General features: G+C 49.3%; 56 protein-coding genes, 1 pseudogene and 1 riboswitch (1 of these 58 running past the window's edge). Of the genes and pseudogenes, 31 read left to right on the forward strand and 26 right to left on the reverse strand.

Features of this window, described 5'->3' with window-relative positions; genetic code table 11:
• Both Q4491_RS16930 and Q4491_RS16935 read right to left on the reverse strand, forming a co-directional pair.
• A partial coding sequence (locus Q4491_RS16930) for a transposase zinc-binding domain-containing protein (protein ID WP_303459196.1) occupies positions 1-756 on the reverse strand: 756 nt, incomplete at its 3' end.
• Positions 753-1634 carry a site-specific integrase gene (locus tag Q4491_RS16935; protein WP_303459198.1) on the reverse strand — a complete coding sequence of 294 codons (882 nt, stop codon included), beginning with the start codon at positions 1632-1634 and terminating at the stop codon, positions 753-755. The genes Q4491_RS16930 and Q4491_RS16935, both read right to left, overlap by 4 nt.
• A 302-nt stretch (positions 1635-1936) precedes the next feature.
• Here Q4491_RS16935 and Q4491_RS16940 point away from each other — a divergent pair, with 302 nt between their 5' ends.
• The 11 genes and pseudogenes from Q4491_RS16940 to Q4491_RS16990 all read left to right on the forward strand — a co-directional run bounded on the left by Q4491_RS16940 (position 1937) and on the right by Q4491_RS16990 (position 10490).
• Positions 1937-2191, forward strand: a complete 255-nt coding sequence (locus Q4491_RS16940) for a type II toxin-antitoxin system Phd/YefM family antitoxin (protein WP_005526636.1) — start codon at positions 1937-1939, stop codon at positions 2189-2191.
• Positions 2184-2453 (forward strand): Txe/YoeB family addiction module toxin, encoded by a 270-nt coding sequence (locus tag Q4491_RS16945; RefSeq protein WP_192014137.1) that lies wholly within the window; start codon positions 2184-2186, stop codon positions 2451-2453. Before Q4491_RS16940 ends, Q4491_RS16945 begins: the two co-directional genes overlap by 8 nt.
• Before the next feature lie 106 nt (positions 2454-2559).
• Positions 2560-3143: pseudogene (locus Q4491_RS16950) on the forward strand (transposase); the annotation flags it as partial.
• Between the two features lie 279 nt (positions 3144-3422).
• Positions 3423-4271: an NAD(P)-dependent oxidoreductase gene (locus Q4491_RS16955; RefSeq protein ID WP_303459204.1), complete on the forward strand. Its 849-nt coding sequence runs from the start codon at positions 3423-3425 to the stop codon at positions 4269-4271.
• Between the two features lie 184 nt (positions 4272-4455).
• Complete coding sequence (locus Q4491_RS16960; RefSeq protein ID WP_303459207.1) at positions 4456-5493, forward strand: S66 peptidase family protein; 1038 nt, start codon at positions 4456-4458, stop codon at positions 5491-5493.
• 95 nt (positions 5494-5588) lie between these two features.
• Positions 5589-6107, forward strand: a complete 519-nt coding sequence (locus tag Q4491_RS16965; protein WP_237795294.1) for a hypothetical protein — start codon at positions 5589-5591, stop codon at positions 6105-6107.
• Between the two features lie 125 nt (positions 6108-6232).
• Positions 6233-6757 carry a GNAT family N-acetyltransferase gene (locus Q4491_RS16970; RefSeq protein WP_225445000.1) on the forward strand — a complete coding sequence of 175 codons (525 nt, stop codon included), beginning with the start codon at positions 6233-6235 and terminating at the stop codon, positions 6755-6757.
• A gap of 21 nt (positions 6758-6778) precedes the next feature.
• Positions 6779-7498 carry a cyclopropane-fatty-acyl-phospholipid synthase family protein gene (locus Q4491_RS16975; RefSeq protein WP_303459213.1) on the forward strand — a complete coding sequence of 240 codons (720 nt, stop codon included), beginning with the start codon at positions 6779-6781 and terminating at the stop codon, positions 7496-7498.
• 74 nt (positions 7499-7572) lie between these two features.
• Positions 7573-8403 carry a patatin family protein gene (locus Q4491_RS16980; RefSeq protein WP_237795297.1) on the forward strand — a complete coding sequence of 277 codons (831 nt, stop codon included), beginning with the start codon at positions 7573-7575 and terminating at the stop codon, positions 8401-8403.
• Between the two features lie 39 nt (positions 8404-8442).
• Positions 8443-8976 (forward strand): ASCH domain-containing protein, encoded by a 534-nt coding sequence (locus Q4491_RS16985; RefSeq protein WP_303459216.1) that lies wholly within the window; start codon positions 8443-8445, stop codon positions 8974-8976.
• A gap of 197 nt (positions 8977-9173) precedes the next feature.
• Complete coding sequence (locus Q4491_RS16990; protein ID WP_303459219.1) at positions 9174-10490, forward strand: DUF2254 domain-containing protein; 1317 nt, start codon at positions 9174-9176, stop codon at positions 10488-10490.
• Between the two features lie 6 nt (positions 10491-10496).
• Here Q4491_RS16990 and Q4491_RS16995 read toward each other — a convergent pair whose 3' ends face one another.
• Positions 10497-10988, reverse strand: coding sequence for a MarR family winged helix-turn-helix transcriptional regulator (locus Q4491_RS16995; RefSeq protein ID WP_218385642.1), 492 nt, complete (start codon positions 10986-10988; stop codon positions 10497-10499).
• Positions 10989-11129: 141 nt separating this feature from the next.
• Here Q4491_RS16995 and Q4491_RS17000 point away from each other — a divergent pair, with 141 nt between their 5' ends.
• On the forward strand, positions 11130-12059 hold the full coding sequence (locus tag Q4491_RS17000; protein WP_303459221.1) for a DMT family transporter: 930 nt from the start codon (positions 11130-11132) through the stop codon (positions 12057-12059).
• Between the two features lie 67 nt (positions 12060-12126).
• On the opposite strand, the gene def is transcribed toward Q4491_RS17000, so the two are convergent.
• Complete coding sequence (def, locus tag Q4491_RS17005; protein WP_192014118.1) at positions 12127-12642, reverse strand: peptide deformylase; 516 nt, start codon at positions 12640-12642, stop codon at positions 12127-12129.
• A gap of 188 nt (positions 12643-12830) precedes the next feature.
• Between def and Q4491_RS17010 the strand changes: the two genes are divergently transcribed.
• Positions 12831-13115: a coiled coil domain-containing protein gene (locus Q4491_RS17010; RefSeq protein WP_192014116.1), complete on the forward strand. Its 285-nt coding sequence runs from the start codon at positions 12831-12833 to the stop codon at positions 13113-13115.
• A gap of 29 nt (positions 13116-13144) precedes the next feature.
• Here the strand turns inward: Q4491_RS17010 and msrB are convergent, their stop codons facing one another.
• Positions 13145-13591 (reverse strand): peptide-methionine (R)-S-oxide reductase MsrB, encoded by a 447-nt coding sequence (gene msrB / locus Q4491_RS17015; protein WP_192014114.1) that lies wholly within the window; start codon positions 13589-13591, stop codon positions 13145-13147.
• 358 nt (positions 13592-13949) lie between these two features.
• On the opposite strand from msrB, the gene Q4491_RS17020 reads away from it, so the two are divergent.
• The 4 genes from Q4491_RS17020 to Q4491_RS17035 all read left to right on the forward strand — a co-directional run bounded on the left by Q4491_RS17020 (position 13950) and on the right by Q4491_RS17035 (position 17551).
• Positions 13950-14930 (forward strand): rhodanese-related sulfurtransferase, encoded by a 981-nt coding sequence (locus Q4491_RS17020; protein ID WP_192014112.1) that lies wholly within the window; start codon positions 13950-13952, stop codon positions 14928-14930.
• A gap of 351 nt (positions 14931-15281) precedes the next feature.
• Positions 15282-15803, forward strand: coding sequence for a peptide-methionine (S)-S-oxide reductase (locus Q4491_RS17025; RefSeq protein ID WP_192014110.1), 522 nt, complete (start codon positions 15282-15284; stop codon positions 15801-15803).
• A gap of 142 nt (positions 15804-15945) precedes the next feature.
• Positions 15946-16767: an arylamine N-acetyltransferase gene (locus Q4491_RS17030; RefSeq protein WP_303459231.1), complete on the forward strand. Its 822-nt coding sequence runs from the start codon at positions 15946-15948 to the stop codon at positions 16765-16767.
• 124 nt (positions 16768-16891) lie between these two features.
• On the forward strand, positions 16892-17551 hold the full coding sequence (locus Q4491_RS17035) for a DsbA family protein (RefSeq protein WP_303459235.1): 660 nt from the start codon (positions 16892-16894) through the stop codon (positions 17549-17551).
• A 52-nt stretch (positions 17552-17603) separates the two neighbouring features.
• Here the strand turns inward: Q4491_RS17035 and Q4491_RS17040 are convergent, their stop codons facing one another.
• Positions 17604-18581 (reverse strand): DUF2860 family protein, encoded by a 978-nt coding sequence (locus Q4491_RS17040; RefSeq protein WP_303459238.1) that lies wholly within the window; start codon positions 18579-18581, stop codon positions 17604-17606.
• A 25-nt stretch (positions 18582-18606) separates the two neighbouring features.
• Positions 18607-20151 carry a bifunctional GNAT family N-acetyltransferase/carbon-nitrogen hydrolase family protein gene (locus Q4491_RS17045; RefSeq protein ID WP_192014104.1) on the reverse strand — a complete coding sequence of 515 codons (1545 nt, stop codon included), beginning with the start codon at positions 20149-20151 and terminating at the stop codon, positions 18607-18609.
• 163 nt (positions 20152-20314) lie between these two features.
• Between Q4491_RS17045 and Q4491_RS17050 the strand changes: the two genes are divergently transcribed.
• A complete protein-coding gene (locus Q4491_RS17050; protein ID WP_192014103.1) occupies positions 20315-20809 on the forward strand; it encodes a hypothetical protein in 495 nt (164 codons plus the stop codon).
• Between the two features lie 198 nt (positions 20810-21007).
• Positions 21008-21107: riboswitch (purine riboswitch) on the forward strand.
• Positions 21108-21210: 103 nt separating this feature from the next.
• Positions 21211-22239 carry an adenosine deaminase gene (locus Q4491_RS17055; RefSeq protein ID WP_303459241.1) on the forward strand — a complete coding sequence of 343 codons (1029 nt, stop codon included), beginning with the start codon at positions 21211-21213 and terminating at the stop codon, positions 22237-22239.
• Positions 22240-22299: 60 nt separating this feature from the next.
• Here the strand turns inward: Q4491_RS17055 and Q4491_RS17060 are convergent, their stop codons facing one another.
• The 5 genes from Q4491_RS17060 to Q4491_RS17080 form a co-directional block, all read right to left on the reverse strand.
• Positions 22300-23379 carry a low specificity L-threonine aldolase gene (locus Q4491_RS17060; protein WP_303459244.1) on the reverse strand — a complete coding sequence of 360 codons (1080 nt, stop codon included), beginning with the start codon at positions 23377-23379 and terminating at the stop codon, positions 22300-22302.
• Between the two features lie 128 nt (positions 23380-23507).
• Positions 23508-24227 carry a murein L,D-transpeptidase family protein gene (locus Q4491_RS17065; protein ID WP_303459247.1) on the reverse strand — a complete coding sequence of 240 codons (720 nt, stop codon included), beginning with the start codon at positions 24225-24227 and terminating at the stop codon, positions 23508-23510.
• 79 nt (positions 24228-24306) lie between these two features.
• On the reverse strand, positions 24307-24735 hold the full coding sequence (locus tag Q4491_RS17070; protein WP_192014098.1) for a hypothetical protein: 429 nt from the start codon (positions 24733-24735) through the stop codon (positions 24307-24309).
• Between the two features lie 277 nt (positions 24736-25012).
• A complete protein-coding gene (locus Q4491_RS17075) occupies positions 25013-25366 on the reverse strand; it encodes a hypothetical protein (protein ID WP_192014096.1) in 354 nt (117 codons plus the stop codon).
• Between the two features lie 193 nt (positions 25367-25559).
• On the reverse strand, positions 25560-25862 hold the full coding sequence (locus Q4491_RS17080) for a putative quinol monooxygenase (protein WP_192014095.1): 303 nt from the start codon (positions 25860-25862) through the stop codon (positions 25560-25562).
• 110 nt (positions 25863-25972) lie between these two features.
• Here Q4491_RS17080 and Q4491_RS17085 point away from each other — a divergent pair, with 110 nt between their 5' ends.
• Positions 25973-26380 carry a VOC family protein gene (locus Q4491_RS17085; protein ID WP_192014094.1) on the forward strand — a complete coding sequence of 136 codons (408 nt, stop codon included), beginning with the start codon at positions 25973-25975 and terminating at the stop codon, positions 26378-26380.
• 49 nt (positions 26381-26429) lie between these two features.
• On the opposite strand, the gene Q4491_RS17090 is transcribed toward Q4491_RS17085, so the two are convergent.
• From Q4491_RS17090 to Q4491_RS17115, 6 genes are all read right to left on the reverse strand, one after another.
• Positions 26430-26873 carry a YtoQ family protein gene (locus tag Q4491_RS17090; RefSeq protein ID WP_237795312.1) on the reverse strand — a complete coding sequence of 148 codons (444 nt, stop codon included), beginning with the start codon at positions 26871-26873 and terminating at the stop codon, positions 26430-26432.
• Between the two features lie 143 nt (positions 26874-27016).
• The gene (locus Q4491_RS17095) at positions 27017-27478 is read right to left on the reverse strand and encodes a GNAT family N-acetyltransferase (RefSeq protein ID WP_303459253.1); all 462 of its coding nucleotides are present in this window, start codon (positions 27476-27478) and stop codon (positions 27017-27019) included.
• Between the two features lie 40 nt (positions 27479-27518).
• Complete coding sequence (gene yegD, locus Q4491_RS17100; RefSeq protein WP_303459256.1) at positions 27519-28871, reverse strand: molecular chaperone; 1353 nt, start codon at positions 28869-28871, stop codon at positions 27519-27521.
• A gap of 108 nt (positions 28872-28979) precedes the next feature.
• The gene (locus tag Q4491_RS17105; protein ID WP_218385628.1) at positions 28980-29456 is read right to left on the reverse strand and encodes a hypothetical protein; all 477 of its coding nucleotides are present in this window, start codon (positions 29454-29456) and stop codon (positions 28980-28982) included.
• Positions 29457-29857: 401 nt separating this feature from the next.
• Complete coding sequence (locus Q4491_RS17110; protein ID WP_192014086.1) at positions 29858-30838, reverse strand: HD domain-containing phosphohydrolase; 981 nt, start codon at positions 30836-30838, stop codon at positions 29858-29860.
• Position 30839: 1 nt separating this feature from the next.
• On the reverse strand, positions 30840-33764 hold the full coding sequence (locus Q4491_RS17115) for an MHYT domain-containing protein (protein ID WP_303459260.1): 2925 nt from the start codon (positions 33762-33764) through the stop codon (positions 30840-30842).
• Positions 33765-34064: 300 nt separating this feature from the next.
• Between Q4491_RS17115 and Q4491_RS17120 the strand changes: the two genes are divergently transcribed.
• From Q4491_RS17120 to Q4491_RS17130, 3 genes are all read left to right on the forward strand, one after another.
• On the forward strand, positions 34065-34820 hold the full coding sequence (locus Q4491_RS17120; protein ID WP_303459263.1) for an AzlC family ABC transporter permease: 756 nt from the start codon (positions 34065-34067) through the stop codon (positions 34818-34820).
• Positions 34820-35137 carry an AzlD domain-containing protein gene (locus Q4491_RS17125; protein ID WP_192014536.1) on the forward strand — a complete coding sequence of 106 codons (318 nt, stop codon included), beginning with the start codon at positions 34820-34822 and terminating at the stop codon, positions 35135-35137. Before Q4491_RS17120 ends, Q4491_RS17125 begins: the two co-directional genes overlap by 1 nt.
• 161 nt (positions 35138-35298) lie before the next feature.
• Positions 35299-36861 (forward strand): cytochrome-c peroxidase, encoded by a 1563-nt coding sequence (locus Q4491_RS17130; protein ID WP_303459266.1) that lies wholly within the window; start codon positions 35299-35301, stop codon positions 36859-36861.
• A gap of 59 nt (positions 36862-36920) precedes the next feature.
• Here Q4491_RS17130 and Q4491_RS17135 read toward each other — a convergent pair whose 3' ends face one another.
• From Q4491_RS17135 to Q4491_RS17145, 3 genes are all read right to left on the reverse strand, one after another.
• The gene (locus Q4491_RS17135; protein ID WP_237796406.1) at positions 36921-37457 is read right to left on the reverse strand and encodes a hypothetical protein; all 537 of its coding nucleotides are present in this window, start codon (positions 37455-37457) and stop codon (positions 36921-36923) included.
• Positions 37458-37617: 160 nt separating this feature from the next.
• The gene (locus Q4491_RS17140) at positions 37618-39789 is read right to left on the reverse strand and encodes a cytochrome-c peroxidase (RefSeq protein ID WP_303459270.1); all 2172 of its coding nucleotides are present in this window, start codon (positions 39787-39789) and stop codon (positions 37618-37620) included.
• Positions 39790-39865: 76 nt separating this feature from the next.
• Positions 39866-40564: a PEP-CTERM sorting domain-containing protein gene (locus Q4491_RS17145; protein WP_192014074.1), complete on the reverse strand. Its 699-nt coding sequence runs from the start codon at positions 40562-40564 to the stop codon at positions 39866-39868.
• An 834-nt stretch (positions 40565-41398) separates the two neighbouring features.
• Here Q4491_RS17145 and Q4491_RS17150 point away from each other — a divergent pair.
• On the forward strand, positions 41399-42817 hold the full coding sequence (locus Q4491_RS17150) for an MATE family efflux transporter (protein WP_303459274.1): 1419 nt from the start codon (positions 41399-41401) through the stop codon (positions 42815-42817).
• 15 nt (positions 42818-42832) lie between these two features.
• On the opposite strand, the gene Q4491_RS17155 is transcribed toward Q4491_RS17150, so the two are convergent.
• Positions 42833-43648 carry a helix-turn-helix domain-containing protein gene (locus Q4491_RS17155; RefSeq protein WP_303459277.1) on the reverse strand — a complete coding sequence of 272 codons (816 nt, stop codon included), beginning with the start codon at positions 43646-43648 and terminating at the stop codon, positions 42833-42835.
• 83 nt (positions 43649-43731) lie between these two features.
• On the opposite strand from Q4491_RS17155, the gene Q4491_RS17160 reads away from it, so the two are divergent.
• Complete coding sequence (locus tag Q4491_RS17160) at positions 43732-44451, forward strand: gamma-glutamyl-gamma-aminobutyrate hydrolase family protein (RefSeq protein ID WP_303459280.1); 720 nt, start codon at positions 43732-43734, stop codon at positions 44449-44451.
• Between the two features lie 12 nt (positions 44452-44463).
• On the opposite strand, the gene Q4491_RS17165 is transcribed toward Q4491_RS17160, so the two are convergent.
• Positions 44464-45342, reverse strand: a complete 879-nt coding sequence (locus Q4491_RS17165) for a LysR substrate-binding domain-containing protein (RefSeq protein ID WP_192014066.1) — start codon at positions 45340-45342, stop codon at positions 44464-44466.
• A gap of 101 nt (positions 45343-45443) precedes the next feature.
• Here Q4491_RS17165 and Q4491_RS17170 point away from each other — a divergent pair, with 101 nt between their 5' ends.
• Positions 45444-46142 (forward strand): FMN-dependent NADH-azoreductase, encoded by a 699-nt coding sequence (locus tag Q4491_RS17170; protein ID WP_303459284.1) that lies wholly within the window; start codon positions 45444-45446, stop codon positions 46140-46142.
• Between the two features lie 101 nt (positions 46143-46243).
• On the opposite strand, the gene Q4491_RS17175 is transcribed toward Q4491_RS17170, so the two are convergent.
• Positions 46244-47161 carry an EamA family transporter gene (locus Q4491_RS17175; RefSeq protein ID WP_192014064.1) on the reverse strand — a complete coding sequence of 306 codons (918 nt, stop codon included), beginning with the start codon at positions 47159-47161 and terminating at the stop codon, positions 46244-46246.
• A 119-nt stretch (positions 47162-47280) separates the two neighbouring features.
• Between Q4491_RS17175 and Q4491_RS17180 the strand changes: the two genes are divergently transcribed.
• The 5 genes from Q4491_RS17180 to Q4491_RS17200 all read left to right on the forward strand — a co-directional run bounded on the left by Q4491_RS17180 (position 47281) and on the right by Q4491_RS17200 (position 54397).
• Positions 47281-48699 (forward strand): PLP-dependent aminotransferase family protein, encoded by a 1419-nt coding sequence (locus Q4491_RS17180; protein WP_237796393.1) that lies wholly within the window; start codon positions 47281-47283, stop codon positions 48697-48699.
• 104 nt (positions 48700-48803) lie between these two features.
• Entirely contained in the window at positions 48804-50240 is a 1437-nt protein-coding gene (locus Q4491_RS17185) for a DUF3404 domain-containing protein (RefSeq protein WP_303459290.1), read from the forward strand.
• The gene (locus tag Q4491_RS17190) at positions 50237-50881 is read left to right on the forward strand and encodes a response regulator transcription factor (RefSeq protein ID WP_192014060.1); all 645 of its coding nucleotides are present in this window, start codon (positions 50237-50239) and stop codon (positions 50879-50881) included. The genes Q4491_RS17185 and Q4491_RS17190 overlap by 4 nt, the downstream gene beginning before the upstream one ends.
• Positions 50882-50884: 3 nt before the next feature.
• A complete protein-coding gene (locus Q4491_RS17195; protein ID WP_303459293.1) occupies positions 50885-51811 on the forward strand; it encodes a DUF2861 family protein in 927 nt (308 codons plus the stop codon).
• A 108-nt stretch (positions 51812-51919) separates the two neighbouring features.
• Positions 51920-54397, forward strand: a complete 2478-nt coding sequence (locus tag Q4491_RS17200) for a glycoside hydrolase (RefSeq protein ID WP_303459296.1) — start codon at positions 51920-51922, stop codon at positions 54395-54397.
• 66 nt (positions 54398-54463) lie between these two features.
• Here the strand turns inward: Q4491_RS17200 and Q4491_RS17205 are convergent, their stop codons facing one another.
• Positions 54464-55384 (reverse strand): M14 family metallocarboxypeptidase, encoded by a 921-nt coding sequence (locus tag Q4491_RS17205; RefSeq protein WP_303459299.1) that lies wholly within the window; start codon positions 55382-55384, stop codon positions 54464-54466.
• 332 nt (positions 55385-55716) lie between these two features.
• On the reverse strand, positions 55717-56423 hold the 3' portion of the coding sequence (locus Q4491_RS17210; protein WP_303459302.1) for a LysR substrate-binding domain-containing protein. Its footprint extends 211 nt past the window's final position; 707 of the gene's 918 nt are visible here — the last part of the coding sequence; its start codon lies beyond the right edge, outside the window; it ends in the stop codon at positions 55717-55719.

The following is a 56423-nucleotide window of genomic DNA, read 5'->3' on the forward strand; positions in this document are numbered from 1 at the left end:
ACGGTCATTGATCCGGAGAATATCCTGGTCGGGCAGAACGCCCCGGTAGAGGTAGCGCGATAGGTATTGCAATGCCGGTAACCCCCGTCCGACCGCACGGCAGTCAACCACCCACTCGGTTGGCAGCGGTGCCGCAGGCAGCCCAAGCGCCGGGTGGCGTGCAATGGCATCGAGCAGCCGTGCCCGCCAGACTTTTGCCAGGGCGGTGTGATGAAAGAGGAAGCCCTTCCTGCCCTTGTGCCACTGCCTTCGCTGCGGGTGGTAGAACCCCGCCGGCATCACAACGTGGAGATGGGGGTGAATATCCCGCCGCCGGTTATGGGTGTGCAGCACCAGGGTAAACCCGCTGATCCCGCTATGTTGTCGGCGGGCAAAGTCCTTCAGTACCGAGGCCGCCACCTGGAACATCACGGCGTAGAACGCCTTCGGCTGAGCGCGGGCGAGTCCGCGTAACGGCGCGGGGACCGTGAAGGTCAGCATGAAATACTCGGCCTGCAGCAGCTTGGCTTCCTGGCGGGCGAGCCAGTCTGAGGTGGTGCGTTGCTGGCACTGCGGGCAAGCGCGGTGGCCGCAGCCCAACGGCAGCCGGTCGTCATGGTGGCAGTGCGGGCAATACCACTGTGCGCAGCCGGCCTGCTCGGTCCGGCAGCGCCGCATCGCTGACATTGCCCGGCGTATATCCGGGGTGAGTCTGTCGCCATAGTGGCGGATGAATTTATCATAGTGGGTGGTGAGCAGGGAGATAAAGGTGTTCATGATACCTCCCAGATCACTGCCAGCTGATTGGCCAGTGCATTGACCGCCCGGGTCGCAGCGGCCGACTTGACTGCGGTGAACTGGGTATAGCGGGCGGTAGTGTTGAGGCTGGCATGGCCGAGCAGTACCTGCAGGGAGCGTAGATCCAGTCCCGCTTCCAGCAAGTGGGTGGCATAACAGTGGCGTAATGAATGGGGGCTGATCCGCTTGCTGATCCCGCATTCCCGGCAGACTTGTTTCATGGCTTTCTGAACGCCCCCGCGAACCATCGGCTCGGTGGTGCCGATCCCCGGGAAGAGCCACTGCGGGTGGCGGTGTGAGCACCAGTGCCGGCGCATGGCTGCCAGGGTCCGCTCGGGTAGCGGCACCCGCCTGTCCTTGCCGCCTTTTCCTTCCCGGACATGGACCTGCATGGTATGGGCATCAATATCGGTCGTGGTCAGGCTCAGCCCCTCGCCGAGCCGAAGCCCGAGGCTGTAGAGGGTAAAGAAGAATACCTGGTAGCGGGGCTGGCGGGTCATGGTGATGAGCAACCCCACTTCGTGGGGCGTCAGGAGATCGGGCAGCCGCCTGACCTGCGGCGGTTTGACGATATTGAGCCATGCCCACTGTTTGTTGAGGGTATAGCGGTAGAAGAACTGCAGGCCGTTGCGGTCGAGTTTGACGGTGCTCCATGAGTGGGTGTGGATGAGTTGGCGGAAGTAGGCACGTAGCTGCTCGGTTGTCAGGGTGTCAGGCGGGCAGTCGAAAAAGGCAGAAACACGACGTACCGCACGGCTGTAGGCATCAACGGTCGCCGGTCGCTTGCCTTGTAGGATAAGATTATCAAGGTGTTGCTGGTATAGCGCGTCGAAATGGCGCTGCTGTTGAGTATTCATGATACGGTCTCCAGTCCGCTGCCCGGATGGCAGGGTTCAGAGATCAGTATGTGGGCTGCTGTAGCTCTGCCGCGCAGCGGCTTGGTTCAACAAAGCATTTAAGAGTGATTCCCAACGCTTGACATTTTTGATGCTAATCGTTGGGTTTTGTGTTTAAGGTGGTATGGTTTAGTTTCGTGGTAGCGTTGCTCACACCTTAATGCGGCGTTATGTGCCTTATCAATATCGCATGTTCAATTTACTGTACAAGTAGATTGATGAAGACTATACTTGTCCCATTAAATGTACATGTGGAGGTTCTTATGAGAATCGTATCTTTTACTGAAGCTAGAAATGGTCTCAAAGCTGTTTTGGACGGTGTAGTTAATGACGCTGATACAACAGTTATTACACGCCGTGATTCTGAAGATGCTGTAGTTATGTCTTTAGACTACTACAATAGCCTTATGGAGACAGTTCACTTACTACGCTCTCCTCAAAACGCTGAACACCTAAACCGTTCGATAGCACAGTACCGTGCAGGTAAAACAACTGCACGAGAGTTAATTGATGAGTAGTAGTCAACATTTACTATCGTGGACTGATGACGCTTGGGATGACTACCTGTATTGGCAAACTCAAGACAAGAAAACACTCAAGCGCATCAATAAACTCATCAATGAAGTTAAGCGCTCCCCATTTGAGGGCATCGGTAAACCAGAGCCGTTAAAAGAGAACTTATCTGGTTTTTGGTCTCGTCGTATTGATGACACTAACAGGCTTGTTTATGCAGTCGATGATCAAGCGATAACGATAATTTCGTGTCGTTACCACTACTAAATAAGGTTCAGCGACCTGGCATCTAACAAATAAGGATATGTAGTGGTTTAATGAACCCGGACACCATTTTAGGTGGTAAAGTAGCCACCAAAGAAAGAGGTGTTTAATGACAAGAAAGCGTCGCTCATTTACTGCTGAGTTCAAACTGGAAGCTGCATGTCTGGTATTGGATCAAGGCTATTCGGTCGCTAAAGCCAGCCGCTCTTTAGATGTTGGGGAAACAGTGCTCTGCCGGTGGGTCAGTTAACTCCAGGCTGAGCGTGGTGGTAAGACTCCCAGCAACAAGGCTTTCACTCCTGAGCAGCAGAAGATCCAAGAGCTTGAAGCTCGCATCAACCGGCTAGAACGCGAAAAAGCGATTTTAAAAAAGGCCACAGCTCTCTTGATGGCGGACGAGTTCGAACGTATGCCCTGATAGACCAGTTAAGAGAGCAAGAATCCACTGAACTGGTCTGCTCCGCTTTCAATATTTCCACGTCCTGTTTTTATGAGTATAAGGCTCGAATTCGTAATGTCGATTGCGAGCGACTGAAGCTTCGAAGTGAACTTCGTCGCTTGTTCAAGGCGAGCCGTGGTTCCGCTGGTAGCCGATCGCTAAAGTCAATGATGCATGAGTTGGGATATCAGGTTGGTCGTTTCAAGGTGCGTAACCTGATGAAAGAGGCAGGGTTAATGTCGAAGCAACCCGGCCCACAGCAAAGAATAATAAAAGGTGTTTTCTGGTTACTCTTTGCACCCACAAAGAGTAACTGGCGCGCGTCAGATAATGGTGAGATAAGCACCGGACTCAAGCGCGACATACCTTCAAACTCAGACAGATCATCAGATCCAGAGAAATCCTCCTATTCCCCCAAAGCCAAAGCCTTTACCTCAACCGACTATGCTTATAACTTAAGGACAGGAAAACTGAACGTTTTTTAGCGTGTGCAAACAGGCATGTTTGGCATACCGAACAGACAAGGAGGAGAAATGAAGGTCTTAGTCGCAGGGGGCAATTCGGTGCTCGGATGTTATGTGGTCCGGCACCTGATAGATCACGGTTATCAGGTCTTTGCGCTCAGTCAGCATCCTGAGCAGGATAACCCGCTGGCTATCCCGCTTGCTTTGCAGGATGAACACATGGCAGGGAAATTTGATGCCGTGATCTGTTGTGCCAGACCTGTTATGGCACCTTATGCGCAGGAAAAGCAGGCACCGGATTTTTCGGTATTGATGGACAGCATAGAGCGCTTTGCGAAACCGGATGCCAGAAAGCTGTATACATCAGGTATCGAAGTGTTTGGGTGCGCCGATGAATGTTCACCCGATGAACTCCAGTTTGAGTCCCTGACTGCGGCAGAAAAAGAGGTTCCGGTGCTGAAGAAAGCCATAGAACTGAGCTGGACACCCGTTTTTGTGCCTACTCTGGTGTACGGTGGTCACGAATGCCCGATTCATACTTCACTGAATCGTCGCGAAAGCCTTCGCATTCCTGTCCTGATCCCGTCTTACGGCCTGTATTATGCCGCTCATCTTGATGATCTGGCGGCTTTTCACGTGACCTTAATTGAGAAGGACACGCTGGCGCCGTTTTATTTTCTGGCTGAGGAAAAGCGCTACAGCCCTGAAAACCTGGCTGACATGCTGGTGAAATACGGTTGGGCGGAGGGGGTGAAATGCTTGTCATTGCCAAGCTTTCTCAAACAATACGGCGAAGAGGTACTGGAAGTTGAAACCATGAATGTGAGCGTGCCGATCAGCCCGGATTTCGAGCCAGTCAACAGCCTGTCAGCCTACCTGTCTCAAACGTGGATAACGCCGGCCCATGACCTCCCATAATACTTGTTTGACCGGCACACTCAGTGATGCCGGGATAAGTGAACACTTGCTTTTTATTGATCTGCGATCAGTACAACGTTGAGCAAATGTTATTATGTCATCTGTTACTTATTGAATTGACTTGATTTAATTTCCTTCCGGCGTAGTGTGTGGGCTTTTGTTATATGCGGTTAAGAGAGGTCCCATGCGTTATCCTTCCCCACTGGTTCCCGGTTGTACAATAGCAGTAACAGCATTATCGGCAGGTGTGCCTGAAGATTGTCATGCACGTCTCGATCTGGTTATCCAGGGGTTGCGGGACAGAGGCTTTAAGGTGCTGGAAGGGCACTGCTTACGGGAAAATGCCGGCCATGTCAGTGCTCCGGCGCCAATGCGGGCCAGAGAATTGATGGCGTTTTTGCTGGATGATCGCGTTGATGCCATCCTGCCGCCCTGGGGAGGTGAACTGGCGATGGAACTGTTGCCATTGCTGGATCTGGACTTACTGCGTCACGCCAAACCTAAATGGCTGATTGGCTTTTCAGATATCAGCACTATCTCGTCTGTCTTAACGGCTCGCTGCGGTTGGGCCAGCCTGCATTGTGCGAATCTGATGCAGCTTCATCCTGCTGTGACGGATCCGCTCAATAGCGCAATATTTTCTTTGCTGAGCCTGACTGTCGGTGAATCTGTCAGGTTACAGCAATCGTCCTGCTATGAGCTGGCCTCGGCCAATTATGGCAAGGATCCCGAGGCACAATTCGCTTTCACTCAGCCAACGCAGTGGACGGTGTTATCGTCAAACGATGCAGCGAAATCGGTCGCGTTTTCAGGCCGTCTGATCGGTGGCTGCCTCGATACCATGGGCCTGATATCAGGTACCGAGTACCTGAATCTGCCGCAGATGAAAATGCAGTATGCTCAGGACGGCCTGATTTTGTTTCTGGAAAACGCCGAGTTATCGCCAACCGCGATGGCCCGCGTGCTGATGGCAATGAAATTCAATGGTGTGTTTGATGCCGTCAACGGGGTCATTTTCGGTCGGGATGGTTCGCCGCTGAGTCACGGAAAATCACTGTCACATTCTCAGGTTATTCAGCAAGTGCTGAGCGATCTTTCAGTACCTGTCATCCTGAACGCTGACATCGGCCATCTGGCTCCCAATATGCCATTAATGAACGGTGCTGTTGCAGAGGTTCATGTAGCTGAAGGACAGGCTTGGGTCCATCAGACATTAAGCTGATCCGGAAGAATGGCAAGTGACTGATACTTCGTGGCTTGCCGTAGCGTCTATACTCTCAGGAACGGATTTACAGCCAACAGGTAAGCCTTGATGCTATGAGAGAAGACAACATGGCCGTGCTGTATCACCATGTTCGCACGGCTTTATCAGACGAACAGTGCCGCGCCCGGTATCTTGAAGAAAAAGCGGCCCGTCTGCTTGGGTTGCATTCCGCTGTCATCGCAGGGTTTACCGTTCTGGTATTTATTGCTTCTTCATTGTTTGTCCCGCCACAGCATGCCATCGCCTGGCTGGCAGTTATCGCCGTGACCGTGACCTATCTGGGTTTGATATCTGCCTGGAGTTTTCTGTTTCGCCTGCTCAGGCCGGCCGATGTGTATGGTGTGCATTTACCCAACAACTGGCTGGAAGGAATGAAGCAACAAGGTGCGAATGACAATCTTCATCTGGCCGTGGTTCGCTGTTACGAAACCTGGCAGTTGTTACATCAGAGCAATCAGCATAAAAACGCGCTGCTGATTAAGGCTTACCATGAGATTGTATTCTCAGCCTGGTTAATTGCGATCTCATTACTGCTTTTATTGGCGGCCAATTATCTGGTTGCTGCAGTTTAATCCATGGCTTTTGCCTGCAACTTGGCTGTTTTGCTGAAATTTTCGCTTAACGCTGGAAAAGTTAGTGGTAAAGTATTTGCCTGACTGAAGGCAATGATTGCCGAGTATTGTGAGCATCAGGAGGGATGATGCAGTTTGTTCATTGTACCTATGAAAAACATGGCGAAGCCATTCTGGCAATTTTCAATGATGCCATTCTTAACACCACCGCACTTTACGAATATCAGCCCCGTACGATGGACATCATGCAAACCTGGTTTGCCACCAAAACGGCCAATCAGTTTCCTGTGATTGGTATTGAAAATGATGCCGGTGAGCTGATGGGGTTTGCCAGTTACGGCACCTTCCGCGCATGGGCTGCGTTTAAATATTCTGTTGAACACTCTGTGTACATTCATCCGCAGCACCAGGGTAAAGGCTTGGGGCGAAAGCTGATGGATGCCCTGATTCAGGCAGCCCGAGAGCAGAATTACCATGTGCTGGTTGGCGGTATAGATTCGACAAACACTGGCAGCATTGCCTTGCACAAAAAGCTGGGGTTCGAATATTCCGGCACGATAAAGCAAGCAGCCTATAAATTTGAGCGCTGGTTGGATCTGGATTTCTACCAGCTGATACTGGATACCCCGAAACAGCCTGTTGCAGGGTAAATCGTGAGATAAGGACATTGGATGTTATTTAACAGCCCACTCAGCCTCGAAAAAGCACATCGACTGATCGACCTACTGAATCTCCACACTGACAGCCATGTTATTGATATTGGTTGCGGGGAAGGGGAGTTTTTACTGCGTCTTGCCAGTGCGACAGGGGCACACTGTCTCGGACTGGATATTTCTGAGACCTGTATTGCCGCCGCGAATGCGAAAGCAGAAGCCTTGGGCTTGGCCGATCGCGTGAAATTCGAAGTGGCTGATGCCAACGACTATCCGTTCGCGACACAGTATGATGTGGCTATCTGTATGGGATCGACCCATGCGTTTGGTGAAGGGGATGCGGGTTATCCGGCAGCACTGACTCAAATGCAGCAATGGCTGAAACCCCATGGTCAACTGCTGATTGGCGAAGGCTATTGGAAGCAGCCACCGGCCCAGGCGTATCTGGATTTCATTGGTGAGCCGATTGGTATTTATTACGATCACCAGGGCAACATGTCGGTCGCTGACTCTCACGGCCTGGCCACTGTGTATGCGGCCACCAGTAATCAGGACGAGTGGGATCATTTTGAAGGTTGCTTTCGCCTGAAAGCAGAACGTGCTGTGATGGCCAATCCAGAGGATGGCAAAGCGTGTCAAAAGCGTGATGCGGTTCGCGAGTGGAACGCGTATTACCACCAGTTTGGCCGCGACACGATGGGATTTGGTTTCTATTTGTTCATCAAGGACAAGGGTTAATATGAACCTGTAGCATAAGCACTGGCTGCATAATGGCCAGTACTTAGTCAGATCTGGCTTGAAAGGAGAGAGGGATGGCAGTGGCAGAATCACAAGCTCTGGTTGTTGAAGGCGGCGCGATGCGCGGCATTTTTGCCGCCGGTGTGCTGGATGGCTTTCTAGAGCAACATTACCGGCCATTTGATTTTTGCATCGGTGTCTCGGCTGGTTCCACCAATCTTGCAGCCTGGCTGGCGAATCAGCATGGCCGTAATTACAAAGTGATCACTGATTACTCCTGCCGCCCTGAGTTTATCAGTTTGCGTAAGTTCATCCGTGGCGGACACTGGCTGGATCTCGACTGGTTGTGGCAGATCACCATCAATGAAATACGCTTGGATCTGGATGCTTTCGACGCACAACCCATTCCTTTGTACGTGGTCACCACCCAAGTCTCTAGCGGAGAGGCCGTTTATACCCAAGCCACGGCAGATAATCTTGAACAATTGCTAAAAGCTTCTTGCTCTGTGCCGGTCGCGTACCGGGATTATCCGCTGCTGAATGGCGACGCCATGACCGACGGTGGGGTCGCCGATTCCATTCCCGTCATCAAAGCCTATCAAATGGGTGCCAGAGAAATCACGGTGATTTTGTCACGCCCGCTGGGCTACCGGAAGAAAACCAGCAAAACGAGCTGGTTTCTTCGTCGTATGCTGGCAGATACCCCTGAGCTGGCGCGGGTGATGATGAAGCGTGCCGACAATTACAATAGCGCCATTGAGTTTATTGAGAACCCGCCTCAAGACTGCCGCATTCATGTTATAGCACCGCCGGCAGAGTTTGATGTCGGCCGTATTACCACAGACAAAAAACGCTTAGACACCGGCTATCAGATGGGATTAGCGGCGGCACTCGCCGGACGATAAGCCTGTACCGAGCACACAGTTAACAACGACAGGGACATCATGATTTTTAACAACTTTGCACCGGCAACATTAGCGGAACAGTTTCAGCTTTCTCCCCAGGCGGCAGACTGCCTGTCGGCTTATCTGGTGACCTTACCGGAAGCTGAAATACCGGCTATTTCAAGTGTCAGCGCAGATTATTTCTGTGCAGACAAAGACAATGCAGACATTTGTGCCGAACTGGTACGAAAAGGAGAAAAGCAAGCCAGCTGCAGTATGAAATACTGGTATCAGATAGGCGGTGAGGAAGGGCCGGAGCCAATGCCGCAGGTCGGCCATTTGCAGGTGGTCACTGACTGGGAGGGCGTTCCGGTCGCGATCACGCAAATTACCCGGGTGGCAGAAGCCCGGTTTAAAGATGTGACCGCTGAGTTCGCGGCGGCTGAAGGAGAAGGTGATAAGTCGCTGAGCTGGTGGCGGGATGCCCACTGGCAGTTTTTCAGCACCGAGTGCGAAGAGCTGGCTATTGAGATGAGCGAAGACACTGTGCTGGTGCTGGAACATTTTCGAACCGTTTGGGCGAAACCTGCCTGATCTCTGCAATGAACTGCCGTAAGCCGCGCTGACATCAAGCCTGATATCAGTGGTTTGCTTTTCTGCTCTGCTATCTTTATCACAGCGGGCAGACGTATGTGCCCGCCATTTTTGCCAGCTGATCTCTAGGGTTGTTGCTGATACGCGCACGAGACTGTCTGGCAAGTCAGGTGATTTCACTTCACGGCAGGGCAGGCATGAAAACACACTGGTTAAATCGTTGGGAAGCGGTAAGGAGCAGTTTCTGGTTCGTCCCTGCCATGATGGTGATTATTGCCGTCGGGCTGGCCCGGATTGTAGTTACTCTGGATCATCAACTGGTGCACTTCTCTCTGGTTTTGCCTGATATCGGCTTCACGGGAGGTGCAGAGGGAGCACGCAGTGTCCTTTCTACGATTGCAGGTTCCATGGTAACGGTGGCCGGGGTGGCTTTCTCTATCACCATAGTGGCATTAACGCTGGCTTCCTCTCAGTTTGGTCCCCGTTTACTGCGAAATTTCATGCGCGATCCGGGTAATCAGTACGTGCTTGGCACCTTTATCGCGACGTTCATCTATTGTCTGCTGGTATTAAGCAGTGTGACCCATTCCAACGGTGATGTGTTCGTGCCTCGCATTGCGGTCAATCTGGCTTTGTTACTGGCCCTGTTCAATGTTGCGGTTCTGATTTATTTCATTCACCATGTGGCGACTTCGATTCAGGCGGATAACGTCGTCAATGGTGTGTATGAGGAGCTGAATCAGTACATTGAGCATTTTTTCCCTGATGAACTCGGTGAGTCTGATCCTGAACCTTTTCAGAGTGATCGCAATCCAACCGGCATGTTTCATCATGTGGTCGCGGCGGACAGTGAAGGTTACCTGCAAGCCGTAGACAGACAGTGCTTATGTCAGCTTGCCCAGCAGTTTGATTGCCGGATTGAATTGGGTTACAGAGCCGGGGCATTTGTCGTAAAAGGCAGCTCAATCGCTGTCGTGCGGTCTGACACTGAGCCGGAAGACGGTCTGGATTCACAGCTTCTTGATTGCATGATTGTCGGGAAATTGCGTACCCCGGAACAAGATCCTGAATTCGCTGTTCATCAGTTGGTGGAAGTGGCCGTCAGAGCATTGTCACCGGGTATCAATGATCCTTTTACTGCCATGACCTGCGTTGACAGACTCAGTGCAGTACTTTGCACCTTGACTGGCCGGTCATTTCATCCCGCGCGCTGGTATGGCGATGACGGCCAGCTGCGGCTGGAAGAACCGCCTCTGACTTTTACCGGGATACTCAACGCCGCTTTTGATCAGATCCGCCAGCACGGCAAATCCGATACGGCGGTTACCATCCGTTTGCTTGAAAGCCTTGGCCGGATTGCCAGTTACTGCAGAACGCGTGAGCAGCAAAGTGCCGTTTGTCGTCAGGCCGAAATGATCCTGCGCTCCAGTCAGGATTGCCTGAATGAACCACAGGATCTGGCAGACATTGAACAGCGGTTTCAGGCGATACAGGATGAAATGCGTCAATGCTGATTGAGGTTATTTCAATGCTGACTCGTTAGCCAACAGCCATTTTCGCAATAATCCCGCTAGCTGGGCCTGCTCATCTTTGTCTAAGGCCGTCAGCATCTGATGCTCATTGGCAACATGGGCTGTGACGGCTTTGTCGACCAGAGCCTGTCCTGCTTCTGTTAACCACACCTTACAGCTGCGTCTGTCATCGTCACTCGGCTGCCGGTAGATCAGCCCTCTGTCGGTCAGTTTATCCAGCCGGGCTGTCATCGCCCCGGAAGACAGCATCACGGTGTGATAAAGCTGGGTTGGCGTAAGGGGTTCGCCAGCTCTGCGCAGCGAGGCCAGAATATCAAACTCAACCTGGCTCAGCCCGTAGCCTTTGAACACGTCATTGATGCTGTCCGTCATTATTCTGTGGGCCCGATACATGCGGCCAATGATCCCCATAGGAGAGCAATCCAAGTCTGGCCGGTGTTCCTGCCATTGAATCAATAGTTTATCGACATGATCTTGCATAGGGTTGTGTTTGTCCGTTCTTCATTGAGTCAAAAATATGTCATTAACTTTTCGAAAAAGATACTTGATTAAAAGGCAAATAGCCACTAATTTATCTTCATACAAAGATATTTGATGTAAAGATTCTTAAAGGGAAGTGAAATGAACTATCTGCTCGCGTTAGTAGTGCCAATGCTGTGGGGTAGCACCTATGCTGCCGTCAGCCTGTTTCTGCAAGATATGTCTCCATACTGGGTGGCTGTGTGGCGGGCTTTACCTGCCGGACTGGTGTTGCTTTTGCTACGACCAAAGCTGCCGCCGCTGAGCTGGAGTCGCATGACCTTGCTGAGCTTTTGCAATATTGCCGCATTCTTTGTGTTACTTTTTATCGCTGCTTACCGCTTGCCTGGCTCTGTCGCCGGCACGTTGGGGGCAACGATGCCGTTGCAGATGATGCTACTGCAGTGGATAGGGGAAGGTAAAAAACCGGACCCTCGCTCAGTGGTGTTAGCGGTACTGGGTTTAATTGGAGTGGGCTTATTGCTGAACCCGTCTGCAGATTTGGATCCGATTGGCACCCTGGCCGCTCTGGCTGGCACAGCTCTGGTCTCGCAGTCCGCTATCTGGATGAAACGATGGCCGGTTAACGATGCGCTGAGCTTTGCCGCCTGGCAGCTCGTTCTTGGTGGCATGATGCTGATTCCCTTCGCTTGGTTCGTGGCCGGCGCGCCGGTTGCGCTGCCTGTGGATGCGATACCCGGTCTGTTGTGGCTGGTATTACTGAACACTGCATTTGGTTACTGGGCCTGGGTACGTTCAGTGAAAAAACTCGGTCCGAACGTGATGTCGATGTTCTCATTGATGAACCCGGTTACTGCTGTCTTGCTGGGTATTGGACTGGTCGGAGAAAGCCTTGGGCTCTTGCAATGGGCGGGAATTAGTTTGATCCTGATGGCATTGCTATTCATGAAGAAACCCGCCAAACCAACCCGGATTACTGCTTCGGCACTGGATGGTCAACAAGAAAAGCCAGGCCAGAAGAAAGCGAGTCACCAGCAGAATAATCCTTCGGCTTCTGTCAGGCAGCAATAGACAAATACGGAAAAACCAGGCGAGAAGATAGCAGATCATGAATAAGAAGCGGCTCAGGCCGCTTCTTTCAGTTCAGTCCCAGTTGCCGACGGTACTCGTCTTCAGTGGCGTAATCGTGCGAGTCTGCACGATCAAGAAAAACGATACCGTTTAAGTGGTCTAACTCATGCTGGAATATCCGCGCGATGAAGCCAGATAACTCACAGCGGACTTTTTGCCCATCAAGCTGTTCGTAACCAACACTTATTCTGGTGGAACGCGGTACCAGCGCGCGAATACCGGGGATACTCAGGCAACCTTCCCAGTCTTTTTCTATCTCCTCGCTCATCCAGTAAATCTCAGGGTTGAGCATCAGCGTTGGCGTCATAGTCGGCGCATTCGGGTAACGGGCATTCGGAGAAGAGGCAACGATAAAAGCACGCAGCGATTCACTGACCTGCGGGGCTGCAATACCTACTCCCTGGTGGCTGAGCATCAGAGATGCTAAGTCAGTAAAAAAGGGGGCGTATTCTTTCCATTGTTCAGTCGACAGGGCTTTCGCCTGCTGGCGTAGTATCGGATTGCCTAACTGTGCGATGATCATCCTTGTTCTCCCTGAGTCGTCTATGGAGGGGTTATAGCGCTATCAGACATGTACTGCAAGTGTTCCCCTTTTATATTCCGGAATGACACTAACAGAACGCTGTTAAGCAACTATGCTTATATCTGCAATTCATTTATCTACGATTCACTGGCCGCAACTGTGAGCCACCCACTTTGAGAGAGTATGAGATGGACAGAAAAGCATTTGTAGAAAAGCTCAGCGCACAAATGAAAGAGATCAATGCAGAAATCGACAAATTGGAAGCAAAAGCTCAGCACTCAGGCGCAGAGCTGAAAGAAAAATATCGTGATGAAATTCAACAACTGAAAACCAGAAAAGCAGAAGCGGAAAAGAAACTGGACGAAGTGAAACATGCCAGCGAAGAGGCATGGGGAGAATTACGGCAGGGTGCTGAAGAAGCGTTTGATTCAATGAAAAAAGCGTTCAGGGCGGCCTGGGATAAATATAAATAACTTGCCCGACTGGTATCGGGCAAGTGTAGTTACAGACTGACTTTCTTCAGGGCAACGGCATTCATGCAGTACCGCAGTCCGCTGGGTGCCGGGCCGTCAGGAAAGACATGACCGAGATGAGCATCGCAGACAGCACAGACGGTTTCAATTCGCTGCATGCCGTGCGAGGTGTCCATCAGATAATTGATAGCATTGACGCTTACCGGTTGTGTGAAAGATGGCCAGCCTGAACCGGAGTCAAATTTTTCCCCGGCGTCAAACAGCATATTGCCGCAACAGACACAGGCGTATTCCCCCGGCTCGAACAATTCACACATTTCTGACTTAAACGGTCTTTCCGTACCTTTCTGGCGCGTAATGTAGTATTCATCGTCAGTCAGTTGCTGGCGCCATTCCTCTTCGGCCTTTTCAACGCGGCGGGGAGGCACGATATCGCCTTTGGTTGCGTGTTCAATAACTTTTTCCCAAGTGAGCATGTCGTTCTCCAACTAACTAGATGTGGTTTTATAGATAGGGCCATAGTTCAAGAATTTCAAGAAAAGCGCCCTCAAAGGTATAGACCCGAGATAACCGTATAAATTAACCATATTCTAAATGTGTGTTTTATGCGGACAGACTTGGCTATAATGCCGCGCTTATTCACTTTTGTATGCTGTCTGTAGGTGCAGTCATAGTAAAACTGTGAATGACGAGTCTTTTGGCCAACCGGTATCAGCCTGAAACTGGTTGGCTGGGTATTGCTGCGAGAACAAGTAGCAGGGTCAGCAAACGCTACCCGTTGATGTATAGAACAATGCTCTGGATTTACGATCCAGTCCGCACTGAGGAAAAACGATGTCCCAATATGTAGTTTGTGCACTGTATAAGTTTGTTGCACTGGAAGATTTTGAAGCCCTTCGTGAGCCATTACAGAACCTGATGGAAGAGAATCAGGTTCGCGGTACGTTACTGCTTGCTAAAGAGGGTATTAACGGCACAGTTGCCGGCAAGCGCGAAAACATTGACGCTCTGCAGGCCTGGTTTAAGACGGACTCTCGCTTAACAGACATAGTGTACAAAGAGTCATTCGACGATCATCAACCGTTCAACCGCTCAAAGGTTAAGTTGAAGAAAGAGATAGTGACCATGGGTGTAGAGGGTATTGACCCTCGCCATGTTGTCGGCACCTATGTGAAGCCAAAAGACTGGAACGAGCTGATTGCTGACCCGGACGTTTTCGTCGTCGATACCCGTAATGACTATGAAATCGAAGTAGGCACTTTCAAACGCGCTGTCAACCCGAAGACAGAGACTTTCCGCGAGTTCCCGGAGTACGTGAAAGAGAACCTGGACCCGGCTAAACACAAGAAAGTGGCGATGTTCTGTACCGGGGGTATCCGCTGCGAAAAATCCACCGCTTACCTGAAAGAGCAGGGTTTTGATGAGGTTTATCACCTGGAAGGCGGTATCCTGAAATACCTGGAAGAGGTGCCTGCCGAAGAGAGTTTGTGGGAAGGCGAGTGCTATGTCTTTGATGGTCGTGTCACGGTAAATCACCAGCTGGAAAAAGGCTCTTATGACATGTGTAACGCCTGCCGTTTACCGATCACAGAGCAGGATATGCAGAGTGTGCAATTTGAAAAAGGCGTAAGCTGCCCGAAATGTTTTGATAAACATTCTGACGAGCAGAAAGCCCGTTTTCGCGAGCGTGAGAAGCAGGTTCAGCTGGCAGCACAGCGTGGTGAACAACACGTTGGCGGTGATGCTAAAAATATTATCGAAGCCCGTCGGCAGGAAAAGCTGACACGCAAGAAACAGCAGCGCGAACAGCGTTAACTGCATTAGAAAAGAACACATCCCCGGGCAGCCTTGCCCGGGGACAGCCTTCCTGTAGTCCGTCAGACCATAAAGTGCTCATCCGGCCAATAGAGCACAGTGCTGAAACCTCTTTACTTTCCAGCCTGCTAACCGTTTCAGAGACGGTTGTTGATTGCTTCCCGCCAGAGTCATTTCGGCCTGCTACTGTGTTGTTCTATCGGCGAAAAATGGCTGGCTGTCGCAGCGAGTGCAACATTTGATTACATAAATTGCGCAGAGAAATCGGCAAGATGCTGCTGTCGGTGAAACCATTTCCTGCCTGAAGGAGTCCAATTACCAAAGTCGAATGGATAAAGCAGGAGGCACTGGATGGAAACTGTCGGTCTGGGCGGAAGTTGCCATTGGTGTACGGAGGCTGTGTTTCGGTCGCTGAAAGGCGTTGGCGAAGTCGATCAGGGCTGGTTGTCAGCTCAGGGACACGAAGAGATGTCTGAAGGGATTTTATTACGCTTTGATCCTGCCAGGATCGATCTTTATACCCTGATTCAGATTCACCTTTATACTCACAGCTGTACGTCGAACCATGCCTTGCGCCACAGATACCGCTCGGCTGTTTATGCGTTCAGTCCTGACCAGCAACGTGCCGCACAGGTTTGTCTCAAAGCTCTTCAACCGGAATTCGAACAGCCTATCTTAACGCAGGCCCTGCGCTTTGATGCGTTTCAGCCATCACGGCATGAAATCCAGAATTATTTTTACAGCAATCCGCAGAAACCTTTTTGTCAGATGCGTATCAGTCCGAAACTCAGCATTTTACTGAGTCAGTTCAGTGATCGCGTTGACGATAGGAAACGGCATGTGCTGGAGCAGTTACCTGTCGATATCAAGTGACACTAAAAACCGGGCAGTGCACTGATTCAGCGGGTTTGTGATGAGCGGCACCAGAGGTCTTCGCAATAAATTAATGCTTGACCTCAAGTTAACCTGAGGTTTTATCGTGGCGTTATCAAATCTGATTCAACGGAGCGATTAAATGAAAAGTCTCATCGATCAATATCTGCAAAGCCTGGGTATTAATGAGCCGCAAATCAGCCTGGAATGGCTGCAATCTCTGCTAGCTGCCCATTTGGCACGTTATCCGTTTTCCAGTACGAATGTTATTCTGAAGCATGAATTAAGCCTGGAACCAGACGCTTTGTTTCATCGTTTGGTAGTGCAACGCCGCGGCGGGTATTGTTTCGAGCACAACAAGGTCTTATTTTTGGTGCTGAAACAGTTGGGCTTTGATGTCCGCCCTCTGATTGGTCGTGTGATGCTCAACGGTAACCCGGACAATGGTCGTTCTCATCGCTTAACCTTACTCACCCTGCGCGATAAGCAGTATCTGATTGATGCCGGGTTCGGGATAATGAACCCAAGACAGATTATTTCCCTGGATACCAACCTGCCTCAGCCTGATGTCAGATACCAGTACAGCGTGGAATCAGACAACCGTGGCGGCATGCTGGTGATGGCCACAAACTCTGATGAAGTAGTAACACTGTATCGCTTTGATTTTGCAGAATACCTGGAATCGGATTGCACAATCAGCCATTTTTACAGTCATCAAGCTCCTGACGCCGTATTTGTGAATCATCTGGTGGTATCGCGGATTCTTGAGAATCGGCGGTATCTGATCCGAAACCTGACCTACTTTGAATATGAAGATAAGACAGGGCAAGAGAGAACTGTCGATATCAGTGACAACACCATGTTATATCAGCTTCTGACCACGCAGTTTAATTTACAGTTAACAGAACAGGATGCTGCAACCTTGTATTCACATCAAATGGCTAAGATACGTCAGAAGCAGTAATCGTCTGATAAGCAGAAGTAATCAAAGCAGAGCGGTATAATTCCAGATAAAGCTGGCGTATAGCCATGATATCTTTAGAATGAACGGTTAGAAATTTTTTATAAGCCTCAGTCAGGAGAAATGTGTGAGCGCTATTTTGTATTACGTTCATGATCCTATGTGTAGCTGGTGCTGGGGTTATCGTCCTGCTTTTCAGCGGCTCAAAGCTCAGTTACCGGCTGATGTGGAAATCCGCTGTGTGTTGGGTGGCCTGGCTCCTGACAGTGATCAGCCCATGCCGGAAGAGATGCAGCAAATGTTGCAGCTGACCTGGCGTCGGATAACCAGCCAGCTGGGGACGGAATTTAATCATGAATTCTGGACACAGTGCCAGCCGCGCCGGTCGACGTACCCTGCCTGTCGGGCTGTTCTTGCCGCAAAAAAACAGGGACAGGAGTATGCAATGACAGAGGCGATTCAGCAGGCCTATTACCTGAGAGCAATGAATCCTTCTGACTACCAGACCCACGCCAGACTGGCTGCTGAACTGGGTTTGGACGTTGCGCGTTTCATGACAGACATTACCGGTGCTGAGGTTGACGCATTACTTCAGAAAGACATAGAACACGCGGCAGCATTGGGTGTGTCGGGCTTTCCTTCACTGGTTCTGGAAGTGGAAGGCCAGCGCTGGCCGATTGCGGTTGCCTATCAGAATGAACTGACCACACTGAATGACATCAAGGATAAGCTTAAATGGGCAAACGCCAAGTCGGTAATGAAAGGGTGGTTTGCGAAAAAAAGCTAGCCGGTTATGAATCACACGATGGCAGCGCAGGCTGCCATCGTGTGTAATGTGATTAAAACGAATAGGCCAGCCCTATACTGTACAGGTTCTGAGTTTCTTCATAAAAATCAATATTGGATGTCAGGTTATCGAATCCAGCCCGGGCAATAGCACTGGCGTTTCGCCAGTTAAACGGGGCCAGGTAGATCAAGGTTGCGGAAAAACCGTATTGGTTGTCATCCCGGATCTGGTTAAAAATGGGATGGGCCTCGTCATAGTCAATCCATGCCGCACTGGCACCCAGCATCACAATATAGCGATCGATCCGTTGCCGGGCTGTCAGCTCAACACCATAGCGATTGTTCGCTATCGCACTACCTTCCGCGCTGTCATCGATGTAGTGAATTTTCCAGTCGATACCAAACTGACGATTTAAATCCAGTTTTTGACTCAGTGCGGCATAGAAAAGATCGCCTTCACGAACCAGCGCGTCTTGTGTCGCCGAGCTATAGCTGGTTCCGCTGCGCTCATCGTCGATTTTTCGTTTACCCGCAGCCAGCTCCAGTGACACATTGGTTCCCGCAATGCGGTTATAGTCCAGCACTGCGCCCCGGATTGAGCGCTTGGTTTCCTGTCTTGGTGTTCCGGTCAGAAAAGGGTCATCCCACACTTCGTTGTCAAAAAAGCCGGGAATAACGCCAATGCCTAAGCTGGAGCCGTCGCTCAAATACTGAGTAAGGCCAGCCTGCATATATAAACTGCTCGCCATACCCCCCAGTGCTGATTTGAAATACAGCGCAGTATTTGGTGTGACACCCAGCTGTAAATCCCACATGGGCAGGGGCAGATTTTTTTCTTCGTCCGTGCCGGATTCGTCCAGTGAACTGAGTACGGAAGACTGCTCGGTACTCAGGTGGGAGTCGTTCTTAAACCAGCCCAGGTTTATACTGACATTACCTGACAAGCCGGGTTTGACAGCACTCTGAGCTGAAACGGAAAAAGCAGACAGTGCTCCAAGAATGAGCACTGTCTGTCGAATAGTTCGTAACATGGCCACTTCCTGTGAAAAACATTGGTTAATGTTTCTTTTTGTTACGCTTTTTTGTCTTCATTTTATAAAGATCCAAGCGCCGATGCTTTAGGTTAGTGACAGAGCCTTCGTTGTGCAACAGTTTTAATTTTGACAAGTCGACATCGGCGAAAATAATCATTTCGGTATTGGCATTGGCTTCCGTAATGATCGCATCGTGCGGGAAATACACATCGGAGGGAGAAAACACTGCAGACTGGGCATATTGGATGTCAACATTATCGACCCGGGGAAGGTTGCCGACGCTGCCACCCAGCGCGACATAACACTCGTTTTCAATCGCCCGCGCCTGACCACATATACGTACCCGCAGATAGCCGTTTTTAGTATCTGTCCAGAAAGGGACAAACAGAATCTGGACTCCCTGATCGGCCAGTAGCCTGCCCAGTTCGGGAAACTCGACATCGTAGCAAATCAGAATACCAATCCGCCCGGCATCGGTGTCGAAGACTTTGACTTTATCGCCTCCGTCTATGACCCAGTCTCTGACTTCGTGCGGCGTGATGTGAATTTTATATTGCTCGTCAATGTCCCCGTCTCTGTGCAGCAGGTATGAGACGTTATATAGCTTGTCACCTTTCAGGTAAGGCATACTGCCGGCAATGATGTTGATGTTATACGTGACAGCCAGCTGAGAAAATCGCTGACGGATTTCTTCAGTGAACTGGCTGAGATAGCGAATGGCCTCAACCGAGTCTTTGTCTCTGGCTAACCCCATCAGCGGCGCATTAAAAAACTCAGGGAACAATGCAAAATCGGACTGATATTTGGATAAAGAAGAAACAAAAAACTCGGCCTGATTCATCAGGTCGTCGACCGACACGACCCGACGCATGTGCCACTGCACTATGCCCAACCTTATCAGTGTTTTTTCGGTTTGATGGATCGAGATATCTTCTTCGTAGAAAATGTTGTCCCATTCAAGCAATGTGGCATAGCCTTTGGACTTCGCATCTTCAGGGAGATAACGGTTCATCAGGCGTTTTACATCGAAATCATTGGCAAGCTGAAACGAGAGTATCGGGTCATGAATTTCACGGCGTTTGACCTTGGCAATATACTCAGAAACATGCATTTCATCCGCATACTTGTGATAACCCGGAATGCGTCCGCCGGCAAGAATGGCTTTGAGGTTGTTGGCCCGGCAGAGCTCCTTACGGGCTTCGTATAAGCGACGCCCTAAGCGAAGGCCGCGATAATCCGGATGGACAAATACGTCCAGTCCATACAACGCATCTCCGCTCGGGTTGTGACAGGCCACATTGTTGGCATCGACTATATCCAGATACGTGTGGTTCAGGGAATAGCGGTTGTAGCTGACTTTAATGGTCAGTGCTGCGGCAATGATTTTCCCCTTGTCCTCAATGCAGATTTGCCCGTCGGGAAAATGTTTGACCAGCCCTTGAATGGTAGATTTTGGCCAGGCACCGCCCACATCAGGAAAAACCAGATCTTCCAATGCAGCAAGTTGCTTAAAGTCAGAAGGCTCAATGGTGCGCAGATTCAATAAAGTGCTATTGTTCTCATCCATAACTTATTGTTTTTCATTGTTGAAACCAGTGCTATAAAGTATGGAACATCCGTTAGGATTCGCCAGTGAACCGTATCCTGACAGTGAATGAACACAATGTTATTCGGGATCGGCCATACTTTAGGTCTGATTCTTCATTCATATCACGACGCTTGGAGGAAATATGAAAGTGAGTGTAGTTCGTCGTTATGCCTCAGTATGTGCACTAGTGGTGTCTATCGGGCTGTTGCCTGGTGTAGTCACTGCGGCCCATCACGAAAAAGAAGAAGCAGAAGCAGTGACATCAGCTGAGCAGGTGAACAAAGAAACGAAGGATTTGCTGGAGTCACTGAAAAACTACTCTGCAGAGCAAAAAGACGAAGCCATGAAGGCGACGAAAGAGGGCATCGACAGCCTGGATAAACATATTGAGCAGTTGCAGACCCAGATAGAAGACGACTGGGATGATATGGATAAGGCAGCCCGTGAGAAATCCAGAGAAAGTCTCAAATCTATGCAGGAACAGCGAGTGAAACTGGCTGAATGGTATGGCAGTATGAAAAGCAGCTCAGCCGGCGCCTGGGATCATGTCAAAGAAGGCTTTTCCGGTGCCTATGACAGCCTGAGTGAAGCCTGGCAAAAAGCCAGCGAAGAATTTTCTAAAGAAGAGAAAGAGTAATATTACCGCTGCGCCTCTGCGAACGGGGCGCATTTTTCATTGTGACGTTTTCCCCGTCATTTTTGCCAGAAACCAGTAACCAGAACCTGTAATAAGTTGCCTTCCTGTATGGGTTTGCAGACCGGGTGTTGGCTGGCACGGCTTGCAAGCCGGCAGATGATATGAGAAAGTTTGTCCCGTTGTGGTCATCGGTTTAGCGTAAACCGATACAACCCGCTTCGTATAACCCCACTGATAGGGTGTGGGGGTCTCTACCAGAATCCGTAAAATTCTGATTACGAAGAGTTAAGTCGATTAATCGCTTTTCTCTTTGTCATGGTCGGAATACCCATTCTCCTTTGCTGCAGAAAAGCTGTTAATCATCCCAGTCAACGTATTGAGAACCTGATTAAGAGCACCTTATGACATCTTTTATTACTGGTTTACCGAAAGTGGAATTACACCTGCATATTGAAGGCTCGCTGGAACCTGAGCTGATGTTTGCACTGGCCGAAAGAAACCAGATTGCGATTCCGTTTCATTCACCTGATGAAGTGCGTGCGGCGTACCAGTTCCACAACCTGCAGTCTTTTCTGGATATTTATTACCAGGGCGCAAACGTACTGATCCACGAGCAGGATTTTTACGATTTAACCTGGGCCTACCTGTTGCGCTGTAAAGCCGATAACGTGGTACACACAGAGATCTTCTTTGATCCGCAAACCCATACCGAGCGGGGTATTGCCTTCGATACTGTGGTGAAGGGCATTCACCGCGCACTGGAGCAGGGCAGGGAAACACTGGGTATTTCCAGCCAGCTGATCATGTGTTTCCTGCGCCATCTCGATCAGGACTCTGCTTTTGCCACGCTCAGTCAGGCGTTGTCGCATAAAGACAAAATAGTGGGAGTGGGTTTGGATTCTTCAGAGCAGGGCAATCCGCCGGAGAAATTCAATGCGGTATTTCAGCAAGCGCTGGCAGAAGGTTTTCTGACTGTAGCCCATGCCGGTGAGGAAGGGCCACCGGAAAATATTACCAATACCCTGGATCTGCTGGGGGCGACCCGGGTGGATCACGGCATTCGTTGTGTTGAAGATGCAGCTCTGGTTGAGCGTTTAGTGCGGGAGCAGGTGCCGTTAACCGTGTGCCCGCTGTCGAACTTAAAACTCAAGGTGTTCGAAGACATGAAAGATCACAATATCGTCGAACTGTTGCGCAAAGGCCTGTGTGTCACCATCAATTCTGACGATCCGGCGTATTTTGGTGGGTATATGACAGATAATTTTCAGGCGGTGGCCGATGCTCATCCTATGACGCAGGAAGAGATCGCGCAGTTTACCCTCAATGCGATTCAGGCCAGTTTTATCTGCGAGGAAGAGAAGCAGCGTTTAACCCGAATGACACTGGATTACCTCCAAAGCGAAAAATCATCCGCTAATAGCAAGGCATAATTTCACTATGGCCAAGTGGCTCCCTGCGCTGATTATGCAGCGTAGGGAGCCGCTTTTTAATTAGCTGACTAATTCGCCGGATAGCCAGCTTAAGATTTCGCGCAGCTTGTCATCGCTCAGGTTAAGCAAATTGTCGCCGACATACCATTCGAGGAATGATTGCTCAGGTAAGGCCGCTTGTTGCGGATTTCCCAGCCAGATTTTCTGCTCTGTCGCCAGCCTGTCGCGAATGACACTGGCTTTTTCGGCACTGACGGGCAGATACAGATGCAGCATATTGGCCTGTGGCGCAGCCGGGTTTGGCGTTAACAGCGGGTAATCTTTCAGTATGCGGTAGAGCTGCTGAGTACGATCGAACAAGGCTGGCATCAGCGCCAGGCGCTGATCGAACTGCATCGCCGCGGAAACCGAATACGGTGTGCGGCGAAATACATTACCGCCCTGGCGTTGCATCCAGAGGCGAGCTTTTTTAATCAATGCTTGATCGCCCAGCAGCATAGAGCCGCCTAATCCGCCAATGCCTTTGTATAAAGAGACATAAGCTGAATCGAAACCATCCGCAATCTCGCTGTACTCACGGCCATACCAGGCTTTGGCTTCCCACAATCTGGCGCCGTCCATGTGCAGATGAATACCCTGCTCGCGACAATGGGCTTTGATAGCGTTTAAATCGTCCCATTCAGGCAGCTGACCGCCAATTTCGCGCATGGGAAGTTCATACAGCACGGCAGCAATATCGTCCGGCCATTCCTGCAGATCGGCCAAAGACCAGATTTGATAAGGGTTGCCGACAGGCAGAACGGTAAAGCGTTGCTGCAGCAGATAGCCTTGCGCTTCATGCAGGTAAATATGACTGGAGGGATGCATGGCCACAATAGGGTTTTTGCGTGCCATACAGGCCAGTTGCAGCGCAGTAGGTTGGGTCATTGTACCCGAGATAACGAACAGGCCGGCTTCGTAGCCCAGAAGATCGGCGACTTTGGTTTCAAACTGCTGCAGATCATCGCCCTGACCGTAAATATCATGTTTGATCTGATTGTCCTGACACCAGTCTGCCATTTGCCGGAAGATGTCGGCCGGAGACATTTCACGGTTGCCGGGGACAGACAGAGTGCAATGAGAGCGTAATTCCGTGCTCATAATAATCCTTGAAATAAGCCACTTAATTTTAATTTGTCGCCAGGAGTTTATGGTGGCTTATTCCAGTGCGCAACAGATTTCATTGGCAGTTATGATAGCGCTCCGCTCTGGGAGTATTATTTGCCTGCTTAATATTCAAAGCGGGAAAATTCGCTTTCAATCGATGCATACAACTCTGAGATCCAGGCCGGGGAGGTGTCGGGTACAGGGCGGATCGGGTTTTTCCGTGGATCATGCGGGGCAATTACCACTTCGACATTGTCTTTGCCGATTTTCCCCACCAGGGTAAATAATTCTTCCACCGCGCTGTCGCCGATAGCAAGACAACCAATGGAGTCGGCTTTGCCATGAATGAAAATATTGGAACCCGGTGATTGCCGGCCTTCTAGCGCGGCGTATTTGAGATCGAAGTTGTTGGGATAGTTAAGCTTCATCGACAAGTGGAAACGGCTGTTCGGATTGAGGCCGATGATTTTGTAGGTACCTTCCGGCACCTGACGGTCGCCTTCTTTGAGTTTTGGCCCTGCTTTGCCGCTCGCCGCTGTGACAGGGTAACTGTAGATAAAATGGCGTCGCCCCTGCTGATCAAACGCCCATAGCTCCAGGACTTTTTCTTCTTTCAGGCCAAGCAGCGCAATTTTCTCAGGCGGATAGCTCACATTGGCCTGGCGAAATCTGTATTTCAACCGCATTTCAGACAAGTGGCCGTAAGTCGCTAATACGTCATCAACGGTTCGCTTTCCCAGCAAAGAGGGCGCGACAGAGGTTGAAACGGACTGTCCATGAGCATGAGTGGTCATCAGTAAATACACAGCGGCAAACAGGGCTGAAAATTTAATAGTGCGCATAATTCCCCAACGTCATATCTAGTCCATTAAACGAAAAATGTTGATTACATTATCAGCAGTAAGCTGTCAGTGTGTCAGATCACAGCGGCTGGAAAGTAAAATCTTCAATAACGCCATTGATGTCTGCATTCAGCACGTAATCAAGGTGCATGTTCCCTTTTTGCTGGTAGAAGCTGATTCGGTAACCTTGATCGCTGTGGTTATTATCCACACTGTAATTACTGGTCACTCGGGTACTGATCGCATCGCCCCGGACAATGCCGTTTACAGCCGGAGACGTGGCAACGATGTACGTCAGCTGATTTTCTTCTAAGCTATTGAATTTTATATAGGCATAAGTTTTCTTTTTGACCAGCTGCCCATTTTCCAGAACATTGCCGTTGCTCTCTGAAAAATAGTAGCCATTCAGGTTAACTGTAGACTCAAACCCGATCTCAGGATCTGGCTGGCCCATAGATGCACAGCCTGATAACGATGAGAGAAGAATAATAGATAGTGCCTTTTTCATACTCACCTTGATTCTTATAATGATGAAAAGGGGTCAGAAACCCCCAACCAATGACAGTATTTAATGGCGTCAGAACGCTGTGTGTCATTAACTGGTTATTGCAAAATGGCAGGTAAGCAGAAGGTTTAAGCGGGGAATCGGTATAAGCGCACTCTTGTCAGGCAAAAAGCGGCAGGCAACAAACGGCATGAACGGCAGACAGATGACTGTCAATTGTATAGGCAGGTCACTATACAAAGCATTGAATGTTTCCTCAGTGCGTCTTAGATAGCTCAGGCTAAAGTAACATGTCTTTCGCACAATAAATGCTGCTGATGCCGGGGGCGCTGTAGCAACTCAGATTGTCTTGTAATATGGCTGAAGGTAATGCAAATCCGGTTTGACCGTTTACCTTAATGGTGGCCGTGTTTGCGTTGATGTGATGGGAGATCTCAGAACCGTTGCTGAGTGTCCAATAGGTATCAAACTCGCTGGTATTGGCACAGACCGAAATGGAGCAACTGACCGGCGTTGTTTCACCGTGCTCGAACACAATGCACTGGGCTTGCATTTTACCACAGCCCGCGTTCGCTGCTGCCGATACCATAAAGCCACACATCAGGGTGAGGGATAAACAGGTAACGCCTTTCATAATCCACCTTGCTTCTTTTAGTAATGAGTCTGTTCATGGGGTGTGTTACTAAGGCGACCAAAGAGAGGACAGTATGCAGGTTTTTCCGGATGGTGCGGATTTGAGCTTCATTGTATTGATGAAGACAGGTGTTTTACCTACCTGCCTTCATCAATTCGTGCTCACAGGATAACGGGCACAGCTATGTAGGTGTTTACCGCTGGAAATTGCGATGCTCCACATCGCAGCGGATGACAGATTGGTCGTCGATTAACCCGGCTAAGTGCTTGCGGCTTTCCAGGTAATGCGGTGTCAGTTTGTGCGCTGCAAGTGCGTCTTCACTGGTGTAGATTTCATACAGGTAGAAGCAGTGGTCGTTGTCCTGAGCTGACAGCACATCGAACACCAGGCAGCCTTCTTCATTCTCTACCGAAGCCTTGGCGTTTTCCTTCATGATCGAGAGATACTGGTCTCGAAACCCTGCTTTGACTGAATTTTTCACAACAATACAAAACATAAAGCGCACTTCCTTTTTTGTCGGTTTGAGGAACAACTTGTTCTTCGTTTGAATATTTGGTCTCTCATTGTATACAATGAATAAAATTATTGCACACGGAGTGGCTGAATATGGCTGAGAGACCAAAACCTTTGAACGGATTACGACATTTAGCACTAGCGGTATATCCCTTTGAGGAGTGTATCCGTTTCTATACCGAGATACTGGGTATGGAAGTGCTAAGAAAAGCGAGCGATAACCTGATTTACCTCAGTTGCGGTAATGACAACTTGTCACTGAGCAGGGCGTATGAACCGCAGGAGAATCACAATCAGTCCCTTGATCATTTCGGGTTCATAGTGGACAGCAAAGAAGAATTGCAAGCCTGGTTCGTGTTTCTCAAAGCCAAAGGCGTGCCGTTGCTGGACACACCGCACGATCACAGTGATGGTGCGCGCAGTTTTCATTGTACCGATCCGGCCGGTAATGTCGTTCAGCCTATTTATCATCCTGCCATTTCTGGCCAGCGCCTGCGCTAGTAAAGCAATTTACCCGACACAATCGGTGTGATTGTGTCGGGTGCAGGCTTTATTTTTGATTCAGTAAATAATCTAAAATATCAACTACTTGTGCTGGATCTGTCGCCCAGGCATTGGCGCTGGCATCCACTTCTTTGAGCGGATGGACAATGTCTTCGCTGTGCAGTGTGATGTAGGGTTTATCCAGTGCGGCACAATATCCGGCATCAAACGCGGCATTCCACTGCTTGTATTTATCACCGAAACGGATGACGGCCACGTCGCATTGTTTGATCAGTTTCTGTATCCGAATCGCATTGACCTTGGCCGATTTATGGTCGCGCCAGAAGCTGTTAGATTCAGCCCCTAAACCATCACCTGCAGCGTCACTGCTGTCGTGATCTGTAACGGCTGAAGTAAACACAACATTGAGATCTCTTGCCTCACAGCCTTTAATGATTTGTTCCCGCCAGTCGGTGTGGATTTCACCAGAAAGATAGACATTCCAGGTCATTGCTTACCCCTTTTCCTTTATTGCATGTCTCTGTTATCAATGTTCACACAATATGTATACATGATATGGAGGTGGATATATGGATTATAAGATAGTTCATTGTACACAAGTTGGTGTTTATTGCACATGCAAAGGGCGGCGATTCAGAAGTAGCTTGGGTAAGTGTGCAGGGTAATGTCTGGCGAACGGGTGATGAACAGGCAATCGCTTTGGCTGTTGATCCGCTCAAAGCCGAGTGCTTCATAAAAGGTGGTGTCGATGTCGCGGTGAAGAAAAACCGTTGTTGTCGTTGTGCTTGAGAAAAGATGACGGACAATGTCGAGAATTAGCTGACTGGCATAGCCTTGCCGGCGATGCGCTGGCGACGTTGCTATCGAACCTATTCCTGCTTGCCCGTCTTCCAGACCAAACTGATGACGGTACAGAATCAGAGAAGCGACAGGCATATCAGCTTCTGGCAGCACGTACCACTGGCCAGCGGTGTATTTCCAGCTGCGTTTGCAGGCGGTCAGATACTCAGCCTGGGGCATTTCATCGCCCCAGGCGTCATAGCCCATCATATACACTGAGTTCATCTCGGACTCAGTAGCTTGTCTGATTTGCATCCGTTTTCTTTTTGTTAATTGCCGGTCTGATAATTGCTGATCACCGAAAGCAGAACTCCGCCCAGCGACTCAGGCCAGCGGTGACCGAACCAAAATAATCACCGGCCACGATCGGCACACCGGGCAGGCGTTGCTCGATAAGCTGGCGTAACATGGGGGAGCGGGCACTGCCACCTGTCATAAAGATAACGTCCGGTGCGCATTCCGCCTGAGACAAAGCTTCATTGATCAGACTGCTGATTTTCTCCGCGTTGCTGCTGACCGCCTCTGCCAGTTCATGGCTGGTACAGCTGATCGACAGTGTTTCCTGTCCGATGCGGATCTCAGTACTGGCACTGGATGATTCGGACAACGCGATTTTCAGCAGTTCGGCTTCACGCACTAATTGATGACCTAAAGTATGGTGGTAGACCTGCAGCAGTCTTTGCAGCAAAGCAGGTTCTGCGGAATCCCGCACGAGCTGTTGCAGCACGGCTAAGTTCGCGCTGGCGTAAAAATCACTTTGCGCGGCCACATTGTTGATCGCCACCGGGTTCCAGAATTGGCTGATCGGCGCTGCCAGTCCGCGCTGGTTGGTGCTGTGCTTGCCAAACAAAGGCATGATACGCTCGAAGGCGAGGGCGATATCCAGATCGTTTCCGCCAACGCGGCTGCCACTGTGAGCCAGTAATCCTTCTGTTCTGTCTTCTTTATTTAACCAGCCCGGCCCCATTTGCAGCACGGAGCAGTCGGTGGTACCACCACCAATATCGACCACCAGTACGGTTTTGTCTTCTTGCAACTGGCTCTCGTATTCCAGACCGGCAGCCACAGGCTCGAACTGGAATTCTATCGCTTTGAAGCCAGCACGCGTTGCTGCCCGGCGCAGAATACTCTCGGCCTGCTGGTTAGCCTTACTTCCGCCTGTACCCTGAAAGTTGACAGGGCGACCGATAACAGCCTGCGTAATACTCTCACCGCACTGGTTTTCACTGCGGTGTTTGATATTTGCCATCATGGCACAGACCAGATCTTCAAACAGACTCAGCTGGATGTCATGTAAACCGGAAGCACCAAGAAAGGATTTGGGTGATTTGACGTAATACACTTCATCAGGATCATTGAGGTAGGTGTCCAGCGCCTGCTGACCAAACTGTAAGGCATGCGCATCAACGATGATGTCGTCGTCTTTGTTGGCAGAGATCGAACGACGCAGTAATTGCTCTCCAATCTTATCAGCGGGTTTGATGTCATAGTGACGAAATAGCGCCTCGCTGACGGCCTCGCGGCTTGGTGCCGCAAGCGTTGAAGGAATGAAAAAGCTGTCGCCTTCAAGGGGAAGCAACCTTGGCTGACCATTCTCCATAACAGCAACAGCGCAGTTGGCTGTGCCGTAGTCGAAACCTATGTACATACTTCCTCCTGACAACTAAAAAGCCGACCAGTGTACGAAAATTTCGGCCTAAGACAAGAAAAGGAAGCACTGACCGTGAGAATTGCATTCCATCTCGCAGAACAGCTTCTAGCGATAAAGCTTACGGAAGAACTTTGACGTGAGCGTGTAGTCGTAACGGAGTTGGATCAGCGAATATATTAAGGTAGAACCGGCCACTGTTCCCCATGGGTAGAAGAAAAAGAGTATGCAGCCAAACAACATAGTGGCTTTTTCAGCCCAGGGATGGCGGATTAATAGTCCGTATCCGGCAGTGAGGTGAAGCACTATCATCAACACAGCCAGCAGCACCATAGAGAAATTGTTGGTTTCAATGTTCATGATGCCGTCGATGGCGGCCTGAAAACCTGAAACGATGCCCCATATCAGCCAGATAATCGCGTAAAGGGCATGAAAACCTATTGCCAGCCTGAATTTGAGTGAGTATTTCGAGCGCAGCGAGTCGTGAGACTGCGATTGTTCGCCCTCAGTACATTTTTTACACATTTCTACCGGAGTACCGTCAGGTTTATCCAGTGTTCGAACACCGCATTGTACGCAGTACATTATTTACGCACCACTTGCCTGTTTATCGCATCGCATTTCATTGCGATAGCTGTAGTTACAAATTCACAGATGCAAAGCTTCATCAGTTAACAACATTTCCTAACAATTATAATTTCATATAATGCCGTGTTCTTTAACATTTGAATGTCAGTTTTTCGCTTTTATGGTGTTCGAAATGATGAAAATGCTGTGGGAGTCTCATTTTGGTGAATCAAATATACCGTTACATAAGGTTATGAAATTTAAGGCTTATATAAATTAGGGTAGCCTAATTTATATGTGGCAACTGTCGGCAATATATTATTTGCCTTTTTTCATGTGTAATGGCATAGCATGATACTGCTTTTCTTTTATCAAAGAATGCATCGGACAGGTTTGATGAATCATTTTCTCTGCGGATATTATTCTGGCCACTTCTTTTTAAAATCAAGTAATTCTGGCAGGCAACGGTTAAAGGCCTCGACAAGAATCGGGTCGAAGTGAGTGCCACTATTTTTACAGATATAGTCAGAAGCATCTTCAATGCTCCAGGCCGGCTTGTAAGGACGTTGACTTGTCAGTGCATCAAATACATCGGCAATGGCTGTTATACGTGCTTCAATGGGAATGGCGTCTGTCTGTAAACCGTAAGGGTAGCCTGTGCCGTCCCACTTTTCATGGTGATAAACGGCGATGTTTTTGGCCATTTGCATCAGTTCTGAGGTGTCATTGCCCAAAATTTCTGCCCCTATCAGGGTGTGGCGCTGCATGATTTTCCATTCTTCACCAGACAGCGCCCCTTTCTTTTGCAGAATATGATCCGGGATACCAATTTTGCCGATATCATGCATGGGTGCTGCATGCAGCAGGGTTTCCGACCACGCCGGGCTGTAACCTGCGGCCCTTGCAATGGTATATGCGTAATGGCTCATGCGAATAACGTGATGGCCTGTTTCGTTATCTTTGTATTCTGTTGCTCTGCTCAGTTTCTGAACCACGGCAAGCCGTGTTGATTTCAGCTCATCCATTTTGACCAGCGACAGCTGATTTTTCACACGGGCCCGGACAATGGGCGGGCTGACGGGTTTGGTGATGAAATCGACCGCGCCCAACTCAAAACCTTGTGTTTCATCTTTAGTGTCTGACAGCGCGGTCACGAAGATCACTGGAATGTGTTTGGTGTCCGGTGCGGCAGAAAGCTGTTGAATAACCTCATAGCCGGACAGGCCTGGCATCATAATATCCAGCAGGATCAAATCGGGTTTTTCTGTGTTGGCAAGTGTAATGGCGCGGCTGCCGTCTCTGGCGAATAGCAGGCGGTAATCCGATGCCAGAATGTTTTTCAGCACCTGTAAATTGGCGGGTTCATCATCCACAACCAGAAGGGTTTTACGTTCATCCATGTTATGCCTCCACTGCCTGCTGGCTGACGAGATAGTTATTTAGCAGCGTGGCTGCTCGATCCAATTCAAAATCGCTCATGGCCGATTCCACATCCATTGCCAGTTCTGCAGGGAGCTGGGATTTAACCGCTGAAAAAGCGCAGTCCGGCATCTCGCCCTGTTCCAGTTGCTGAATGATTTTCCTTATATCGTCATGGTTGAGGGTTGTCGCTGTTTGATGCTCAGGTTCAGCAGAGAAATCTTCTACCGAAGTGAGCAGCAGCGTAATGGCATTAAACATCTCGCGGTATTGAGTAAACAGTGGAACCGTATTTTCGTCACGCTGTAACGCTTGTTCCAGTTTTTTCATGCAGTGATGGATACCCGGCATGCACAGGTTGCCAGTCACACCTTTCAGGCGATGCACATGCGACAGGGCTTTTGTCTGGCTGCCACTGAGCAAGCGAGCCAGAAAATCCGGGTGATGCTGTGGCTGGCTGATGAACTTCTGTATAGCGGTGAGCTGCGATTGTTCATTGCCCCAGAGCAGGCGCCCTTTCTCCAGATCGATAAGGGTGTCCTGATTATCGTCTTGCTTCTCAGGGTGAACCGGAACCTGGGCGATAATCCCTTTCAGGTAAGCAATTTCTGCTTTCAGCGCATAGATATCGATCGGCTTGACGGCAAATCCATTCATGCCGGCGGCGAGTGCGTTACGCCTGTCTTTTTCAAGTACGCTTGCCGTCAAAGCAATAATAGGTACTTCTTTTAACTGCTGTTCTTTTTCGTAAGCCCGGATGGCTTTACTGGCTTCCAGACCATTCATCTCAGGCATTTGAACATCCATGAGAATGATATCAATGTGCCTGGATTTATATTGTTTTATGGCTTCTGTTCCGGTTCTGGCCGTGACTAACTGATGGTTATCTCTTTTTAATAATCCCGTCATTAGCTCCAGATTTTGCTCGACATCGTCTGCCACCAATATGGTCATAGGCGGTAGATGAACATTGTCTGTTATGTTGTCATCAATCTGAGCGGACTGTCCTGCCGGTAACGGCAAATCAACACGGAAGGTCGAGCCCTGACCTGGCTGGCTGTAGACAGCGATTTTGCCGTCCATCAGTTCAACCAGCTGTTTGGCTATGGTCGTTCCCAGGCCTGTGCCGCCAAAACGGCGCGACATAGTGCTGTCTGCCTGAGAGAAAGGGGCGAAGATGCTCTCCAGTCTGTCTGGCGCAATGCCAATTCCCGTGTCTTCGACCAGAATGGTGATGCCTTTGGTACGGCTGGAAGTGATATCCAGTCTGACATAACCCCGCTCGGTGAACTTTACAGCGTTACTCAGTAAGTTCAGGATAATTTGCTGAACGCGGAGCGGATCACCCTGGAAATATTCACTGAGCTGCGGGTCATAGCGCATTGTCAGCTCTATGCCTTTTTTGTTGGCCAACAACGATTGAGTTGCGATCAATTGCTCACAGATTTGACGAAGAGAAAAATGGCGGGATTCAAGCTGTGTGGTCCCGCTTTCAAGCTTGGCAGAATCCAGCACATCGTTAAGCAGGTTGAGCAGGGTTTTCGCAGATTGCCGGATAATGCCAAGGTGTCTTTGCTGTTCGGTGCTCATTTTTCCGTCCAGCATGAGTTCAGAAAAACCGATAATGGCATTCATTGGTGTTCGCAATTCATGACTCATATTGGCCAGAAAGGTGCTTTTTGCCTGAGCCGCGATTTCTGCTTCTTCTTTGGAGCGGCGCAGATCGGCTTCCATTTGTTTCTGCTTGCTGATGTCAGTGATCACACCGACAAAGGTGCTGACGCCATTGAGCTTGGATTCGCCAATAGATAAACGAATCGGTTTCATCAGGCCGTTTTTATGCAGCGCGGTGACTTCTCTGCCAATGCCGATAATACGTGCTGTTCCGGTTTTGCGGTAATTCTCCAGATAGGAATCGTGCGCACTTTGATAGGGCTCTGGCATCAGCATGCCGATGTTCCTGCCAATGACTTCACTTTCGTGATAACCAAAAATACGTTCTGCAGAGGCATTAAATGACAGAATAATGCCGCGGTGTGACATTTTTATAATACCGTCTACGGCGGTATCTATGGTGGCTTTCAGCTCAGCAGCGGTTTCTTCACTGTGCTGCAGTAATGAGCGGTAGCGGGTCAGGGCGTTGACCGCAGCAATGATCAGACTCAGGGATACGGTGACAATTGAAATGGTAATGGCGAGTAAGTAATGACGCTGGCTGCCAGGGATAAATGCTGGATCGGGCTGACCGACAAACCGGGTTGCTTCCATGGCAGTATAATGCATACCTGCAATGGCCAGTCCCATAACAACACTGGCAATCAGCTGGATCTGGTAGCCAGGCATTGAGCGATGCTTGCGCAGACCAAAACTGATCCATAAGGCCAGTGTGGCTAACGAGGCAGCGACAAAAATGGAGAGTGCGAATAAGGCCGGGTCATATTTTAGCGCAGGCCCCAGTACCATCGCCGCCATGCCAATGTAGTGCATTGAGCCTATGCCCAGCCCGACGGTTATACCACATAGGATCAGTCGTGCATTACTGACAGCCCGTTTCGTCAGCAAATGGAGCGTTACCCAGGAAGCAAGAAAGCTGGGTATAGCGGAAAGCAGGGTAGTGCTGATGTTGTAGTTCACCGTGGTACACAGCTCGAACGCCAGCATACCAATGAAATGCATGGCCCATACACCCACCCCTAACGAAGCTGCGCCTGTCAGTATATGGAGGCGGCGAAGTAATCGACTACGGCTCTGTTTAGCCGATTCAGCTAAAGAAAGCGCCAGTAAAGAGGCACCCACAGAGATAAGCAAAGAGATAGCAATCAGTGAATAGTTATATTCACCAGTGACCAGAAGGCTTGGGTCTGTGCTGTCGGAGATAAAAAAACGCGAAAATAGTTCTGCAATCATGATTCATCAAAGACCAGCCATCCGCCATCTGATGCGAGATAACCGGTTAGGTTAAATTAGTGTTGTATTTTTATGTCAATGGGCGCTCACATTATCCTGTCGGTCAGGAAGAGTAAACCATTCTGGCGTTAGTAAGTGCTAATAATCAACACAATATCAATAAATAGTGATCACCTTATGAGCTGATGTTCTTATCATTGTTTAAGACAAGTTTGTACAAGATTGAAGCCTTGTATTGGCGTAAAGTGACTGTTTTCGAAGCGCGGATAGTGGTAGGCAATGAAAGAAAAGGAAATATTCATGGCAACGTCAGCCGTTTTGCTGACTGGCAATGAGAAACGACGGTTGTTTAAACAAGGCGCTCTCGCAGTGATGCCTTTATGTGTTGCGGTGATCCCCTGGGGGTTACTTGCGGGTTCCTTTGCTATTGATGCAGGGCTGGACGTGTTTCAGAGTGTGGCCATGTCAGCGATAGTGTTTGCCGGCGCGGCGCAACTGGTAGCGACCGGGCTACTGAAAGCCGGGGTCGGTATTGTGACTATTTTACTGACCACCTTTTTCATTACCTCAAGGCACCTGCTGTACAGCATTACGATGCGAAACGTGATCAGCCCGCTTCCGCTTCGCTGGCGGCTGGTTTTGGGCTTCCTTCTTACCGATGAGCTTTTTGCCTTGTGTGGTAACCAGTCCCCGAAGCGTTTTCAGCCCTGGTATGCGCTGGGAGCCGGGCTTTGGTTTTACATCAGCTGGAACATCGCCACATTAGCAGGCATTTTCGCGGGAAAGTTTATCCCGAATCTGGACAGCCTGGGTTTGGATTTTGCCATCGCCGCCACTTTCATCGCTATTGTCGTACCCAGTATTCAGCGTTGGCCGGTGTTGATCGCAGTACTGATTGCCTTGGTGATGTCGGTATTAATGGCAGCTCTGAACATAGAAGGCGGGTTGATGATAGCCAGCTTAACCGCGATGTCAGGCGGATATATATCTGAACGCTTGATGGGAAATAAATCGATTTACAGTGAAATAACAGAAAAACAGCAGGAAGACAAATGATGATCTGGCTAACTATATTGACAATGACGCTGATTATTTTCGCCAGTCGCTATCTATTTTTAGAACCCCGATTGCCTGTAAAACTGAACTATCAAACTCAGCGTTTTTTAAATTACTCGAGCCCGGCAGTGTTGACGGCAATTTGGGCGCCTATTGTTTTTTTGCCTGATAAAAATACTGTTGATGTTACGTATAGTAACCCATATTTAGTTGGCGCAATTGTTGCGATTATAATCGCTTTGAAAACAAAGAATGTTTTATTAACGGCTGTGATAAGTATGGTGGTGTTTTTTTGCGTGTCATTTTCTATAAAATGAGAATTTGTTGCTTATATTGTTGATTTAAAAAGTTTTCTCTTTTATGAGAAATTCGGATTTATAAACTTAAGTTATAGTTGGTTAATCAAGCCTTAACGCTCTCAGTGCTGCCCGACTTTACGGGTGGCTGACTTGTGCGCGGAAAAAAGAAGAGGTTAACCATGACCATGCAAGCATCAAAAGGCAGACAGCCTGATAATGTCAGTGCATATTTAAAACCGATGCAAATAATCGGAACATCCGTTCTGGTTATTTCAATGCTGTTTTCATTTAGCTCACAAGCTAAAAACAACAATGAGAATGACTATGATTTACAACCCATAGAGGAATTAGGGAAAAGATTATTTTTTGAAAACATCTCCGATCCTAATCGAATGTCTTGTGCGACTTGCCACGCGCCAAACACGGGTGGCACGTACAATGTATCCGGTGTGAATTTACATCAGGTCGCCGTGACCGGGGCAAGGCCTCATTTGAGACCACAAGATTTAGAAGAGGGACAAGAAAAAACGACGGTGAAAAATGCTGGTGGTCTGAAGCCGCCGACAAATCAATATGTCAGCTTTCTGTATGACGGCGTAGCAAAAGGTCTGCAAAAACTCCAGCTTGCGGGGCAGGGGCCGTGTGGTATTTTTCCTTGTGGCGGTGCGTTTTGGAATGGACGCGCGAATGGAGACATTGTCGAAAATACTAATCTGGTTTTTGATGTTAACGATGCCAGTTGGCAGAAAAAAACGCTTTACGCTAAATACCTCGGTTCCCTTGCTGATCAGGCCTTTGCAAGCCCATTTTTGAACCCTGTCGAGCAAAACCACAAGAGCAAAGAAGATGTGTGTAGCCAAGTAGAATCTACCAAATGGGGTAAAGAGCTGTATTACCTGTCATGGGGCGTGGGTTTATCTTGCCAGTCTGCAGCGGAATCGGCCACGGCCTTTGCGCGCTTTGCTGTTGCTCTGGCGGCATGGCAAATGTCTGAAGATAACAATCGCTTTAACTCAAAACGGGATATTGCTCTTGCTGAAGACGACAATCAACAATTCCCGTTAACTGGATTCACCGATCTGGAAAACGAAGGGCATGACCTGTTTTATGGCCAGGCTGGGTGTGCTTTTTGTCATAACAGTAACGGTGCTAATGGGACACATCCCCTTGAACGTTATACCGATGACAGCTATCACGCGATTGGTGTGCCAAGAAACTATGAGCTACCGGGTTCTCCATTACCGGATATCGGATTACATCCCACACTGTTAGATCTGGGATTAAATCCCAATGCCAATTTACCCTTCCCTCCGTTTAATGTTCAGAATGCCTTTATTGGTGCTCACAAAACTCCAACACTGCGCAATGTTGATAAACGTCCGGGAAAAGGATTTACCAAAGCGTATGCCCATAATGGCTGGTTCAAGAGTCTGGAAAGTATTGTGCATTTCTACAATACCTCAGATGTTGATGGTCAGACCGCGGCAGATTTTGGTGTGATACGTTGCCCTGCAAGTATCGTGACCGAAAAAGAAGCGCTTGCCAATAATTGCTGGCCTGCACCTGAAGTGCCCGATGCACCGCTATTAACTATTGGTGCTGTAACAGGTGATCTGGGGTTAACGGCTCACGAAGAAGCGGCGCTCGTTGCTTATATGAAAACGCTCACGGACACCACGACTGTGGAACCACCGAAACCCTATAAAAGCACCAGTAACCCGCCGAAAAAAGGCAAAAAATAAAACTACAAATAAAAAGAAAAGCGAGATGATTATCTCGCTTTTTTCTTCTTTATTTTGTCTTACTTTCTGGGTCCCACTGGCACCATGATGTGTTCATAGGGGGTGCCTTTCCACATCACATATGGCCCGCCGTTATTGGGATCGGTGGGAAGCGAATCGAGTAAGGTTTTGTCTGGTGTGATAATCATTAAATGTGGTCCTTCAACCACCCATTGATTGTCTGCAGTTTCACCTTCCGCATAAGGGTCGATATTGCTCGCGCCGCCGTCACCAGCCAGCATGTAAGAGATACCTATGGTTTTCGTTTCAACGGGTTCTTTTTTCATCCAGGCTTGTGCCCATGCCATCCACGGACCATCCATGCACATAGGAGCTGTCCCTTCCAGCTGAGGAGGTGTTGGAAAGCATGTATAGTCACTGGAGCCTTTTTGTAAGACATTGTTATCCCAGTCCATTACGGTGACTTTATCTCTGAGTGTGGGGGGAGCTGCACTCAATGCATCATCCAGCATTGCTTGTTTGTCATCGGCATTGACGATAGCAGGGAGCCCTGCTGTAACAAGCACTACCAGAGGCAGATATCTGGCAAATTTCATACCGTTATCCTTAGTCGAATGACGGTGCTGAGCAGGTAACGAATAAAGTATAGTCTGCCGGAAGCAAGATAATTGTTGCGAATCTTATACTGGTCCTGTGCCAGTCAAGGCCAAACGGTATTGGCCTTGACTGGTGCTATTGCTCTTGATTGCCGTATCGTTACAGCGGTCCTCCCTGATTGAACAAATCGCCTGAGTTTGCCCAGCATTTACTGAAGGGTAAACCGGACGCTCCGACAGCCGGTAGGGTGATCAGAATGTCATCGGCGCGATTATCATTGTTGCTGTCCTGATCAAGATGTCCATTGGAAACCGTTAAGCTCGGGTGGTCGAACGGTGCTTGGGCACAACGCACCCGCTCATCGGTTAACGTTTTCAGGAAAGCCACTAAATCGGCTTGTTCTTGAGAGGTTAAGCCCAGTGGTCTGATATCAGGATCCAGATTGGAATCATTATTACCAAAGCCAGAGTTATTGTTTGACTCAGAACCTCTGCGGTTTCCTCCCCGGTTGTAGAATTCGACAACCTGTTCGAGCGTCGCGGCACCGCCATTGTGGAAATACGGCGCTGTTAACGCGATGTTCCGCAACCCGGGCGTTTTAAAGGCACCGTCAACAGCATCGCGTTCCAGACCTGCGATGACCCTATCTCGTAGCGCATTGGTCTGCTGCGCGGAGTTACAAGGGAAATCATTAAGTACAGGAACCTCAAAGGTGCAGGGATCGACTTCAAACGGATCAGGCGCGTTATTGCCGAGCAAAATATCAAAATACTGGCGGGTAAAAGACAGCGGGTTGCCCCAGGGGTCAACAGCACCGACACCCAGATCCTCTTTGGTTGGTTTCACTCCGATGTTGTAGAAACCGTTATCATAGAGTGCAACCTGGTTATCACCCATGATCATTCGCTCAACAAGACCTTCTTCCTGATTTTCAGCTTGCAGGTGAACGGCGGCAGAGGTGAACTCTGGACCTTTGTGACAGTTAACACATTTTCCTTTATCAACGAATACCATAAGCCCTTGTTTTTCCTGCTCAGACAGCGCATTTTCATTGGGTTCAATGGCCGGTGAACAAGAAGGTTCATGACATCCTCTGAAGCGGTCAAACGCAGTATCATCGGAAATGAGTTCAGCTTCGTAAAGCATGATGGCAATGCCCCAGAACAGAGAGAAATTGATCTCGGTTTGGGTATAGCCCTGGCTGTCACTAACCAGCATTGGTTCGCTGCCGCTGTTATCAATAACAAAGTTGCCACGGGCTGCCCAGTATTGCGGCTCGAAAGCCATTCGTATTAACTGAGCGTAGCTGGTTCGCAAGCCTTTGCCGCTGGGATGGACCAAATCGGACAGGTGGCTGTCATTGTTAGCGATATCTTGCTGTGCCAGTGGTCTCAGGCTAACGATGCGTCGACCGACATCGGCAAACTGTCTGCCTGCACAGGACATTTCAAAATCACTCAATGTTGGCCCGACAGCCTGAGAAGCCAGACTGGCGTTGTTGAGATCGATCCGGGCAAGTTCGGGAGTACGGCCGTTAAGGATCATCACCCTCGCTTGCTCATTACGTCGTCCGAACGGGTCGGTACCGTTAAAGATATTGTTGGCACGACCATCCCAAAAGTTTCTGAAGTTAAATGCAGCATTGATGACCGTTGGGGTGTTCCTCGGTTCGACTTTTCGGGTAGCCAGGTTGGACTGAGTATGGAAAATGCTGCCTTCCGGGTCACCACAGTACTCATTCAGATCTCTGGGAATCACAGTGCCGAATGAACCATCGAAGGTTCCCGGTGATGTAGCGGAGTCATTGGTGGAGTATACAATGGCTGAATTGCGGTCATCTTTATCAACCAGCTGGTGAAATGGAAAATCATCCGGGGTGAGTGTGATATTGGCCCGGGCCACTTGGTTACTGGCGGTAAAGCCATCGGTTGCCACCGGGCTGGGTGGTACGGTGCCACCAAACTCAGTATCAGGGTCGGGATTGCCATTGGCATCGACCCGCAACAGGCCGGGAGTAAGAATATTGGTGATCCTGCCATCGGCACCCGCTTTGAAGTGGCAGCTGGCACAGGCTTGCCCGTCACTGCCGACCTGCTGATCCCAAAAGAAGGCTTTGCCAAGTTTTATGGCGATGTTTTTGTCTCTTACAATACCGGTTAAATCAGGTAGAGGTACTTGAAGGTTCGTGAGTGCTTCAGGAATCAAACTTTCTATTGGTTCAGGTTCTTCGGCAGGTATTTCAGATTGTGCAAAAAATACAGCCCCCAAGCTAAAACAAGCAATGGTGCAACCTAGTGCACCAAAGCGCATTGCTTTTCTACTTTTTTCCATTATTATTCCCTCGCATTAATAAACAACGATCAATGCTTACTTCAGAGATTTTATTATTGGTTAATGTTAAATAAATCTATGAGTTAATTTTAAGACGTCTTCTTAGTGACACACTTGCTCCAAATAAAATAGTAGTGAACAGAAGCAGAGAGCCGGGTTCCGGAACTTGATACGTACCGTCGAAATATAAATCGGTGTAATAGTTGTCGGTTAAATGCAACCCAGGGCCATAGTCTTTGAGGGTATAGGTAAAGGATAAAATAGAGCCGTGTGAGAACTCATCGATGTTAAAACCCAGCGCGAGCCCATGTGAAAAGAAAGCTGGAGTCACTGAATTATTGAGGGCTAAGCCATAGTAGTAAAAGTTTCCGGAAAGATCATAGCTATCATTAATCTCCCAACTGTCGGCACTGTTGCCGGCATTATAGGCATAATCATCATCACCGTAAAAATCAATGACTGCATCTAATACACCCACAATATGAACATCCGTAAAGCTACTGCCGGAGTTATTTTTGATCTGCCACTGTAATGTACCGTAGTTATCACTATCAAGCGCAGATGTGAAAGAGGTGACAAACTCGTAGGGGATGTCACTGTAGCCAATGCCGTAGTTGTCGAGTGGTGTATCTACATAAACATTTGTATTGTCAGGAGAAAAATAACTTGAAAACGCAAATATGTCTACCAGTCCTGCTTGTGAGGTTGATGATAACAAGAGACCTGAGACATATAAACCAGTGCGAACAGTTCGAAATGTAGATGAGATTTTCATGATATACCCCCTGCTTTATTAGTATTTAATTATCTCACGACGAATTCATGCCAAATTCATGCCGTTTTTGTTCGGTGGTTTAACTTGTTGATTTAAATTTATTTTCATTTAATTCCTGTCGCGTTTGTTTTTATGGTGTAATTTTTTCTGACAGTTAATTTGATGCAATGTTTGCTATGTCGTTAAAGCTAGTCATTACGGTATGTTTTTATTTTTCATTAAGAATAAAAATTATGGTTTTTAAAGTGTTGGTTTGTTTCTGCGGGTAACTAATAAAGAGATGGAAAAACTAAGAAAGGATTCGAAGATTTATACTTTATCCCTGTTGTAATTTATATTGACTGCGTCAATAGAAGGGGACAAATATGCTTTATTTTTAATCGTGACAATAACGCTGTTGATAATAGTTGCTATTGTTATTTATGTTGTGTTAGTTGTTCAGTGAGGATTCGAGTGGTAACTGAATATTCTTGGGTCTGGGTTTTATCGAACTAATAGTACAGTATGCTGTTTATTAGTCATGGCTGCATTATGATCTGGCGAGGAAAATGGGCGTCAATGTATCACTGGGTGAGAGGAATATAAGAGGTGGAGCTAAGAAGAACGGCACTCAATGTAATATCCTGCATGGATTGTTTGTTATCGGCACTGACAATAGCAGCTAACCTTGCTGTAACAAGCCATGCCAGCAGCAGCTAATCATTTGTCAACCTGCAAAAGGCCATGCAAAAAGACTATAAAAGCGAATGCTTATAGTGGCCTGACTAACTATATTGACTAAAGTATCCGCATTTTCAAAACGTATTTATAACGATAACTGCATAAGGCATGGCGATGACAGACAGGCAAAACAGGTTTCTCGTAGGTCCTATCAATAAAGTACTTATCTCGTTAGCGGTTCCCATTATTTTGACCAATATTCTGCAGTCGGCCTATCAGCTGACAGATGCATTCTGGGTGGGGCGCTTGGGCGCATCTGAAGTGGCGGCTGTGTCTGTTAGCATGCCCGTTACCTTTCTGGTGATTGCGTTAGGTTCAGGGTTAGCCATGGCGGGCGCAACGTTATCTGCACAATACATGGGGGCAGGGCGCCGGGACAAAGTGAACCATGTGGCGGCTCAGACCATGCTGATGGTCGCGGTTACGTCCGTGGTGCTGGGATTCACTGGCTATTTGCTATCGCCCTATTTCCTGATGTTACTGGGCGTGAGCGAAAAGGTCTATGGCGATGCGCTCAAGTTCATGCACGTGTCGTTTATCGGGGTGATTTTTGTCTTTTTATTTGCCATGTTTCAGTCGCTGATGCGGGGGATCGGGCAGATCAAGATCCCGTTGATGATTGTCTTCGGTACTGTGATCCTCAACTTTTTTCTGGACCCCTTGTTTATTTTTGGCCTTGGCAGTTTTGAAGGACTGGGTGTCATGGGGGCGGCGCTGGCGACACTGGTCACCCAGTCAATTGCTGCAATACTGGGCCTGATGGTTTTCATGCGGGGCAGACATGGCATCCAGCTGGAATGGCACAACTTCAAGCCCGATTTTGCCTATATTAAAAAAGCTTTTTTTCTGGGTGTCCCTGGCTCAGTAGAGCTGTCTGCCCGTGCATTGGGGATGATCATTCTGTCGTTTCTGGTGGCGAGTTTCGGAACAGTAACGATTGCCTCTTATGGCGTGGGTTCCAACCTGCTGCAGTTTGTGATGATTCCGGCCATGGGGCTGTCGATGGCTGTGTCGACCTTGGTGGGGCAGAACATAGGTGCGAACCAGATTGAACGGGCAGAAAAAATCACCTTGCTGGGCACGCTATGGGGCTTTCTCGGTCTGACGGTGATCGGCATCCTATTCTATGTTTTCGCCCCTCATTTGATCGCTGTGTTTATACCCGATGATCCTGAGGTGATCAATGAAGGTGCCCACTTTCTGCGTACTATGTGCCTGACGTGGGGCGGTATTGGGGTACAGCTTTGCGTCGTTTCCGCGTTTCGGGCGTCAGGTAATATGCAGAACGCCATGATGGTTGCATTGGTGTCGCAATGGGTGGTGCAATTTCCTCTGGCCTATGTGTTGTCAAAACATACGGCGTTGCAGGATAACGGTATCTGGTGGTCTTTTGCTGTTACCAATGTGGTGGTCGCTGTTTTTGCGTTTTGCTGGTTTAAGCGAGGAACATGGAAAAAGACCCGCCTGACTGAAGAAGAGCAACAGATAGTGCATATCACGGATGAAGCCTTAATTGAAAAAGGCAATCAGTAGCTCAGCTACGTGCTGTTACTCAATAGTGCGCTGATGTTTGAACTGCTGCGGGGTCAGTTTGAAGGCCAGCCGGAATGCTTCAATGAAAGCGGAAACAGACTGGTAGCCAATCTCATGGGCCACATCCTGCACAGGTAAACCTTGCTCAAGCAGCGTCATTGCCGTCATGAGCCGCAGGCGCTGCCGCCATTGCGGAAACGTCAGTTGTATTTCTTTCTGAAACACCCGGGACAATGTCCGTTCGGTTGCTCCGGTCTGACGAGCCCATTGTGCCAGGGTTTTTGTGCTGCCGGGATGACTCAGTAACTCATCGGCTATAGGTATAAGCCGGCGGTCTTGCGGCATGGGCAGCTCCAGTGAACTGTCTTTGTCTGCGCTTAACTCGTCTTCCAGTACTGCCAGCAGGCGCAAGATGCCAGGTGGTTGCTGTTGATCGCGCAAAACAGATTGCCTGAGTTTCAGGATCAGTTCGCGGAAAAACGGCGTCACTTCAATCGGCTGGCTGGAAGCCGGTAAGCGGTTTAAGGACTCAGGGTTCAGGTACACGGCGATAAATGTGGTGTCCTGCAGCGCCCTGGACTCGTGCCGGGTGTGTGCCGGAATAAACAATGCCCTGTGGTGTGGAATACAGAACTGATGCGTGTCAGTGCTGCATTTCAATAATCCCCTGGATGGAAAAATAATCTGATGCCACGCGTGCTGATGCGGTTTGTCGTGAAAGCCTTTAGCCATGTTCAGGGTATTGATCAGAAGAGGTTGGCACGAATAGGTCGCGATCAGTGTATTACCGTCAGGTGTTGCATATGTCTTTTTATCGATATTTTTTGTCATATTGTCGCTACCTGACCGGATTGTTTCGCGCATAGTATGGGTTGTGTTATCGAAACTCAAATACAAAACGCAAAGGGAAAGCAATGAAAGTACATTTTGTTATGCATGAAGCGTTTGAAGGACCAGGCGCTTTATTACAGTGGATTGATCAACGTAATTATTCGACGTCATATTCGCGTGTTTATCTGGGCGAGGTACTACCAGAACGCGGTGATGATATGGATCTGCTGATTGTATTGGGTGGCCCGCAAAGTCCGGCAACCACCAGAGAAGAGTGTCCGCATTTTGATGCCGCAGCGGAAATTACGCTGATCAAAAAAGCTGTCGCAAGCAAAACGCCCGTGGTCGGGTTCTGCCTGGGGGCACAACTTCTCGGGGAAGCGTTAGGTGCGCCGCATAGCCGGAGTCTGGAACCGGAAGTGGGCTGCTTTCCCATCGTGCTTAACAAACACGCAAGGCTGGATCGCAAGTTTGAAGGGTTTCCGCCTGAACTGGTTGTTGGTCACTGGCATAATGACATGCCGGGGCTGACACCTGAATGCCAGGTGCTGGCAACCAGTCTGGGCTGTCCGCGCCAGATTGTGCGTTATACCCCGCTAGCCTATGGCTTTCAGTGCCACCCCGAATTTACCCGCGACTCGGTGGAAGGTCTCATCAGGCACTCTGGTGAGGATCTGAACAATGCTGAAAACAGGCCTTTCATTCAGACGGCAGAGCAACTGCGTCATGCCGATTACAGTGAAATGAACCGTGCTTTATTCAGCTTCCTGGATGCGCTGGTGGCTGAGTCACGCCGTGAGTGAGGGTGACAGCATTTAGGTGAGTGTCTGCTGAAGCCAGGAAACAAACTGCTGAACCGCGGCAGTTTGTTTGTGGCGGCTAGGGATGACTGCGTAATATTCAAGCCCTGTTTTTTGCAATGACGCAAAGGCAGGGTGCGGTATCAGCCATGCTTCACTCAGGGGTTGCTGTACCAGTAACGTACTGATAAAAGCCACGCCCTGGCTTGCTAATGCAGCCTGTACCGCATGATTTTCCTGATCAAAGTACCGGATACTCACAGACGCAGCAGCGGCCGGAGTTAAACTTTCAAGTGAAGGTTCAATGGCAGGTAAATCGGTATTTTGCCATCGGGTGGTAAAAACAGTGGCGTTTGCTGCTGTTTTTACCTGCTCACAATACGAAGGTGAGGCTACGCAACATAATGTTTCTTTTGTCAGCAGGATAGATTGTGGGTCCGAAGCCGGGCAATGGCCATAACGGATAGCCACATCAAATCGTCTGTCGTGTTCGACATCTTCTTTACTCTCACCGGTTTTCAGAACGACATCCAGTTCAGGATGCTGTTGTCGGAACCGTTCCAGCCTTGGTACCAGCCACAAACTGGCGAAGGCAGAAGTCGTGCTCACGGTAATCGTGCTGGCCTGACGACGTATGTTATTCACCCCTGATTGCAGCTGTTTAAGCGCCTGGTGTGTGCAAAGCAGTAATTCTTCTCCTTCCAGGGTTAACACAACAGATCGGGTTTTTCGTTCAAATAGCTGGGTACCCATCTGCGCTTCCAGTTGACGAATCTGATGAGAAATAGCGGTTGGCGTAACATAAAGCTCAGCAGCGGCGTCTTTAAAGCTTTTCAGACGGGCGGCGGCTTCAAACGCGCGAAAGCTGTTGAGTGAGGGGAGACGGGCGAACATTTAATATACCTAAAGGTGAGTTTTTTTCATCTATGTGGAAGTATATCCCTTTTGTCATTACTGTCACTCAGGCAGACAATATTCTCTGACCACAACTTACTTTGGAACAGAAGGATAAGCGGATGACAATTTTACATTTAGATGCCAGTGTACGCAGGACTGATAATCTCGTTTCAGGCCATAATTCAATTTCTAAACAAATAGCGGCTTCTTTTATGGATGTATGGCTGACTAATGCTCCGCAAACCGCTGTGATACATAGGGATATTGGTATTAACCCGCCAGAGTTCATTAGTCAGGACTGGATTGCAGCGGCTTTTACTCAGGAGGTGAATCGGACCGCTGCCCAAAGGAAAGTGCTGGCGCTGTCTGATGAATTCATTGAGGAAGTCATGGCTGCGGATACGATAGTCATCTCGACACCAATGTACAACTATGGTTTGCCTGCTGCGCTGAAAGCTTGGTTTGACCAGGTAATACGCATCAATAAAACTTTTTCATTTGACCTGGAACGGGGTGATTTTCCTTTGTCGCCGATGTTAACCGGGAAAACACTGGTGCTCATTACCTCTACAGGTGAATTTGGTTTTGAAGCCGGAGGAGTCCGCGAAGCGATGAATCACCTTGGTCCGCATATTCGTGTTATGAGTCACTATTTGGGGGTGGAAAAGACCTATGAAATAAGTGCCGGCTACCAGGAATTTGGTGATAGCCGCCATCAGGCGTCGCTGAAAGCGGCGTATGCAGAGGCTGAAAACCTGGCGCGATCACTGGCAAACCGAGATCTGGGCATTCGCTGAGCATGGCTACAGACATCTGATGGCCCAGTCGGTGAGGTTCTCCTGATGCAATAATTGGGTTCTGACACGAAAAGCCACCTGTCACCAGGTGGCTTAGACAATCAGACTTTCTGATCAGAGACTTTCCTTACACGCCATTGAGCCAGTCTGGCAGCCAAAAAAGTGTTGCCGGGTTTGAGCAGAATAATGAGCACACCCGCCAGAATCATTGCTGCAGATATGACCTGTAAAGCACCGACATGCTCACCGTAAAAGAGATAGCCGCCGAGCAAGCCGAATACTGACACCATCAGATTGACCGGTGCGACCGTACTGAGCGGATACTTCACCAGCATACGATTCCATACCCAGTAGCCAAATACCGTGGTCGGATAGGCCTGAAATAGGACTGAGAAAGTGGTGTAGCCATTCCAGCTGTTAATCGTGGTGGTGATGATATCTGTACCATTTAGCGAGAGTGCAAAGAGCAACAATGGCAGAGGCGCAAATGCCATGCCCCAGATACTGAAGGCAAAGGGTTGTCGGGTGCCTGATTTCTTCACCAGGGTGCTGACCAGGCTCCAGGACAATGCTGATATCATCACTAAAGCCACACCTTTTATTGTGATGGTGCCGTCAGTGGCCATCAGGGATAAAGCCAACCCGGTAAACGCAAACAGGGCGCCAATGACTTTGTGTATTGTGAATCTGTCGCGAAAAACCAGATAACCAATGAACAGACCAAAAATGACATTGGTCTGCAGTAACACTGATGTCATTCCCGCAGACAGTCCGGCGGTGATTGACCAGGATGCCATGCCCCATACACCCACTCCAAACAGCACGCCGTAACTCACCAGGTAGCGCCAGGCAACATCCGGTTTACGAACAAAGAAGATCAGTGGCATTGTCGCAAGTGTGAATCGAATTGCAGTCATCAGCAGAGGATCAGCCTGACTGACGCCCAGTTTGATCACAGAGAAATTGATGCCCCAAATGAACATCACGAATAAGCCCAGGCAGGCATCTTTAAATGTCATGCGTTGTACTCCATTGTTGATTTAACCAACATTGTGGATTACCGTCGCAGAAAGGTGCAGATACAATTTTTAACAATAAAAAGAGCACAGTTTGTGTTTCAAGCTGAAAAGGGGACGCCATGAGGTATAAACAATTAGCAGAGCAGTATATTGCCGATATTCAATCAGGTCTGCTGGCTGCTCAAGTCCGCATGCCCTCATTGCGCCAGTTTGCACAATTACATCAGGTAAGCATGACCACTACCTTGAATTGTTATCAGCATCTGGAATCTCAGGGCTGGATTGTCGCTAAACCGCAATCCGGTTATTACGTAGCACAGCGATCAACCCTGCGCTTACCGGATCTGGCGCAGTTTGAAAGTCAGCTGGCATTGGCATCTGACTATTCGCTGGACAAGGGAAATGCGCCTGACAGTCAGTTCGCCGGGCCGCTGGGTTATTCCCGCTTTGAAGTCACTCATAAACTGACCAGTCAGATGGAACAGAGCTTCCGGCGTACAAACCGGCGCCTTGGTGAAAGGTTGAACTTTTATCCCACCCGACAGGGTGAGGCTATGTTGCGCAGTGTCTTGTCTGCACATTTTGCGAATTACAGTTTTCATTTCACCGCTGAGCAATTGGCCATCACAAACGGCTGCATGGATGCCATACGCACGGCCATTGAAGTCTGTACTCAACCTGACGATGCCATTGCTGTCAGCTCGCCATGTTTCAACGGACTGTTAACCTTATTGCGGGAAATGTCGCGCAATATCGTGGAGATTCCGTCTGTGGACAGCGGCATAGATCTGGACCAGTTGGAACATCATATGCAGCAGGGGACGGTTCAAGCCGGTCTCTTTTGTACGACTCATATGAATCCGCAGGGTATTACGATGTCACCGTCACAAAAGCAGCGACTGGCAAAGATGGCATCCCGTTATGAAATTCCTGTGATTGAAGATGATGTGTACATGGAATTACCCCACGGCAATACAGTGCCATTACCAGCAAAATATTACGACAAAAGCGGATATATACTCTGGTGCGGTTCCGTATCCAAAACATTGGCCGCCAGCTATCGCCTTGGCTGGTGTTTGCCGGGGCGTTATCTGAATCAGTATCTGAGCAAACATGCGGCAGGCTGCTTTGGTGTATCGCTGCCGATACAGTTGGCCGTCGCTGATTTTATCGATAGTGGCCAGTATGCGCGTCATTTGAAAACACAAAGGTTTGATTTGTTGCTCCATAAGCGGCGCTACCGAGAATATTTGCAGCAGCATCTGCCGGAAACAGTTCGTATCAGTGATCCTGCTGGCGGGTTAGTACTTTGGTTACAGATACCAGGCATGGATGAGGCAAAAATTAAGTCTTTGCTGATTGAGGCTAAGCTGGATATCAGGCTGGGTGAGTGTTTCACTTTGCGGGATCTGTACCGGGACAGCCTGCGAATTAATATCGGCTACGCGCTGCCCGAACCGGGAGAGCCGGATAACGCAGCCAAATGCGCGCTGGACACATTGATTGCAGTGGTTAACAGGGCAATCACTGACGAATAACCACATGGAACGGCGCTTATAAAATGCCAAACAGTGACATTGCGGAGACAATGTCACGACAAGCATTGTGTATGATCGCGCATTATTTTTTCTGAGAGAGTTAAATGGTCAGGAATGCATTGCTTCCGCTGTTATTAGTGGCCTTGCCTGTATGCGGGCAGCCGGAAACACATCTGGCCCATCAACAATGGCAGGCATTTTCTGATCGTATTGCAACAGTGCAGGGTGAGGATCAAATCAGTCAGCAGTCGTTGAATCAGTATCCGCAGGAATTGCTGTTACCTGTCAGTCAGTACCCAGATTTAAAGCGGTTCAGCTGGGCGCAGATAGAAACACTTTATCACATTCATACCCACTGCTCTGAAGACGACAATGTGTTGAGTGACAGTGCGGATTGGCGCAGAGCGGTGCAATTTGAACTGATCTTGTGCCGCGAAGGTAAACTTCCATCGCAATGGAGTCAGCACCTGTCCGAGAGGCACCCTGCCGGTGGCAGCTATGCAGACAGGTATGCGAACTACCTGAGAGATCATCATGATGAAAGTGACGCGAATGCATTTCTTCAACAGCATGCCAACAGCCTGACTCTTGCCCATCCGCTGCATCCGTTACACGGTATATTTGCCTCACTTTCTGATACGGGTCAGTCGGCTATTCTGGGCGGCTCGCGGTATTTTCTGACGAAAAGTGGCCGCTTGTGGCGCAACACTCTGACTGGCATTGATGTGTTAAGCCCGGAGCAATGGCAACCGATAGCAGACAAGGCGGGTATCAGGATCACCCGGTCTAGTGACCAGGTCAGCGAGAGTTGTCGTTTTCAGTACAGTAACTTATGCATTGAGCTTCGTCATACCAATGCGCTTTGGTGGCAGGGCGGCATGCTTATTTTACTTGTCATTATTCTTGGGCTGATTTTCAGGCTGGGGCTGGAGCGACGACGGGAAATGAAAGAGCGGCAGTTTATCCTGCAATTGCTGACGCACGAATTGCGAACACCCATTACCAGCCTTGGTTTTACGGTGGAGCAGTTCAGAGATGAATATGATCACTTGAACGAGCAAAGTCAGCATGCGTTTTACCGGCTGCTGGGCGACTACCAGCGCCTCTACCGGCTGACAGAAACCAGCAAAGGGTTTCTCAGCGGACGCCGGGAAGAAGGGCTAGATAAGCAAGAAGCTCAGTTTTCAGAGTGGCTGGAGAGCATAGCCAGCCAGTATGACTTGCACTGCCATATCGATGGAGATCGTAGGGTGTCGCTGCCTTATTACTGGCTGGGCGTGTGCTTGGATAATCTGCTGCGTAATGCCGTTTTACATGGCAAGCAACCGATATATCTTGATGCCCAAATCTCTGACAGCCTGGTTATTGAGGTGAGGGATCAAGGGACATCGCCTGCACGCTGGGAAAAGTGGTTACTAACTGAGAAAGGGGACGGTATGGGGATTGGGCTGATGATAGTCAACCGTATCATGCGCCGGATTGGCGGGCGCATGACTCACTTACGGCATCCAACCAGGTACATTCTGGAGTTGCCACTATGAGCCGGGTTTTGCTGGTTGAGGACGATGTGTTACTGGGTGAAGGTCTTTCGATGTATCTGGCCAAAAACGGTTATCGCTGTGATTGGATCAAAAAAATATCGGATGTGGAAAAACATTGGATTCAGGCCGATCTGGTTGTGCTGGATCGCCAGTTACCTGAAGGTGACAGTGTGAAATGGCTGCCTGGCTGGCTGTCAGTGAAAGCGCTCCCGGTGATCATTTTAACGGCCAAAACCGATGTCGATCACCGTATTGAAGGGTTAAGTGCCGGCGCGAAAGATTATGTCATCAAACCGTTTTCACATCAGGAGCTGCTAGCCCGGATTCAGGCCCAACTTCGTCCGTTAGGAGAAGTCGAGTTCCAATATAGAAACCTTGTGGTGAATCTGTCTTATCAGACTGTCATGATGGATCAGCAAAATATTCCTCTGAAACCTAAAGAATTTCAGTTACTTGCGTTGCTGGTTCAGAATCCGGGACGGGTTTATCACCGGGATGAACTCTTGAATAAGGTGTGGGGATATCAGGCATTTCCCTCTACCCGGACAGTCGACAATCATGTTCTGCATCTGCGGCAGAAATTTCCCTCTTTGGCAATCGATACTGTCCGCAGCGTTGGCTACCGGCTAAGAAAGGAGTAATCCGTGCGATTTATTAGCACTAAAGCCATGGTATTTTCCCTGTTGCTTGCCGCTTGTGTATGTCGTTCTGCATTAGCCTCAGATCAGGTGCAGGCCGGGAGTACCGCAGCCGGTGGCTGGTTTATGTCCACGCCATTACAGCGGGTTTATCAGGCTCTGGCCGATCACAATATGCTGCTGGCGTGGCAAGAGTTACAGGTCGTTTTGCAGCAGAGTACAGAACCGGTTACCCCGGACTTATGGCAACCTGTTTTTCAGCAGCTGATTAATCAGTCAGATTGTGGACGCAGGCTGACTGAGTATCCGGGAGTACTGTCAGATTGGGTTGACCAACCCCGAATTTCGCTGTCGATACAGGATAAAGTAAATCTCAGCCAGAGGGTGTATCAGCTTAAACTCTCGATTGATGGCGCCGGACATGCAATGGAAGTGAGCCTGACGGATTCGCGGGGCAATCAATGGCTATCGGGGGCAAGCTCAACGCCGGTAGAGGGCTACAGCGAACTGGAAAGCAGAGAATGGTTTCAATCCGTGCCTGATGGATACTATCAGCTGAGTGTTGGGGAGAAACATTATCCGTTGATTCTGACTTCACTGCAGGAAACAGAAAGGGCTCCAGCGATTCAATTACAGCAGGCAGAAAAGAGTACAGCCGGGGTTTTCGTGTTTTCACCGGATCTCTCTGCGGATCGAAATGCCTGTCAGAGGCAGAGATTGCAGTGGCAATGGTTCGACAGTGACTATCAACTGGCATCTCCTGCTGAAACCCTAGTATTGGATGCTCAGGGGCATGGCGTGCCGCCCCGTGACAAACCTGATAACGCGAATTGGTTAAGTGCGGTAGTGGCAGACAGTTATTTTCAAGGGGCGATTAAAATTGAAAACGTGCATCGGCTGACAGTGCCTGTCAGGTACATGCTGACAGACTAATCACTCATCCTGTCCACCTGTCCATCTGTGCGAATGAAGACATAGGGGTGACAATTTGGTGTCCGGCACCATGTGTAATACCGGTGTTTATTAACCCAAGGTATTAGGATGAAGACCCCCATGTTATTGAAAGCAGCCCCTGTGACGGGCCAGCGAGCGCACTTGCAGCCATGTAAAGCGATATTACTTTCAGCTATTTTGCTAATGCCTTGTGGCAAAGTGGCTGCCGATATTATTTCATTACGTGACAACGATCAGCGAGTCGAGATTGATCCCGAATTGCTCGCTATTACCTGGCATACCGACAGCCTGATTTACGATCTGAACCAGGCGGGTGTCAGGGTAAATAACGAAAAACAAAGTGTCAGCCAACGGCAGAAGTCTCAGCGTGATAATGCGTCATGGCTGTGGCAACCCAGTAATATCAGGGTGACAGCGCAATTAGAATCAGGCGACCTGACGCTCCAGTTTCAGTTGCTTTCCGGTGCCAGTATCACTCGCAGTCACCCCATGGTCTTGAACTGGTTTGATTTGCCGGAAACCTCCACTACTGAGCTGTTGTTACCGTTTAATGAAGGGATCAGAGTGCCTGTTCATCACAGGCTTTGGGCGAGGTATTTGCAGGATGAATATTCAGGCAGCAATTCCACGCAGGATCTGAAAATGCCGTTCTGGACTCAGAAGGTCCGGCAACGCGCTGACAGTCAGGTGAACACAGACAACGAAAATGAGCTTGATAATCCGGCCAGATATTTTTCTTATCTGTTAGTCAATCCATTTAACAATGCATTGGCATTCAAAGAGGTAACGGCAAAGGCGGCTGAAACCTCACCTGCTGTTGATATGGTCTCCAGCCACGCTTTTACCCCTCTGAACTGGAATCAGCCTTTTCAGGTCTTGATCCATAGCGGGCAAGACAGGCTGTCTGGCGCCATCCGGTACCGGCGCTGGCGAGACGAGCAGGGCGAGAGAGAAAGCTTGCGGGATAAGGCTGCCCGCAATCCGGATGTCAGCAAAATCATCGGCGCGAGCCATGTGTACTTGTTCGGTAGTGACGGTATCTCGCAAAGTGATGTGACCGACTGGACTGGGTTGCTGAAATGGTACTTTCATCAGTCAGAGCTGAGCGCCTTCGCGAGCCGTGAAGCCCAGACACAATTGCTGCCACTGACAACAGCTAATCAGCCTGTCAGCTTGGATCGCTATCAACAACGTCTTTTGGTCGAGTCTGTTAATCACTCTTTGTCCGCGCTTTTTCCTTTTAGCGAAAATGCGGGCCCATGGGAGCAAATTACCGACCAGTTTGCTGCGATTCAAAAAAGGAAAGCGTATTTAGCAAGCCATGCGGCGCCATTTCTGCTTGCTTCTGACAAATGGGGACAAAGCCTGTCTTCGCCTGTACTTGAAACACTCAAGCAAGCAGGACTGCAGAAATTGTGGCTGGGGTTGGACAACTGGTTACCTGCTTTTTATCAGCCCGAGGTGGTTGAACAGGCAAAAGCGGCGGGATATCTGGTCGCGACTTATGATTCTTATAATACGGCTATTGATAAAACGGATAACGAGAGCTGGTTAACAGCGCACATTCCGGCAGCAATCAGAACGCGTTGCGCTATTGAACGCGCCGATGGGCAGAATCAGGCGGGGTTTCGCGGGCAAGGCAATTACCTCAACCCCGGCTGTGAAACGGACTATGCCAAACAGCGAATCTCACGCATTCTGGAGCTGGGGCAGTTTAACAGCCTGTTTTTGGACGTTGATGCAACAGGTATGGTACGTGAAGATTATTCCGATAAAAGCCGCTTGGCTGCATCCGGGAATGAAAGTGCTGCGACCGGCGGTATGTCTCAGCGGGCAATGGCGCAGGCATTCAATGACCGGCTAGAGTGGGTGAGCGGGCAAGGGGTGCTGCTGGGCTCGGAAGATGGCAACAGTATCACCACCCGAGGTGTGGTGTTTGCCCATGGCATGGAAACCACGGGGTTTGGCTGGACGGATAAAGAGATGAAACATAACCGTCAGTCGCCCTATTACCTTGGTGCCTGGTACCCGGATAATAAGCCGGCCTTCTTTTTTAAGCCGGCAACAGTGAAGGAGCCGTACCGAACTCTGTTCTTCTCGCCGGCTTTTAAAGTGCCCTTATACCAGGCGGTGTTTCATGATGAGCTGATCAATAACCATCACTGGCATATGGATAGCCTGAAGTTTTCTGATGTGAAAGGCATCCGGGATCTGACCAGTATGCTTTATAACACGCCACCCATGGTGCATTTAACCCGTGATGAAGCAGCCTCTGCGACTTCGCCCAGAATCAAAGCATTACAAGATTATCAGCGGGGATTCATGCCATTGCATCAGGCATTGTGGGATAAGGCATTAGTGGGATTTGACTGGCTGAATAGTGATGGCTCTTTGCAAAGAACAAGATTCAGCGATGGTACGCAGATAGTGGCAAATTTCAGCCATAATGTGACTCAAGTTCGCGTAGACAGTCAGCTTGTGACATTGCCCGCTATGAGTATCCGGGCAGAGATATCGCAGGCTAACGGTAAGTCTCCTAAGGTTATTATCTGGCAATCTCAGTGAATCACTGCGAGCGCACCTTATATATTGTGGCAGCTGAAGGGCTGCCACACAGGCTGGATCTGCAGATTATTGCTGTTTCAGAATATACTCCAGTGCCCCTACAATCGCCGCGACTTGTGCGTTGTTGCATTCGCTTGGCGTGACGAGCGGGCTGTCCGGGTACACTTCCGTGGTGGAGCTGTACTGACAGTCTGACAGACCGGCACACAGGCCGAGTTTCTTCAGCGGATAATCAATCACGCCTTCCTGGGAAACCGGAGAACCTATGATGTTTCCTTCGTCATCAGGCGGGGCAATATGGGTGACTTTACGCACTTCATCTATGATGGCTTTCTGGAAGGCATCATGCGGATTGTCGGTGTCGCCCACCACGTAAAAACCGTCAGGAATGCTGCCGGGTTTATACTCAATACCATCACGCGCCGCTAAAGCCGGGCGGAACTCGGTTTCGTCGGTATCTGTGGTTTCATGCAGATCGATGTGAGCCAGGATCTCTGCGTCCTGATCGCTGACCATTTTCATCAGCGCCGCCGATTCTTCCGCCGGGCTGTTGTCGTAAAAGGAACGGTTTGGATCGATCGCATGCGGGTTCCAGCGATTAATCGTCTCGTAACCCCAGGGGCTGACACAAGGGGCAACCAGAATGTTGAAATACTGGCTATAGTGCTGCGCTTTCTCATCGACAAACTGCAGCGCACCATGAACACCGCTGGTTTCATAGCCGTGTACGCCACCTGTGATCAGAATGGTCGGCTTTTGCGTATTCCAGTGACGGGATTTGATGACGAACAGCGGGTACTTTTCTGTGTCATACGACAGAGCGCCATACTGAGCGACATCAAAGCGATCTTTCAGTGCGTCGATCTTAGTGACCACTTCGTCCAGATAGGAACGTTTGATGGTGAGCCGGGCCAGCCACTCTGCCTTCTCTTTCATGGTCCATTTCTGGCCAGGAGTGCCAATCGGGTAGGTACGCTTACTGCTCATAGCTGTCCTTATTTAATGATGTGTTTTCAGGCGTCAGAAGCTTACTCCTCCTGAAGCGCGTGTTCAATCATCTGGCTGCGGAAGATATTCTTTTCAGAACAACAGCTAAATTATTCATCCGGTGCTTTTGCGGCAGCCAGTATTGACATAAATATAGCTGGAACCACAGTGCATTGCCGTACCGGAGAGAAGAGACAGAAAAGGCGAGTGAGCAGGGCAGGGCCTGGGTGAAAAAAAGCCCCTGCAAGTCAGGGGCAAACGTACACATGCATTTCCCAAAAACATGGAGAGCTCCACTGTATCTGGTATGGCAAAAGATGGCTTGATGCAGATCAATCGAATCCGCTTATCTGCATTTCCTGTTCTAAAACCCAACTGACGAAGGTTCTGGCATTGGGGTGCTGGCTTGTTTCAGAAATACTGAGAAAAAATGCATTACTGTCGCACTCCACTGGTTCAGTCAGTGCGATCAGTTTTCCTTCTTCTATTAAAGTGCGGACATGCCAGTCCCAGGCCAGAGCAATACCCGCATCGCTGAGCGCGCCCTGAATGATAGAGACCTGCTCTTCCATCTGAATGACATTAGTCGGCTCCTGGTAGGGGATACCATAACGATTTGCCCAGGTTTGCCAGCCTTCCCAAAAGGACTTGGCATCCTTCAGCATAAGAATGGGTTGTTGCCAAATGGTTTGGATATCTTTGCACTCCGGGCGCTTTGCGAGAAATGCTGGGCTACAAACCAGCAGCATGCGTTCGGCAAAGAGCAAATGGTTATTTTTGTTGAGCGTATCTATCGCGGAGTAGAAGAAAGCGATGTCGTAATCATCGTTATCGCCAATGTGCCTTTCATTGTTGATAATCAGATTGAGAGGTATATCCGGGTAGCGCTCGCGAAAACCATCCAGCCGGGGAATTAACCAGAAGTGTGAAAAGCAGGCCCCGATTTCAATTGTCAGCGGTGCTGTCTGGTTGCCGTTATTCAGTTTTACCGTTTCACGCGCAAGGATCTCAAGCACACTGGTGACGGTTGCCAGATAGT

This window comes from Photobacterium sp. 2_MG-2023 (assembly GCF_030547675.1).
Taxonomy (GTDB): Bacteria; Pseudomonadota; Gammaproteobacteria; order Enterobacterales; family Vibrionaceae; genus Photobacterium; species Photobacterium arenosum.

Excerpts from the sequence above, each read along its gene's own strand:
- Q4491_RS16935 (WP_303459198.1), bottom strand. The coding sequence starts at position 1,634 with ATGAATACTCAACAGCAGCGCCATTTCGACGCGCTATACCAGCAACAC.
- Q4491_RS16940 (WP_005526636.1), top strand. The coding sequence starts at position 1,937 with ATGAGAATCGTATCTTTTACTGAAGCTAGAAATGGTCTCAAAGCTGTT.
- Q4491_RS16945 (WP_192014137.1), top strand. The coding sequence starts at position 2,184 with ATGAGTAGTAGTCAACATTTACTATCGTGGACTGATGACGCTTGGGAT.
- Q4491_RS16955 (WP_303459204.1), top strand. The coding sequence starts at position 3,423 with ATGAAGGTCTTAGTCGCAGGGGGCAATTCGGTGCTCGGATGTTATGTG.
- Q4491_RS16960 (WP_303459207.1), top strand. The coding sequence starts at position 4,456 with ATGCGTTATCCTTCCCCACTGGTTCCCGGTTGTACAATAGCAGTAACA.
- Q4491_RS16965 (WP_237795294.1), top strand. The coding sequence starts at position 5,589 with ATGAGAGAAGACAACATGGCCGTGCTGTATCACCATGTTCGCACGGCT.
- Q4491_RS16970 (WP_225445000.1), top strand. The coding sequence starts at position 6,233 with ATGATGCAGTTTGTTCATTGTACCTATGAAAAACATGGCGAAGCCATT.
- Q4491_RS16975 (WP_303459213.1), top strand. The coding sequence starts at position 6,779 with ATGTTATTTAACAGCCCACTCAGCCTCGAAAAAGCACATCGACTGATC.
- Q4491_RS16980 (WP_237795297.1), top strand. The coding sequence starts at position 7,573 with ATGGCAGTGGCAGAATCACAAGCTCTGGTTGTTGAAGGCGGCGCGATG.
- Q4491_RS16985 (WP_303459216.1), top strand. The coding sequence starts at position 8,443 with ATGATTTTTAACAACTTTGCACCGGCAACATTAGCGGAACAGTTTCAG.
- Q4491_RS16990 (WP_303459219.1), top strand. The coding sequence starts at position 9,174 with ATGAAAACACACTGGTTAAATCGTTGGGAAGCGGTAAGGAGCAGTTTC.
- Q4491_RS16995 (WP_218385642.1), bottom strand. The coding sequence starts at position 10,988 with ATGCAAGATCATGTCGATAAACTATTGATTCAATGGCAGGAACACCGG.
- Q4491_RS17000 (WP_303459221.1), top strand. The coding sequence starts at position 11,130 with ATGAACTATCTGCTCGCGTTAGTAGTGCCAATGCTGTGGGGTAGCACC.
- def (WP_192014118.1), bottom strand. The coding sequence starts at position 12,642 with ATGATCATCGCACAGTTAGGCAATCCGATACTACGCCAGCAGGCGAAA.
- Q4491_RS17010 (WP_192014116.1), top strand. The coding sequence starts at position 12,831 with ATGGACAGAAAAGCATTTGTAGAAAAGCTCAGCGCACAAATGAAAGAG.
- msrB (WP_192014114.1), bottom strand. The coding sequence starts at position 13,591 with ATGCTCACTTGGGAAAAAGTTATTGAACACGCAACCAAAGGCGATATC.
- Q4491_RS17020 (WP_192014112.1), top strand. The coding sequence starts at position 13,950 with ATGTCCCAATATGTAGTTTGTGCACTGTATAAGTTTGTTGCACTGGAA.
- Q4491_RS17025 (WP_192014110.1), top strand. The coding sequence starts at position 15,282 with ATGGAAACTGTCGGTCTGGGCGGAAGTTGCCATTGGTGTACGGAGGCT.
- Q4491_RS17030 (WP_303459231.1), top strand. The coding sequence starts at position 15,946 with ATGAAAAGTCTCATCGATCAATATCTGCAAAGCCTGGGTATTAATGAG.
- Q4491_RS17040 (WP_303459238.1), bottom strand. The coding sequence starts at position 18,581 with ATGTTACGAACTATTCGACAGACAGTGCTCATTCTTGGAGCACTGTCT.
- Q4491_RS17045 (WP_192014104.1), bottom strand. The coding sequence starts at position 20,151 with ATGGATGAGAACAATAGCACTTTATTGAATCTGCGCACCATTGAGCCT.
- Q4491_RS17050 (WP_192014103.1), top strand. The coding sequence starts at position 20,315 with ATGAAAGTGAGTGTAGTTCGTCGTTATGCCTCAGTATGTGCACTAGTG.
- Q4491_RS17055 (WP_303459241.1), top strand. The coding sequence starts at position 21,211 with ATGACATCTTTTATTACTGGTTTACCGAAAGTGGAATTACACCTGCAT.
- Q4491_RS17060 (WP_303459244.1), bottom strand. The coding sequence starts at position 23,379 with ATGAGCACGGAATTACGCTCTCATTGCACTCTGTCTGTCCCCGGCAAC.
- Q4491_RS17065 (WP_303459247.1), bottom strand. The coding sequence starts at position 24,227 with ATGCGCACTATTAAATTTTCAGCCCTGTTTGCCGCTGTGTATTTACTG.
- Q4491_RS17070 (WP_192014098.1), bottom strand. The coding sequence starts at position 24,735 with ATGAAAAAGGCACTATCTATTATTCTTCTCTCATCGTTATCAGGCTGT.
- Q4491_RS17075 (WP_192014096.1), bottom strand. The coding sequence starts at position 25,366 with ATGAAAGGCGTTACCTGTTTATCCCTCACCCTGATGTGTGGCTTTATG.
- Q4491_RS17080 (WP_192014095.1), bottom strand. The coding sequence starts at position 25,862 with ATGTTTTGTATTGTTGTGAAAAATTCAGTCAAAGCAGGGTTTCGAGAC.
- Q4491_RS17085 (WP_192014094.1), top strand. The coding sequence starts at position 25,973 with ATGGCTGAGAGACCAAAACCTTTGAACGGATTACGACATTTAGCACTA.
- Q4491_RS17090 (WP_237795312.1), bottom strand. The coding sequence starts at position 26,873 with ATGACCTGGAATGTCTATCTTTCTGGTGAAATCCACACCGACTGGCGG.
- Q4491_RS17095 (WP_303459253.1), bottom strand. The coding sequence starts at position 27,478 with ATGCAAATCAGACAAGCTACTGAGTCCGAGATGAACTCAGTGTATATG.
- yegD (WP_303459256.1), bottom strand. The coding sequence starts at position 28,871 with ATGTACATAGGTTTCGACTACGGCACAGCCAACTGCGCTGTTGCTGTT.
- Q4491_RS17105 (WP_218385628.1), bottom strand. The coding sequence starts at position 29,456 with ATGTACTGCGTACAATGCGGTGTTCGAACACTGGATAAACCTGACGGT.
- Q4491_RS17110 (WP_192014086.1), bottom strand. The coding sequence starts at position 30,838 with ATGGATGAACGTAAAACCCTTCTGGTTGTGGATGATGAACCCGCCAAT.
- Q4491_RS17115 (WP_303459260.1), bottom strand. The coding sequence starts at position 33,764 with ATGATTGCAGAACTATTTTCGCGTTTTTTTATCTCCGACAGCACAGAC.
- Q4491_RS17120 (WP_303459263.1), top strand. The coding sequence starts at position 34,065 with ATGGCAACGTCAGCCGTTTTGCTGACTGGCAATGAGAAACGACGGTTG.
- Q4491_RS17125 (WP_192014536.1), top strand. The coding sequence starts at position 34,820 with ATGATCTGGCTAACTATATTGACAATGACGCTGATTATTTTCGCCAGT.
- Q4491_RS17130 (WP_303459266.1), top strand. The coding sequence starts at position 35,299 with ATGACCATGCAAGCATCAAAAGGCAGACAGCCTGATAATGTCAGTGCA.
- Q4491_RS17135 (WP_237796406.1), bottom strand. The coding sequence starts at position 37,457 with ATGAAATTTGCCAGATATCTGCCTCTGGTAGTGCTTGTTACAGCAGGG.
- Q4491_RS17140 (WP_303459270.1), bottom strand. The coding sequence starts at position 39,789 with ATGGAAAAAAGTAGAAAAGCAATGCGCTTTGGTGCACTAGGTTGCACC.
- Q4491_RS17145 (WP_192014074.1), bottom strand. The coding sequence starts at position 40,564 with ATGAAAATCTCATCTACATTTCGAACTGTTCGCACTGGTTTATATGTC.
- Q4491_RS17150 (WP_303459274.1), top strand. The coding sequence starts at position 41,399 with ATGACAGACAGGCAAAACAGGTTTCTCGTAGGTCCTATCAATAAAGTA.
- Q4491_RS17155 (WP_303459277.1), bottom strand. The coding sequence starts at position 43,648 with ATGACAAAAAATATCGATAAAAAGACATATGCAACACCTGACGGTAAT.
- Q4491_RS17160 (WP_303459280.1), top strand. The coding sequence starts at position 43,732 with ATGAAAGTACATTTTGTTATGCATGAAGCGTTTGAAGGACCAGGCGCT.
- Q4491_RS17165 (WP_192014066.1), bottom strand. The coding sequence starts at position 45,342 with ATGTTCGCCCGTCTCCCCTCACTCAACAGCTTTCGCGCGTTTGAAGCC.
- Q4491_RS17175 (WP_192014064.1), bottom strand. The coding sequence starts at position 47,161 with ATGACATTTAAAGATGCCTGCCTGGGCTTATTCGTGATGTTCATTTGG.
- Q4491_RS17180 (WP_237796393.1), top strand. The coding sequence starts at position 47,281 with ATGAGGTATAAACAATTAGCAGAGCAGTATATTGCCGATATTCAATCA.
- Q4491_RS17185 (WP_303459290.1), top strand. The coding sequence starts at position 48,804 with ATGGTCAGGAATGCATTGCTTCCGCTGTTATTAGTGGCCTTGCCTGTA.
- Q4491_RS17190 (WP_192014060.1), top strand. The coding sequence starts at position 50,237 with ATGAGCCGGGTTTTGCTGGTTGAGGACGATGTGTTACTGGGTGAAGGT.
- Q4491_RS17200 (WP_303459296.1), top strand. The coding sequence starts at position 51,920 with ATGAAGACCCCCATGTTATTGAAAGCAGCCCCTGTGACGGGCCAGCGA.
- Q4491_RS17205 (WP_303459299.1), bottom strand. The coding sequence starts at position 55,384 with ATGAGCAGTAAGCGTACCTACCCGATTGGCACTCCTGGCCAGAAATGG.